This is a genomic window from Streptomyces marokkonensis (assembly GCF_039539045.1).
Taxonomy (GTDB): domain Bacteria; phylum Actinomycetota; class Actinomycetes; order Streptomycetales; family Streptomycetaceae; genus Streptomyces; species Streptomyces marokkonensis.
In genome coordinates, this window is record NZ_BAABCQ010000055.1 from 1 (window position 1) to 41,885 (window position 41,885).

Below are 41,885 nucleotides of genomic sequence, written 5' to 3' on the forward strand. Positions count from 1 at the left end.
CCGGACCCGGGGGCCAGGCGCCCCATTGCGGGGCCACGAGAAAGGTAACGGGGCCGGAGGAAAGGGGCCGGACCGAGGGGGCCGGGCGGGGCTTGTGATGGCGCCGCGTCCCGGGTGGCCCGGGGGCTTGCCCGGGGACCCGGTCGGTGTGACACGCTCGGCACCGGCCGGGCTGTCGTACGCCGGTCGTCATGGAGGAACGTCGGCGGCCCCGCATCGGGTCCCGCACCGTGGAGAGGCGACGGCATGCGTATCGGACTGCTCGGCACCGGTCCCTGGGCGGACATGACGCACGCCCCCGCCCTGCGCCGGCACGACGGCCTGGACTTCGTGGGGGTGTGGGGGCGCCGCCCGGACGCCGCCAAGGAGCTGGCGGAGCGGCACGGCACGCGTGCCTACGACGACGTCGACGCCCTGCTGGCGGACGTGGAGGCCGTCGCGGTCGCGCTGCCTCCGGCCGTGCAGGCCGAGTTGGCGGTACGCGCGGCGCGGGCCGGGTGCCATCTGCTGCTCGACAAGCCGCTGGCGGCGACGGTGCCGCAGGGGCGGGCGGTGGTCGAGGCGGTGCGGGCGGCGGGCGTCGCCTCTGTCGTCTTCTTCACCGCGCGGTTCCAGCCCGAGACCGAGGCGTGGATCACTCAACAGGCCGCCGTGGACGACTGGTTCACGGCGCGGGCGCAGTGGCTCGGCGCTGTGTTCACCGGCGACAGCCCGTTCGCCCACTCGCCGTGGCGGCGGGAGAAGGGCGCCCTGTGGGACGTAGGGCCGCACGCCCTGTCCGTGCTGCTGCCGGTCCTCGGTGACGCCCGGCGGGTGGTGGCGGCGGCGCCGGGCCCCGGGGACACCGTGCATCTGGTCCTCGACCACACCGGCGGTGCCTCCAGCACTCTCACGCTCAGCCTGACGGCGCCACCCGCCGCGGCGGGTGCGACCGTGGAGCTGCGCGGCCGGGCCGGTGTGACGCTCCTCCCGGAGACCGCTGAGGGGCCGGTGCCCGCTCTGCTGCGGGCCGTGGGCGCGCTCCTCGCCTCCGCCGGGGGCGGTCGTCCGCACGCCTGCGACGCCGCGTTCGGCCTGCGGGTGACCGAGGTCCTCGCCGCGGCCGAGGCCCTGCTGAACCGCCGGTAGCGAGCATGGTCAGTCGCCGGTCCGCTCCCGCTGGAACGGCTCGTCGCTCCACCGGAACCAGGCCCGCTCGCCCTCGATGTGCAGCAGGAACTCGGCGACCGGACCGTCGGGAGAGACCAGTCGCACGCGCCGTTCGATCTCCGCGTAGACGGTCTCCCACTCCTCCCAGTGCCCCTCGTCGTCCCGCTCGACCAGGGCGAGCTCGCGGGCGAAGAGGTCCTGGACGGCGTCGAACGCCGGGCCGGCCCGGAACCGGCCCGACAGCCAGGGGAAGTCGGCCTCGTCGATCAGGATCTCCCCGACCTCGGCACCGGCCTCCGCCTCCTCCACCCCCTCCCCCGCGTCCGGCGCCGCGCGCACGTACCAGGTCTCGCCCTCGAACCCCACATCGCCTCCGCCGCCCGCACCGCCGATCACCGTGCGGGACAGCATGTCACCCGGTACCGACACCGGGCCGGAGAACTCCCGGCCCGGTGCGTCCCGGGCCCCGGGCCTCGGGCCTCGGGCCTCGGGCCTCGGCTACCGGCTACCGGCTACCGGCTACCGGCCGATACGGGGCGGAAGTTGATTCGTTCCCGCACGACCGGGTAGCCGGCCTTGGCGAAGTTGGCGGCCATGGGGTGGTTCCCCCGGTCCGTCGCGGCGGAGACGAACTCCGCGCCCCGCTCGACCAGGAAGTGGGTGCACTCGGCCAGGAGGTCGTAGGCGTACCCGTGTCCGCGGTGTTCCGGCAGGACGCCGATGAAGCCGACGCACGGACCGGACGGGTTGTGCGCCGGGATGTGGATGCCCGCGAGCTCGCCCCGCGGGGTGTACGCCACCTGCCACCACTCCCGCGGCGACGGGCACCAGTGGAAGAAGTCGAGCTCCGCCTGTGCGGCCTGGTCGAGCCCGCCCTCCTCGATGTCCATCAGCGCATGGGCGTCGAGGGTGACGGAGTGGATGCGGCGCAGCGCGTCGAAGAACACCGCCTCGTCGGGCTCCGGACGGAAGTCCAGACGGCCGGGCCGCTCGGGGAGGCCGCACTCCGGCGTCCAGCGGTACAGGAAGCGTTCGACCAGGAGGTCGTAGCCGGCGGCCCGTGCCGCGGTGAAGCGGGCCTCGGTGGCGGCGCGCAGGGCGGGGTCCTCCCGCCAGGTGCCGGGCGGGTTCAGTTCGAGTTCGACCTGCCAGGGGGCGGTGCGCAGGAGTTCCGCTCCGGCCTCCTCCTCGCCCTCGGCGACGTCGAACCAGTTCACGTTGACCGGTTCGGTGTCGTCGAGGCCGCCCCACCAGGCGCCGCGGGCGACGACGGTTCCGTCGCGCAGGGCGACCCGTTGCCAGTCGGGGCGGTGGCGGGTCAGCCGGTGGCCCTCACGGGCTCCCAGCGGGTCGGGCAGGGTGTCGAAGAGATGGGCGTCGCTCGCGTCGAGCGCGCGGATGACCAGATCGGTCACGGATTCCTCCGGGATGCGTCATGCGTGGTGCGCTCCCGGTCGGTCGAGGTACGCCGGGGCAACGGGGAGGGAGCGCGGGAGTGAGGTGAACTGCACGGCTCTGCCTCCTTCCGTCGGTCTCAGGGCGTTGGCCACACGGTACAGAGTGCCGCGTGGGTCCGGCCACCGGTTTTCCGGCACGGACTGTCGGCGGGGATCACCGCACTGGACTACCGCCCCGGACGCCCCCTGGGCTATCGCGCTGGACGACCCCCTGGACCATGGTCCCGGATTCGGGCGGCCTGGTTGAACGGGCCTGGGTTAAACGGGCCTTAAACAGCGGTTAAGCCTTCCCCGCGCGACGCCGGACACCCCAAGTCCCATCTGCGGCAACGAGTTGGGAGGCTCATGGGCAGGGTTGGCCGGGCCATCCGTTCTGCGTACCATCGGCCCACATCGTGAGAGCGCTCTCAAACACTGGCACTCTCAAACACCGCCCTCTCACTGTCATGCCCCGATCACCCTGGAGACCCCCCACATGACTCCTCGCCACCAGCGCCCACTCGGCCGCCGCAAGCTGCTCGCTGCCCTCGGCGGAGCGGCCGTGGCCGCACCCGTCGCCGCCGTCGTCGCACCGCACGCCCTCGCGGGCGTCGGCTCGGACGGCGCCCCGGCCGCCCCCGGGGCCAAGGCCGCGGGCACCCTGCCGCTGACGATCGTCAACGGCACCGGCACCTTCGGCAACGCCGACGTCCACGTCTACATCGTCGGCAACCAGGACGGCCGGCAGGTGCGTGTCACCCCCGACGGTGCCGTCGCACCCGTGGCCCTGTCGGACAACGGCGCCGACGGCTACACCGACTACGCGATCAACCTCGCCGACAGCGGCGGGACCAGGCTCGACCTGCCCCACCTCTCCGGCCGGATCTACGTGTCGCTCGGCGCTGAACTGAAGTTCAAGGTGGTCTCGGACGGCGCCGGCGACGCGGCGCTCCAGTACCCGGCGGGCTGGGTCGAGTCCGACCCCAACTACGGGGTGCTGCACGACTGCGCCGAGTTCACGTACAACTCGGCCGGGATGTTCTGCAACACCACCATGGTCGACATGTTCAGCGTGCCACTCGCCATCCGGCTGACCGGCGCCAAGGACCAGACCACGGGCACCGTGCGCACCGGCGGACGGGCTGCCGCCTTCGACGCGCTGCGTCGGACCGAGGAGTTCGCACCCCTGGTCGTGGACGACACCCGGATCATCGCCCCGGGGCACGGCCTGGACGCCGGCCTGTTCCCCGAGGACTACCTCGCCCCGTACATCGACGAGGTCTGGAGCACCTACACCGGGAAGGACCTGAGGGTCACCACCAACGCCGGGACCTTCACCGGCCGGGTGCGCGGTGGCCGGCTGGCCTTCGACGGGCCCGCCCAGGTGTCCTTCGCCAAGCCGTCCACCCGGGACGTACTGTTCTGCGACGGCGCCCTCGCCGCCCCCAACGACGGCACGACCGGCCCCGTCGCCGCTGTCCTCGGAGCCGGGTTCAACCGCTCCACGCTGCTCTCCTCGGCCGCCCAGCCGACGACCGATCCCTCGGCGTTCTACGGGACCGCGCTGACCAACCACTACTCCAAGGCGGTACACGCGGCCACCGAGGACGGCAGGGCGTACGGTTTCGCCTTCGACGACGTGGCGGACTTCGCCTCCTACATCCAGGACACGGCGCCCACCGGGTTCCGGCTGACGCTCACCGCGTTCTAGAAGGGGCGCGGCGGGTGGCGGGGGCGACCCGGAACGCGTCGGCCTCCGGATGCGCGGGCGGCTTCCGCATTGAATGGTGTTATCGGGATATTCGGGACCGACAACAGCACGGCACCGAAGCAGCGATCCGGATCCGAGGAGCACTGATCATGTCGACGTCACAGCCCGATGCCTCCCGGCCGTCCGAAGCCCGCGCGGGCGACGACCGCGCCACTCCGGACAAACTGCTCCACACCCGCAACGGCACCCATGTGTCCCCGGAGGACCTGGTCCTCGCGGCCGGCCGGGACGTCACCCCGAAGAACCTCGAATGGGCCAGGCGCAAGCTGGACGAGGAGGGCCCCGCCGCCCTCGACAAGCTGCTGCCCTGACCTGGGCGGCCCGGACGTCACGTGGCCCGGGGCCGGTGCTCTGAGCACCGGCCCCGGGCCACGTGACGCGTGAGCACGCTCGGCCGGGACCCCACTTGCCCGTCCGGCCGGGACCCCACTTGCCCGTCCGGCCGGGACCCCACTGGCCGGTCCGGCCCTGACCCTACTGGCCGGTCTCCCGGTCCGGCAGCGCCGTCTCGTCCTCGACGACGTGCATGGCGGCCTCCTCGGCGCCCGCCGCTCCGCCGTCGATGCCGACGTCCTCGGCGACGGTCTCCTTGGTCGTGTCGGTCCGTACGCCCTCGTCGGGGGCTACCAGCCGGCCGGAGCGGTCGGTGCCCGCCTCGGGATCGACCGGCTCGCCCTCGCCTCCGGGCTTGTCGCCCACTCCGTCCCCGTCCGGTGCGGACACGTCGGGCGTCTCCTGGGACAGCCGTTCGTCGAGACTCTCGCCGTCGTGCTGCTCGGCGGCGGTGGTGCCGTGCTTGTTCACGCCGAGGGGCTTCTCCGGCGGGGAGTAGCCCTCGTCGAGCGTGTCGTCGTAGGTCCGCTCGTCGACGGCGTCCTGGAGGTCGAGGGGCGCGGCGTCCTCCTGCTCCTCGTTGGTTCCGGTGGGCTGGTAGGCGTCGTCGGCCATCGGGTCCGTGCCCATCGCTGCCTCCCTCTCGCGCTGTGTCGGCTCGGTGGTCCGGGTGCCCGGTTCGCGTTTCCCGATACGCGATCTCTAACCGGTTCCCGGCCCGGGAGCCTCATCCCCGCGGTGCGACGCGGACGGTCAGGTCGGTGATGCGGTGCGGGGTCCAGTCGCGGGCGTAGCCGGACGGCTTCCCGCCCGGACCGGTGACGGCGGCGACCGGGATGCGGCGGGCGGTCTCCATGATCTCGGCGGCGGTGGTGTTCTCGTTGTTGCCGCTGGTGGAGCCGGAGGAGCAGCCGGTGTAGTAACCGATCGGGATGGACTCGTGCCCGGTGACCAGGCAGGGCGGGCTGACGCCGAGCCGGTGCAGTTCGTCGGCGACGTGGGCCCAGTCCTCACGGCTTGCGACGTTGCGGTCCACGGTGCCCTCGAGCACGGCGAGCTGCACCGCCAGATGCCCGGTCAGCGCGAGCGCGACGAGGGACGCGGCCACCGGGCGCCACCGGGCGCGCTCCGTCCTGGCCAGGTGCCACAGCGCGTCGGCGACCGGGATGGCGAGCAGGGCGTAGGCGGGCTGCAGGAAGCGCGGAGCCGCGTACCCGATCATGAACAGGTACGGCAGCGCCGCCGTCACGGCGCACGCGAACGGGATCAGTGTACGGGCGGTACGCCGGGCCCGGGCCGCGACGACGACCCCGAGGACGGCGACGGCCGGGAGGGCGATCCACCACGCGGTGACCACCGGGTGTGGCATGGATCCGGTGCACGGGCGGCACAGGCCCCGTCCGCCGAGGCTGCGCATCTGGTCGTCGACGGCGACGTTCCAGCCGAGGCCGCCCTGGATCTCGGAGGCCCTCGAGATCCGCTCCCCGAGACCGCCGTACCAGCCGTACGCCTCGATCACCCACTCCACTCCCCCGGCCGCCATACCGCCCGCGAGGGCGAGCAGCAGGAGCCAGTGGCGGCGGACGAGGACGAGGACCAGCAGGGGGACGGTCACCCACACGGCGTCGGTGGGCCGCATCCACGTCATCAGTGCGGCCCCGGCCACCACGCCCCACAGCGCGGCCCGGCCGGCCGGCCCCTGCCAGACGCGCAGGAAGCAGCCCACGCAGATCAGGGCGCCGATCCCGACCCAGTAGTTGGGCATGGCCTGCGGACCGTAGAAGAGGGTCACCCACAGGGTGGCGAAGAACGCGCCGGCCGTGGCCAGGACGCGGGCCGGGAACAGGCCCTTCCAGGCCCGCAGAGCGAGGTACAGCCCGACGCCGGACAGTACGGCGAGGTAGACGCGCAGCAGTTCGGTGGAGGACGACCAGGACGCGACAGGCGCCACCAGCAGCGAGACACCGCGGGAGCGCGGTGCGCTGAAGAAGGCGGCGGGGTGGTGGGTGGTGACCTGGCTGGTGTAGACGATCTCGTCCCAGCCGAGCCCCATCCACGGGTGGACGAATGCCAGTTGGACCACGGTGAAGACGGCGGCCACCGCCGCGAGCAGGGCGTCGCCGCCGAGGCGCCGGGGGGTGCCGGACGACGACGCCGCCTCGGCCCGCCGTCTGCCGGCCAGCATGGCGTTCCTGCCGTCGGCCATCGTGCACCCCTCACCCCCGCTCGTCGCGGGGCCGCTCGTCTCACCTCCTGCCGCCGGTGGCGGGAGCCCGAAAACCGGGAAACCAAGGTCAAACTAACTCGCCTGCCACGGATACGCAGGATGGAACTCGGCCACTCGAGCCGCCTCGTTCCAGCCCCGTTCTCACCCGTGTCCGGCGGGTCAGCGGACGTTGGGGCGGCGGTGCGGGGGCTGTTCGGGGGTGGGGCGCCGTTCGGGTGCGGGCACGGCGCGGGTGACGGGGCCGTCCCCGTTCACGGTCAGCGCGCTCCCGTGGTGGTGGATCGTCAGGGGGGAGCCGCTCAGCAGCGTGTACGTCGCGCTGTCGGCGCCGATCTCCACGCGCAGGCACCGGCCGCGGAACTGGAGCCGGAAGGCGAGGCGGCTGAACTTCTCGGGCAGGCGTGGCGCGAACCGGAGGTTGTCGCCGTCCCGGCGGGTGCCGCCGAACCCGGCGACCAGCGCCATCCACGTACCGGCGAGCGAGGCGATGTGCAGGCCGTCGCGGGTGTTGTGCTCCAGGTCCGCCAGGTCCATCAGGGCGGCCTCGGCGGCGTAGTCGTAGGCCAGGCGCAGATGCCCGGTCTGGGCGGCTACGACGGCCTGGCAGCACGCGGACAGGGAGGAGTCCCGTACGGTCAGCGGCTCGTAGTAGGCGAAGTTGCGGGCGATCTGGTCCTCGTCGCAGTGGGCGTCGAACCAGCTGCCGCAGGTGTACATCGCCAGTACCAGGTCGGACTGCTTGATCACCTGCTTGCGGTAGAGGTCGAAGTAGGGGAAGTGCAGCATCAGCGGGTACTGGTCGGCGGCGGTGCGGGCGAAGTCCCAGCGTTGGTGGCGGGTGAAGCCCGAGTGCTGTTCGTGGACGCCGATCTCGTCGTTGTACGGGATGTGCACGGACTCGGCGGCGTCCCGCCAGGCGGCGCTCTCCTCGTCGTCGACGCCGAGGCGGGCCGCCTCGTCCGGGTGGCGTTCGCACACGTCGGCCGCGGCGAGCAGGTTCGACCGCGCCATGAGGTTGGTGTAGGTGTTGTCGTAGGCGATGGCGCTGTACTCGTCCGGGCCGGTGACGCCGTCGATGTGGAAGACGCCGTGGTGGTCGTGGTGGCCCAGCGAGCGCCACAGGCGGGCCGTCTCCACCAGGAGTTCCAGGGCGGTGTCTCGTTCGAAGTCGGTGTCGCCGGTCGCCGCGGTGTACCGCACCGCGGCGTGCGCGATGTCGGCGGCCACGTGGAAGGCGGCCGTGCCGGCCGGCCAGTACGCGGACCCCTCGGAGCCGTCGATGGTCCGCCACGGGAACGCGGCGCCGCGCAGCCCGAGCTGGGTGGCACGGTCCCGGGCGGCGGGCAGGGTGTCCCGGCGCCAGCGCAGCGCCTCGGCGACGGCCTTGGGCTCGGTGTAGGTCAGCACGGGCAGCACGAACATCTCGGTGTCCCAGAACGCGTGGCCGTCGTAGCCGGAGCCGGTCAGTCCCTTGGCCGGGATCGCCCGCTGTTCGGCACGCGCCCCGGCCTGCAGGACGTGGAAGAGAGCGAAGCGGACGGCCTGCTGGATCTCCTCGTCGCCGTGCACCTCGACGTCCGCCCGGGCCCAGAAGTCGTCGAGGTAGGCACGCTGCTCCGCCACCAGGCCGTCCCAGCCGCCGTGCGCGGCGGCGGCGAGTGCCGCCTCGACCTGGTCGCTCATCGCGGGCCGGGAGCGGGCGCCCGACCAGCCGTGGGCGACCGTCTTCTGCACCCGCAGCCGCTGTCCCGGCTCCAGCACGGAGGTGATGGTCAGGCGGGCCACGTCCGTGTTGCTCTCGCTGCTGGTGGTGATCTCTCCGGAGGTGTCGACGACGTGGTCGGCGGCCACGGCGACCCTGAGCCCACTGCGTCGCGTCCGGTGGACCAGCCGCAGCCGGGACCCGATGGCCAGGTCCTCCTCGGGCTCCAGCGGCGACCGCAGCGCCTTGGCCGTACGGGGGTCGCCGTCGGGTTCGGGCAGGCTCTCGTTGGTGACGAGCTCCGACTGGATGACCACCCGGGTCCGGCTGTCGACGGGCTCCACCTCGTACTCCACGGCGGCGATGGCCCGCTGGGTGAGGGAGACCAGCCGGGTGGAGCGCACCCGGACGGTCGTCCCCGCCGGGGAGGTCCACTCGCAGGTCCGCTCCAGTACGCCGCGCCGCAGGTCCAGGGTGCGTTCGTGCTGGGTGAGCCGCCCGTAGCGCAGGTCGAAGGGCTCGTCGTCGACGAGCAGCCGCAGCAGCTTGCCGTTGGTGACGTTGATGACGGTCTGGCCGGACTCGGGGTAGCCGTAGCCCGCTTCGGCGTACGGCAGCGGGTGGAGTTCGTGGACCCCGTTGAGGTAGCTGCCGGGCAGGCCGTGCGGTTCGCCCTCGTCGAGGTTGCCGCGCCAGCCGATGTGCCCGTTGGAGAGGGCGAAGACGGACTCGCTCTGGGCGAGGAGGCCGAGGTTGAGGGCCGTCTCGCGCACGGACCAGGGTTCGACGGCGTACGTCCGGTTGGTGATCACGCCCGGCCTCCCAGTTCGGCGAGGTCCTTGACGACGCGGTCGGCCCCGTGGGCGTAGAGGGCGTCGGTCTGGCCGACGCGGTCGACGCCGACGACGTAACCGAAGTGCCCGGAGCGTCCCGCGTCCATGCCGGCCAGCGCGTCCTCGAAGACGGCGGCGCGGGACGGCTCGACACCGAGGTCGCGGGCGGCGGCCAGGAAGGTGTCGGGCCGTGGTTTGCCCGGCAGTTTCCGTTCCCGGGCCACCACTCCGTCGATCCGTACGTCGAACAGGCCCTCGGCGTCGATGGAGCGCAGCACGTCCCGCGTGTTGGCGCTGGAGGAGACGATGGCGGTGGCGAGGCCCGCGGTGCGGACCGCGTCGATATAGCGCAGCGTGCCCTCGTACGGCTCCACGCCGTCGGTGCGGATCTTCTTCAGGAGCAGTTCGTTCTTGCGGTTGCCGACGCCGTTGACGGTCCGCGCGTCCGGCGGGTCGTCCGGGTCTCCATCCGGCAGTTCGACGCCGCGGGAGGCGAGGAAGGAGCGGACGCCGTCGGCGCGGGGGCGGCCGTCGACGTACTCGTCGTAGTCGGAGTCGGTGAAGGGGCGGAAGTCCGCGCCGTCCCGCTCGCGCAGGAAGGCGTCGAACGTCTCCTTCCAGGCGGCGGCGTGTACTACCGCCGTCCTGGTGACGACCCCGTCGAGGTCGAAGAGACAGGCCTGGATGTCGTCGGGAAGTCCGAGCTGCGTGGTCATACCCGACACAGTTCCCCGCCGGGGCGGATCCGATCAGGTGACACACTCTGCGGTGTGCCGCTGACTTTCGACGACCTCCTCACCCGCGCCCGCTCTCTCCCGCGGGGCGGGCGGCGCGCGATCCTCGGCATCGCCGGGAGCCCCGGCGCCGGGAAGTCGACGCTCGCCGGGCATCTGGTGCGGGAGCTGAACGGCCCCGGGGAGCCGTGGGTCGCGCATGTCCCCATGGACGGCTTCCACCTCGCCGACGCCGAACTGGACCGGCTCGGCCGCCGGGACCGCAAGGGCGCGCCCGACACCTTTGACGCGGCCGGGTACGCGGCACTGCTGCGCCGGCTGCGCGGGGAGGCGGACGGCGAGGACGTGGAGGGCGACACCGTGTACGCGCCCGGCTTCGAGCGGGAGCTGGAGCAGCCGATCGCCGGGGCCGTGCCGGTGCGGCCCTCGGCCCGGCTGGTCGTGACGGAGGGCAACTACCTGCTGCTGGAGACCGGCGCGTGGGCGCGGGTGCGCGCTCGGCTGGACGAGGTGTGGTTCTGCGAGCCGGCCCAGACCGAGCGGATCCGCCGGCTGGTGGCGCGGCACGAGCGGTTCGGCAAGTCCCCCGAGGACGCGGTCGCCTGGGCACTCGGTAGCGACCAGCGCAACGCCGACCTGGTCGCCGCGACCCGGGACCGCGCCGACCTCGTGGTGCCGGAGGGGGCGGTGCCGGTCAGCCGGCCGTGATCCACGGCCGCCGGGTCAGAAACCGCAACCGCGACTCACCTGGTCGACCGGCTGTCGTGCGGTCATTCCTCGTCGTAGTCGTCGGGGCGGACGTGCGCCTCCTCCAGGGCCTCGCGCATGGTCCGACCGGTGGCACCGGGCGGGCGGGACGCGTCCTCGTCACGCTGCTCGAGAACGTTGTCGGTGGTGTCGGTCTTCGGCCGGTTCTCTTCCGGGACGGTCATGACGGGGACTCCTCGTCCGTGCTTGTGTTCTATGGGTGCTGTGTTTCGTGGTGCTGTGTTTCGTGGTGCTGTGGTGCCCTGTTCTTTGGAGGTTGTCGCTTCCGTGGCAGCGGGTTCCCGTACCGGCCGGTGCTATCCCCCCACGGACGCGGACACCGATTCCCTCTCCCCCGGACAACGGCGCATCGCGCAGTAACGGATCGCGACCCGGCCACGCCGGAGCGCGTCCGCACCTGCGCGAGCATCCCGTCGTCATGGGCATGATCATCGCCTCCGGGGTGCGGCGTCGACGGGTGGGGCGACTGATGGGGCGGCTCCGGTCCAGGGACGACCGGGACCGCCGCAGGGCGCTCGCGCAGGCGATGCCCGATACGCCGGAGCGGGCAGGAGCCGGCGGCGGTCACGCGCATCGGCCCGGACTGGCCCTGCCGGGTCAAGGCACCCGACAGCTACGACTGGGAGCGCTCGGCGGTCAGGTGGCTGCGCGAGCTGGTGCCCGCCCGCTACGCGGGTTACCAGGCGCTGATCCGCCACCCCGTGCTGCTCGCCCGCCAGGCGGACATCCAGGTACAGCACGAGATCCGGGTGGCCCGCACCGCACTGCAGACCTCCCGGGCGGATCTGCCCCGGCTCGGCCTGCCCGAATCGGTCATCGACCACACCATCAAGCTCTACGCGGCGGAGGTTCTGCAGTTGCAGCACCATCGCGCGCAGCGTACGGGCGGTCACCGAGGCACTGGTCGAGCGGGGCGCTGCTGACGGGCGCCGGGCACTGCTGACCGGGGCTGAGGGCTGCTGACCGGGGCGGGACCCAGGGCTGCTGACCGGCGCCGCGCCCGGCCTGACCGTCCGCCCGGGACCGGGGGTCCCGATGCCCGAGGCCTGTCGCCGTGCGCGCGGGGGTCAGTCCACCGGATGGCCGGGCGGGATGGTGCTGGCGTCGGAGAGCCGCAGCAGCGGTCCGCCGGACGCCTCTCGCCCGCCCCATTCGACCGGGTCGAGGACGAAACCGACGTGATCGCCCCCGACGGCCCGTTCGACGACACGGCCGACGAACCACGCCTCGGCGTCCTCCAGTACGACCGCCCCGCCGTACCCCTCACGCCAGCGGACGCGCTGGAACTTGTCCACCCGGTCACCGGTCTGCCCGCCGAAGACCTCGGCCGTCCCGCGCCGGTCGCGGGCGAGCAGATGGACGGCCAGGACGTCGGCGGCCCGGGCCACCCGGAAGGTCCGGTTGACCTCGGAGAGCCAGACGACGAACCGCACGGGGTCGAGGGAGCACTGTGAGGAAAAGCCCACCAGACAGCCCGCGCGTTTCCCGTCCGCCGCGGCCGTCACCACGCACATGTCCGGGTCGAGCCGGTCGAGAAACACGTCCATACCGGCCATGCTAGGCACGCCCGCGGGCGGGGTCACGCCGTCAGCAGGCGCCACAGGGCCGTCCGCAGGGCGGTGACGAAGGAGTCCCGGCCCGCCTCGTCGAGGGCGTCCAGCGACAGGTAGGGATTGAGGTCCTCCAGCTCGACCAGGAGCAGCTCACCTCCGGGCGCCCGGCAGGCGTCGACGCGCTGGATGCCGTGGACGATGTCGTTCCACTCGATGAACCGCCGAGCGAAGTCGAGGTCCTGCGGGGTGGCGTCGTACGGCTCGAGCCGCCAGCGCCGGTCGGGATCCGGCGCGTACAGGGCGTACTGGAAGTACTGGTCGACGAAGTAGAAGGAGACCTCATAGGCGAAGTCGACCCGAGGCTGGACGAGGACGTCCCCGGCGTCACCGCCCACTGCTTCCCGGACGCGGTCCGCGGGCACGAACCGAAGACCTGTCGAGTCCGCGCCGAGCCTGGGCTTGACGACGTACTCGTCGGCCCGGGGCAGCCGGTGCAGGTCCTCCGGCCGGTCGATGGTGGGGATGACCGGAAAGCCCGCCTCGGTCAGTTCGAGGAGGTACTGCTTGCCGGCCATGTCCGCCCGGCCGGTGAGCTGGTTGTAGACGCGGGTACCGCACTCGGCCGCACGCAGGCGAAAGGCGTCGTAGGCGGCCTGGTGGCCCAGCACGGGACCGCTGTTGCGGACGACGACGGCGTCGAAGGCTTCCAGCAGCGCGGCGGCGTCGCCGGGATGACACAGGGCCAGATCGAAGTCCTCGCGCAGCCGGGAGGTGAGGAAGATGTCCTCGTCGCAGTAGCGCCGACCGCGGGCCTCGTAGGCCAGGTCGGTGACGTACAGGATGCGGGGGCGGGCGGATGCCATGCGGGACTCCTCGGTGCTGACCGGAAGTGATCGTATGCGACCGCTTCACCTCGACCTCAAGGGAACTGAGTTCCCTCTGATCACTGCACTGAGTGTCACCAACGTCCGGTGAACTGCTACGTTCCCCTTCATGAGCTCCAGCAGTGCGGCGCCCCGCCGCGGGGACGGGTCGGACACGGCGGGTGCCCGGCCGCCGATGCGGGAGGCGCTGGTCGCGGCGGCCTTCCGGCTGTTCCTGGAGCGGGGCTACGAACAGACGACCGTGGACGACATCGTCGCGCTCGCCGGTGTCGGACGGCGGTCGTTCTTCCGTTACTTCCCCTCCAAGGAGGACGTGGTCTTCCCCGATCACGAGCGGTGCCTGGCCGACATGAAGGCCTTCCTGGACTCCTCCCCCGAGGACGCCGACCCGGTGCGGCGGGTCTGCGACGCGGCTCGGCTCGTGGTGCGCCTGTACGCCGAGAACCCGGCCTTCTCGGTGCAGCGCTACGACCTCACCAAGAAGGTCCCGGGGCTGCGCGCCTACGAGCTCTCGGTGGTGTGGCGCTACGAGCGCGCCCTCGCCCAGTACCTGCGCGGGCGCCTGGGCGGAAGGCGGGACGGGAGCATGCGCGCCGATGTGATCGCGGCCGCCGTGGTCGCCGCGCACAACAACGCCCTGCGGTCCTGGCTGCGTTCAAAGGGGCAGGACGACGTGGGTGCCGCGGTGGACCACGCGCTGGGGTACGCGCAGTCGACGTTCGGCGGCCTTCCCGTGCCGCCTCTGCCCGAAGGGCCCGAGGACGTGGTGGTCGTGGTCTCGCGGCGGGGAACGCCCCTGTGGCAGGTCGTACGGGAGGTCGAGACCGCGTTCGCCCGCGACTGACCGGCCGCTCCCCCCGCGGAAGCACCGGCACACCTCCACGGAGAGCCGAACCGAGGGTACCGAGTGCCTTTACGCGTGGCACTGAGTGCCATACGCTGTGGGGCGTGCACGGAGGCACGGCGAGCCGCGCACACGCGTGCCCGGTGACCGCGCACGCGGATTCCGGCCCGAGTGCAGGGAGTTGACCAGCGTGTACCACCACTCAGGAAACGTCGCTCAGCAGGCGGCGGGCTCCGCGACGGGCGTGCTCGATCCCAAGGCCCCCAAGTCCCCCCAGTTCGTCCAATCCCCCCGGTCCTCTCAGGCCCCGGACACCGAGGCCGTCTTCTTCCAGCGCTGCACCTGGTGCGGCACGACCATGTACCACCGGGTGCTGTGCCCGGTCTGTCGCGGCAGCGACCTGCGGACGGAGCGCAGCGAAGGCACGGGCACGGTGCGGCACGCCACGGTGGTGCACCGCAACACCCCCGCCGCGCGCAACGTGTCCCTGATCGAGATGGCCGAGGGCTTCGTGCTGCGCGGCCGGGTCATGGGCCCGCTCATCGGCATCCACAGCGGGGACCGGGTACGGCTGTCCACGGCCAAGGATCCGGTACGGGGCCAGCCGGTCTTCCAGCTGGTCGACGAACCGTACCGGGCCTGGACCTGAACGCCGGTCGATTTTCCCAGGTGTGCTCCGTCGGCCCATGGGCGAAGCGGCCGTTCAGGACGTGAGCGTGATCCGGATGCCCACGGTGCCGTCCAGGCGCCTGCGCAGCCGGCTGCCGAGCAGGGTGAGCCGGCCGACGATGCCGTACTTGCGGGCGATCAGCCGGCGATAGCGGCCGGTGGTGGCCGGGTCGCAGATCTCCGCGGTCGCGGGGACCTGTTCGCCGGTCGGCTTGCCACGCAGGTCGCAGGGGCCGACCAGCACGTCTGCGCGGTTGCGGACGCGCCGGACCTTCCAGGAGTCGGCCGCCGTCCAGACGCCGAGCGTGTCTCCGTCCCGTATGACCCACACAGGGGTGGCGACCGGAGTGCCGTTCTTCCGGTAGGTGGTGACCAGCAGGTACTTGCCGGCGCCGAGCCGGGCCAGTGACGAGTCGTCCATGGTCCGGAAGTTTAGGGCCTGCCGTCGGGATCGAGTCGGCTGAGCGACTACCGCCTTCGCCCCGTCCGACCGGGGCACGCGCACCGCGGTCGGGCGGAGCGCGCGCACCGCGATCGGACGGAGCGCGCGCACCGCGATCGGACGGAGCGCGCGCACCGCGATCGGACGGAGCGCGCGCACCGCGATCGGACGGAGCCGCGCCCTCGCTCCACGCCAAAGCCGCCGTCACCCGCACATCGGAGCCGCCGTCATCCTCACTCCAGAGCCGCCGTCATCCTCCGCACCGCCTCGGTGAGCACCTCGGGCGAAGTCGCCAGGTTGAGACGCACGTGCCCCGCCCCGCCGCTGCCGAAGGGGACGCCGGAGCTGAGAGCCACCCGGCCGCGGCTGAGGAAGACCTCCGCCGGGTCGTCGCCGAGGCCCAGCGCTCGGCAGTCGAGCCAGGCGAGGTAGGTCGCCTCCCCGGGACGGTGGACGACCCCCGGCAGGTGCTCGGCCAGCAGGTCGCTGAGCAGCCGCCGGTTCTCGTCGAGGCCTGCCAGCACGGCGTCCAGCCAGGCGGTGCCGTCGCGCAGGGCGGCGGTGTGGGCGAGGACGCCGACGTGGCTGGGTCCGTGGCCGACCTCCTCGGGCAGCCGCGCCAGGTCGGTTGCGGCGCCGGGTCCGGCGAGGGCGAGCGCCGCCTTGAGGCCGGCCAGGTTCCAGCCCTTGGACGCCGACATCAGCGAGAGGCCGCGCTCGGCGCCGGGCACGCTCAGGTAGGGCACGAACCGCGCGCCCGCCGTGACGACCGGCGCGTGGATCTCGTCGGTGACGACCCTGACGCCGTACCGCTCCGCGAGGGCGGCGACGGCGGCCAGCTCCTCGGCGGTGTGTACGGTTCCGGTGGGGTTGTGCGGGCTGCACAGCAGGTAGGCGGCCCGCCCACCGTCGGCGACGGCCCGCCGGAACGCCTCCTCCAGCGCCCCGACATCGATCCGCAGCTCCGCGCCGAGCGGCGCTTCGACGACGCGCCGGTCCATGTGGCCGACGAACTGGTAGAACGGCGGGTACACCGGCGGGTTGACGATCACCGGGTCGCCGGGCCCGGTGACCAGTTTGAGCATCTCGACCACGCCCAGCATCACGTCGGGCACGATCGCGGTGCGTTCCACGGCGAGGTCGTCCCAGCCCCACCGTTTGCCGGCGAACACGGCCAGGGCCTCGGCGTAGGCGGTGCCGACGGGGTAGCCGGTGTCCCCGAGTTCCATGGCGTCGGTGACGGCGCGCACGACGGGCTCGGCGAGCGGCACGTCCATCTCGGCCACCCACAGCGGCAGCACGTCCGCGGGGTAGGTCCGCCACTTCATACTCGTCCGGCGGCGCAGCTGGTCCAGGGTGAGCGCGTGCAGGGGGTTCGGTTCACGGGGCTGGTCCTGGGGGATGCTGGTCATGGGGCACAAGATAAGGGCCGCGGTGCGGTCGGGGAACGGGGCATCGGCGCGCCGCGTCGCCTCCGACGAGCCGGGCGTCCGCGAAGCCCCGCCCCCGTGGCCCGACCGGGCCGCCGCCCCGGTGAACGGTGGCGGGCCCGCCTGCGTACGGGAGGAGGGTGCCCGACGTCCGGATGCCCCCGCGGTGGCGACGCCGCATGTCCGGGTTCGGGAGCGCACGCATGAGGCACGCACGACGACGCATCGTCCGGCGAACGGCACGGCTGGCGGCCGTCGGTGGACTCCTGCTCGGGGCGACGATGGTCACCCGGGCCGTGGCGAGCGAGCCCCCGGAGGTGGGGGCCGTGCCGCACACGTTGGCGCAGACGCCGTCCGGCACCGGCGCCGGTCTCGTGACACGGCTGGGCACCTCCCGTACGGCGGGCCACTGGGTCGGCTCCGACGGGCAGCCGGTCGTCGCGGTCACCGACGAGGGCACGGCCGAGGAGGTGCGCCGGGCCGGTGCCGAGGCGCAGGTCGTGCGGCACAGCATGTCCGAGCTGAAGTCCGCGACGTCGACACTGCGTTCGGCGCCCCGTGTGCCCGGTACGGCGTGGGCCCTCGACTACCCGTCGAACGAGGTGGTGGTACGCGGTGACAGCACGGTCTCCGGATCCGACTGGTCCCGGCTGGCGGGCGTCGCGGAGCGCATCGGCGGCTTCGTCCGCATGGAGCACACCCGGGGCACGTTCACGACCCGCCTGAACGGAGCGGAGCCGATCCTGTCCACGGCGGGGCGCTGCTCTGCGGGCTTCAACGTGACCGACGGACAGCGCGACTTCATCCTCACCGCCGGCCACTGCGGGCCGACGGGGTCCGTCTGGTTCGGCGACGGCGGCAGCGAAGGCGGCGACGGCGACCGGCAGGTGGCCAGGACGGTCGCCGTCAGCTTCCCCGGGGACGACTTCTCTCTGGTGGCGTACGCGAACGGCGGGGCAGGCGACGGCGCCGACGTGGTGGCGGTCGGCGGCGGCAAGGGGGTGCGGATCACGGGTGCCGGTGAACCGGCCGTCGGGCAGCGGGTGTTCCGCAGCGGCAGCACCAGCGGGCTGCGCGACGGCCGGGTGACCGCGCTCGACGCGACCGTGAACTATCCGGAGGGCACGGTCACCGGTCTCGTCCAGACCGACGTGTGCGCCGAACCCGGGGACAGTGGGGGCCCGATGTTCTCCGAGGGCATCGCCCTGGGCCTGACCTCGGGCGGCAGCGGCGACTGCGCCAAGGGGGGTACGACGTTCTTCCAGCCGCTGCCGGAGGCCATGGAGTCGCTCGGTGTGCGGCTGCTCGTCGCGGCGCCGGAGGGGACGGGGCCGGGGGCCGCGCCCTCGTCACCGGCCGCCGCCGGAGGCGGGGACAGGAACGAGGGCGAGGGCGAGGACAGGGACAGTGGGTCCGCGCCGGGCACCGCGGCACCGGGGGCCGCGGCTCCCGTGACGGGCGTCAGCGGCTCGAGCCTGCTCTCCCGTCTCACCGACCGGCGCAACGTCGGCCCCGGCATGCTCGTCGTCGCCGGCAGCCTGGTCGCTCTGGTGGCCACCCGGTGGATCCGCGCCGAACAGGACCGCAGGGCCTACCAACGGCGCTACTCGACGACATGGCGCTGAGTCGACAGTCCGGTGCGGCCGGGGCGCCGGGAGCCTCTGCCCCTGCCTTGGCCGGAACCCACCTGGTCTCAGCCCGGCGTCAGCAGCACCGTGACCACCACCGCGACGGCGCCCGGACTGTCCGGTCCCCCGAGGACGGGCTACGCCGCACAGGAGGAGAGCACGACACGTGTGACGGTGCTCATGGTCACGAGGAGGAAGGCCACGCAGGCGAGCACGGGTCCGCCGACCTCGCCGAGGAAGGTGGCGTGATGACGACGCCGTGGCAGACCGCCGAGGTCAGTGCGAGAAGGGCACCCATCCCGTGGGGATGTCCGGGGCCGGGGCTCCGATACGCCGAGGAGCCTTCAGGCGCCGGTCAGGCGGCCTTCACGGACTCGGGGGCCGCGGTGGCCCACTCCATGACGAGCCGCTGGTACTCCGCGCGCTGCTCGACGCTCAGTGTCCCGCCCGACCGGAGCCACAGGGCCCGGATCTCCTCGTTGACCTCGGCAGCCGATCGCTCGGAGGAGGGTTCAACAGTGGTGGACATGCTGTGAAGCATACGGCGCCCGGCGTGAAGACGATGTGAGTAATGGCGAGCCAACCGGACATACCGGACCGTGTTGCTGATCACGTCGAACTCCTCATCTGTCAAGGCCTACCAGCGAGTTCGTTCACACCACTTGTGTTCTGGCGCACACGGCCCGCCCCTTCACACCTGCGCCCCTCCCAGTACCAGCACCTGGATCGCCAACACCGCGGCACCGCGCGCCCAGTCGTGGAAGTCGGACACCCTGGTCTTCAGCCCGACCGGCGCGGCCCGCGGATGCCGGTTGTCGCGGATGGTGTTCTCCACCACTTTTCCGGCCACGTCCATGAGTCCCACCCCCCTCCCCCGCGAGCGGGACCTTCTGCGGCATCACGAGATTGGCGATCTGCGCCACCAGGGTGCCCAGGGCCCTTCCCGCCTCCTCCACGACCCGCGCGGGCATGGGTTCCCCGGCGGCGGCGGACGCGAGGATCTCCTCGTAGCCCAGGTCGCGGCCGGTGGCGGCCCGGACCTGATAGCGGATGTTGGGAATGGTCAGCAGCGAGACGGCGCTGCCGCGCCGGCCGTCGGGGGGAGCGGACCGTACGGGTCGAGAATCCAGTGGCGGCCGAAACCGCGGTCCTCGTCCCCCGAGTACGGCACCCGCTTGCCGCCGAGCACCAGTCCGTACCCGACGCCGGCGCCGATGGTGAGGACGACGAACCGGTCCAGGCCACGTCCCGCCCCGAACCAGGTCTCGGCCTCCACGAAGGCGGCGGTGTCGTTCTCGACGACGGGCAGCCCGGTGCGCTCCTCGACGGGTGTCCGTGTCCGTCGGGGCCCGGCTCACGGCCTTACACGCGGGCCGCTGCCGCCCGTCAGCGGTAACCGGTGACGTCGGCCGGCCCGTCCGCGTCCTGGACCTCGACGATGTAGCGCCAGGCGTCCGGGCGGCTGCCGTCGAGGTCCGTGAAGCCGTACTCCCGGGCGAGACCGCCGCTGGAGAGGGACCGGCCGTTGAAGCGGGTCACGTCAGGGTCGGCGGCCAGGGCCGTGACGGCGCGGCCGGCGTAGCGCGGTGTCTCGGAGATGGCGAAGTGCGGGACGCGGTCGAGGGCGTCGCGCCAGTTGTCCTCGCGTACGCCGAAGTGGTCGAGCATCATCTCCGAGCGGAGCCAGCCCGGGGTCAGCGCGACGGCCGTGGCGCCGCGCGGTCCCAGCTCGTGGCCGAGGGCGAAGGCCATGCGCAGGACGGAGGTCTTGGCGAGGTCGTAGAAGAACGAGTTGCGGTAGTGGTCGCGGTTGTAGTCGTCGGTGCCGTCGGTGACCTCGACGACCAGCCCGCCGGGGCGGCGCAGCAGCAGCGGCAGGGCGTGGTGACTGGTGACGGCGTGGGTCTCGACCGCGAGCCGCAGGAGTCTGAGGCCCTTGTCCAGGTCGTGCTCCCAGACGGGGCTGTCCCATTCGAAGAGGTTCTCGCCGCCCCAGATGTCGTTGACCAGAACGTCGAGGCGGGCCTGTTCGCGGGCGACGCGGTCGACGAGCGCGGCGACCTGTGCCGCGTCGAGGTGGTCGGCGGGTACGGCGATGCCGTGGCCGCCGGCCTCGGTCACCAGGTCCGCGGTGTCCTCGATGGTCTCGGGGCGGTCGTACTCCGAGCGCCGGGCGCGGGTGCTGCGGCCGGTGACGTAGACGGTGGCGCCGGCCGCGCCCAGTTCGACGGCGATGCCGCGCCCGGCGCCCCGGGTCGCCCCGGCGACCAGTGCGACCCTGTCCGCCAGCGGCTTCTCCAGTGAGGCTGTCAGTGACCCTGCCATGTCCGGCTCCCGTTCCTTGTCCCGCACGAGCGATGTCGTGATCGAGAGTGCCCGGGAAGCCGGACATCTTCTGTCAGCTTTTGGCGCGTGTTCTCTTTACGTGCGTCCCGTCTACGTGTGTCCGCTTCACCCGTCGTTGCTTACGTGTGTCTCGTGCGGAGGGTCAGTGCCCTCGCTTGATCCACTCGTCCAGGTGCGGGGCCTCGGCGCCGATGGTGGTCGCCTCGCCGTGGCCCGTGTGGACCTTCGTCTCGGGCGGGAGGACCAGCAGCCGGTCGCGGATCGAGTCGATGATGGTCGGGAAGTCGGAGTAGGAACGGCCGGTGGCGCCGGGTCCGCCCTGGAAGAGGGTGTCGCCGGTGAAGACGGCGCCGAGCCCCGGGTCGTACAGGCAGACCGCGCCGGGCGCGTGCCCCGGGGTGTGCAGGACGGTCAGGTCGGCTCCGGCGGCCTCGATGATGAGGTCGTCCCTCAGCCAGGCGTCGGGGTCCCGGTCGGGATGGGTCTGCCGCCACAGCGGCAGGTCGTCGCGGTGCAGCCAGATGACGGCGCCGGTGCGCTCGGCCAGGGCGGGCGCGGCGTTCACGTGGTCGTTGTGGGCGTGGGTGCACACGATGGCGGTGAGCCGGCGGTCGCCGACGGCCTCGGCGATCGCGTCGGCGTCGTGGGCGGCGTCGATGACGATCACCTCGTGGTCGTCGCCGACGAGCCACACGTTGTTGTCGACGTCCCAGGTGCCGCCGTCGAGGCTGAACCGGCCGGAGGTGACGAGGCGTTCGATGCGGGCGGTCATCACAGCACCACCACCGAACGCAGCACGTCACCGGAGTGCATCCGCTCGAAGGCCTTCTCGACCTCGTCCAGCTGGATGGTCTCCGTGACGAACTTGCCCAGGTCCAGGCGGCCCTGGAGGTGGAGGTCGATGAGCATCGGGAAGTCGCGGGAGGGCAGGCAGTCGCCGTACCAGGACGACTTCAGCGAGCCGCCGCGCCCGAAGACGTCCAGCAGCGGCAGTTCCAGCTTCATCTCGGGCGTCGGTACGCCGACCAGGACGACGGTGCCGGCCAGGTCGCGGGCGTAGAACGCCTGCCGGTACGTCTCCGGGCGGCCGACCGCCTCGATGACGACGTCGGCGCCGAAACCGCCGGTCAGCTCGCGGATCGCCTCGACGGGGTCGTTCTCGCGGGAGTTGACGGTGTGGGTGGCGCCCATGCCCCGGGCGGTCTCCAGCTTGCGGTCGTCGATGTCCACGGCGATGACCTTCGCGGCCCCGGCCAGGTGGGAACCGGCGATCGCCGCGTCACCGACGCCACCGCAGCCGATGACGGCGACGGTGTCGCCGCGGCCGACGTTCCCGGTGTTGATCGCGGCGCCGATGCCGGCCATCACCCCGCAGCCCAGCAGGCCTGCCACCTGTGCGGAGACGGCCGGGTCGACCTTGGTGCACTGTCCGGCGGCGACCAGCGTCTTCTCGGCGAAGGCGCCGATGCCCAGGGCCGGGGAGAGCTCCTGCCCGGTCGAGGCGAGGGTCATCTTCTGCTCGGCGTTGTGGGTGTCGAAGCAGTACCAGGGCCGGCCGCGCAGGCAGGCCCGGCACTTGCCGCACACCGCGCGCCAGTTGAGGATCACGAAGTCACCGGGAGCGACGTCGGTGACGCCGGCGCCGACCGACTCGACCACGCCCGCGGCCTCGTGGCCCAGCAGGAAGGGGAAGTCGTCGCTGATGCCGCCCTGCTTGTAGTGCAGGTCGGTGTGGCACACCCCACAGGCCTGGACACTGACCACGGCCTCTCCCGGTCCGGGATCGGGCACGACGATCGTCTCGATCCGCACGGGCTCGTCCTTGCCCGGTGCGATCACGCCGCGTACTTCCTGCGCCATGGTCCTGACTCCTTCTTCGGCCGTTCAGCGTTCCTGACGACCCTACGCGCAACCGATCGGCAAAGGGCAGGTGACAGGCGGTATGGCGGGTGCGCCGGGTTCCCGCCCGCGAACCGGCGCACTGTGCCGCAGGGGCCCCGGCGTAGCCTGAGTCGTCCGCCCACCTGCCGAAGGAGTGCCGTGAGCACCGCAGAGACGGAGACCGGTCCCCCCGCCTGGCGACTGCTCCTGACATACGTACGGCCGCACCGCCGCACCCTGTTGGCGGGCGCCCTGCTGTCGCTGGCCACGGGAGCCACCGGGCTGATGCTGCCGTTGGTGGCGCGGGAGCTGATCGACGACCTGTCGCACGACCGCACTATCGCGGGCGCGCTGCTGGCCATGTCGGGCCTCGTGGTCGCCAACGCCGCGCTCGGCGGACTGGGTTCGTACGTGTTGCGGCGCACCGCCGAGTCGGTGGTGCTCGGCGCGCGGCGCTCCCTGTCGTCGTATCTGCTGCGGCTGCGCATCACGGCCGTGGACCGCACCGAGCCGGGTGACCTGATGGCCCGGATCACCTCCGACACGACGCTGCTGCGCGAGGTCACCACCGACTCACTCGTCGGCCTCGGCACCGGTGGGCTCACGCTGGTGGCGACGCTGGTGATGATGGGCCTGGTCGACCCGGTGCTTCTCGGGGTGACGCTGGCGGTGGTGCTGGGGGCGGGGGCGGTCCTGGGTCTGATCGTGCCGCCCATCAACCGGGCGAGCCGGCAGGCGCAGGACGCGGTGGGCGTGATGGGTGCCGCTCTGGAGCGGATCCTCGGCGCGCTGCGCACGGTGAAGGCGTCCGGCGCCGAACCCCGGGAGGAGCGGGCGCTGCACGCGGCCGCCGAGGAGTCGTGGCGGCAGAGCGTGCGCGCCGCCAAGTGGTCGGCAGCCGCGGGCAACACGGCCGGACTGGCGATGCAGATCGCCTTCATCACGGTGCTCGCGGTGGGCGGGGCGCGGGTCGCGACGGAGGCGATCGACGTCGGCACGCTCGTCGCGTTCCTGCTGTTCGTCTTCTACCTGATGTCGCCGATACAGCAGGTCGTCGGCGCCGTCACGCAGTACCAGACGGGCAAGGCGGCGCTCGCGCGCATCCAGGACGCGCTGCGGCTGCCCGCGGAGCCGCCGGTCCGGCCCGCCCCGCTGCCGTCCCCGGGTGCGGAACCGGCCGCGGTGGCCTTCCAGGACGTCCGCTTCCGTTACGCCGACGACCTGCCGTACATCCACCACGGGGTGACCTTCGACGTGCCGGCCCGGGGCATGACGGCGTTCGTCGGACCGTCCGGCGCGGGCAAGACCACCGTCTTCTCCCTCGTCGAGCGGTTCTACGATCCAGGCTCGGGGGAGATCACGCTGGACGGACGGAACCTTGCGGACTGGGAGCTCGCCTCGCTGCGGGCGGCGATCGGATACGTGGAGCAGGACGCCCCGGTGCTGTCCGGCTCGCTGCGGGACAACCTGCTGCTGGGCAACCCGGAGGCGGACGACGGTGCCCTCGCCGCGGTGGTGAAGACGACCCGCCTCGACGGTCTGGTCGCCCGGCTGCCGAACGGGCTCGACACCCTGGTCGGGCACCGGGGCACCAGGTTGTCGGGCGGTGAGCGTCAGCGGGTGGCCATCGCCCGGGCCCTGCTGCGGCGTCCCCGTCTGCTGCTGCTCGACGAGGCGACCTCGCAGCTGGACGCGGTCAACGAGGCGGCGCTGCGCGACACCGTGGCCGACGTGGCCCGCACGACCACGGTGCTGGTCGTCGCCCACCGGCTGTCCACGGTGACGATGGCCGACCGGATCGTGGTGATGGACGCGGGGCGCGTCCGCGCGGTCGGCACGCACCGGGAGCTGGTGACCGCCGATCCGCTGTACGCGGAGCTGGCGGCGACCCAGTTCCTGGCCGCCGGCGGCTGAGCGGCCCCGGACGCGCGCGGGCTGCGGCTGACACCGCGCCGCTCGCCGGTGTCCCCTACCGCCGCGGGAGCCGGTGCAGCTCGACGTCGCCGAGCCGGCCGTCGGCGGCCGTGGCCGTCATGTAGGTGCAGTACGGCTGACGGCGCCGGTCGGTCGGCGATCCCGGGTTGAGCAGACGCAGGCCGGTGCCCGCGGTGGTGTCCCAGGGGATGTGGCTGTGCCCGAAGACCAGGACGTCGAGGTCCGGGAAGCGGGCGGCGCAGCGTGTCTCGCGGCCCTGGGCGGCGCCCGTCTCGTGGACCACCGCGAAGCGCAGGCCGCCGAGGTCGGCGTACGCCACCTCGGGCAGCCGGGCGCGCAGAGCGGGCCCGTCGTTGTTGCCGTACACGCCGACGAGTCTGCGGCTGCGGCTCTCCAGCAGGTCGAGGGTGGCGGTGTCGACCCAGTCCCCCGCGTGCAGGACGACGTCGGCGCGCGGGACTTCCGCCAGCAGCGGTGCGGGCAGTTCCTTCGCCCGCTTCGGCAGATGGGTGTCGGACACGAGCAGCAGGCGCACGGATCCAGGGTAACGGCCGGCGTGTCGGCAGGGGCTCATGGCGCGACGCGTCGCTTGAGCGGCTCCCACCAGGCCCGGTTGTCCCGGTACCAGGAGACGGTCGCGGCCAGCCCGGCCGTGAAGTCGTGGCGGGGGCGGTAGCCCAGTTCGTCGCGGGCCTTGCTCCAGTCGACGGAGTAGCGCAGGTCGTGGCCCTTGCGGTCCTCGACGTGCACGACCCGGTCCCGGTCCGCGCCGAAGGCGTCGAGGAGCAGGCCGGTGAGGTCGCGGTTGGTCAGCTCGGTGCCGCCGCCGATGTTGTACACCTCGCCGGCCCGGCCCCGGGTCCGCACGAGGTCGACGCCCCGGCAGTGGTCGTCCACGTGCAGCCAGTCGCGGACGTTGCGTCCGTCCCCGTACAGCGGGACCGGCTGCACCGCCCTCGGGGCTCGGTCGATCAGTCCTCGCCCCGGACGATGTTCGACTCCTGGCCCGATTGCGATGCGCGTGCGACGTTGCCGTCCTCGACGGCCGGAATCCAGGTGCGCATCATCCCCCTGCCGCGCAGGCGGCGGGCTTTGGACCAGCCCGTCTCCAGGCGACGGGCAACGGGTTTCTCGCTGGTGTCCGCGCTCACGAGGCATCATCCTCCATCTGCGTCCTGTGCCGTTGACCTCCGGGTCCCCGGCCGTGATTCCGTGAAACGCCGGGCGCCCGCACCCCCTACGGGTTGGGCCGGGCCACGCTGATGTCGCCCAGCGCCGATTCCGGGTCGCGCTCCATGGCCAGGTCGCCGAGGGAGACGATGCCCACGGGACGGCCGTCGTCGACGACCGGGACGCGGCGTACGGCGTGCTCGCGCATCAGCTCGACGGCGTGGTCCAGCTCCTCGTCGGACCGTACGGTCACCATGTCGTCGCTGCACGCGCCGGCCACGGTGGTCTGTTCCGGGTCGCCGCCCTCCGCGACGGACCGGATCACCAGGTCGCGGTCGGTGACCAGTCCGCGTAGTTCGTCGCCGTCCGCGACCAGGACGGCACCGAGGTCCCGGTCGCGCATGATGCGGGCCACCGCGGTGACGGAGGCCTGCGGCTCCACGGTCACCGGATCGCCGGTCATGATGTCGCGGACGTACTGGGTCATGGCGTGTTACCTCGCTCTTTCGCTCGCTCGCTCGTGGTGTGGTCGGCCGGGTACCCGGTGCGGCGGTGCCGGCACCTCGTCGTCGATGCCGGTCCGGTACGGCACCGATTCGCGCCGTGACGCACCTGGGGGCCGCCGGAGTCGGCTGCCGGTCGGCGCGTCCTCGGGCTCGCCGGGCGGTGCCGGGCTCGGCCGAGGCGGGAGCGGGCGGAGCGGGACCGAGCGCGGCGGCGCGGGGCGGGACCGGGCGGGGTGGCGGGGTGGCGGGGTGGGGACGTGCCGACGCGACGCTCGCCGTGCGTGGCGGGCCCGTGGGGAGGAGATTGGAAGCGGGGGCCACGGGCGTGGCCGTGCGAGGAGGTGGTCGGCGTGTCCGACGATCGATCGTCCCCGTCGCCACCCCCGTCCCCGTCCCCGTCGCCACCCCCGTCGCCATCCTCATCAGCGTCCGCGTCTTCCGCATCGTGGGCGTCGGGCGGGAGCCCGGTGCTGTCGCTGGCGCTGGCCTCGATGATGGAGGAGGTTCACGCGCACTCCGGGGCGGTGTACCTGCTCGGCGCGGATCCGCCCTCGCTGAGGATGGCCGTGATGGCGGGGCTGCCGAGGGAGTTCGCCGCGCCCTGGGAACGGGTGGCGCTGCACGCGCCGATCCCGGTGGCGGACGCGGTGCGTGAGCGGCGGCTGATCTGGGTCGGCGACGGTGAGGAGATGGCCCGGCGCTATCCGCGCGTCGCCGTGGTCCTGCCCTACCCGTTCGCCCTGGTCGCGCTGCCCGTCGCGACCGAGTCCACGGCGTACGGCGCGGTCTTTCTGACCTGGCCCGGTACACGTCCCGCGGAGCTGTCCGAGTGGGAACGCGAGCAGCTGACGGCGGCCTGCGCACGGCTCGCGCTACGCCTGGAACGGGCGGCCGAGGCGAGCCTGCCCGTGCATCCGGAACCCGATCCGCCGACCGCCCCGGTGGTCTCAGGCGCATCCGGCACCCTCGGTTCGCTGGAGGCCGTACGGATGGTGGGGCGGCTGCCGTACGGGCTGTGCTCCCTCGACCTGCACGGCCGCGTCGGCTTCGCCAACCCGGCGGCGGCCGAGCTCATGGGCGTACCGGTCGGCAGACTGCTCGGCACCCAGTTGTGGACGTCGGTGCCGTGGCTCAACGACCCGGTGTACGAGGACCGGTACCGGGCCGCGCTGCTCAGCCAGCGCCCCACGTCCTTCGTGGCGCTGCGTCCGCCCGGCGCCTGGCTGTCGTTCCGGCTGTACCCGACCCGGACCGGGCTCAGCGTCCGGATCGTCAGAGCCCGGGGGGTGTCACGGCCGGGCTCGTCCGGGCCGGCCACGGGCGAGGCCGCCCCGCCCCGGTTGGTGACGATCTCCCAGGTGGTGGGCCTGACCGGCGCGCTGTCCGAGGCGGTGAGTGTGCAGGACGTGGTGCAACTGATCGCGGACGAGATCGCCCCGACCGTGGGCAGCCAGGGCCTGGTCGTCCTCGGTTCGCGGGCCGGCCGGTTGCACGTGCTGGGGCACCGCGGGTATCCGGACCCGTTCGCCGTGGAGCGCTTCGAGGGGATGCCGCTGACCGCGAAGCTCCCGGGTACGCAGGTGCTGAGGACGGGGGTGCCCGCGTTCTTCGAGTCGGCGGAGCAGCTGGAACGCCTGTACCCGGCGCGGGAGAGCAGGCGGGACGACTTCGCGGCCTGGGCGTTCCTGCCGCTGATCACCTCGGGGCGGCCGGTGGGCACCTGTGTGCTGGGCTACGAGCGGCCGCACCCCTTCACGACGGAGGAGCGGGCGATCCTGACCAGTCTGGCCGGGCTGGTGGCGCAGGCCCTGGACCGGGCCCTGCTCTACGACGCCAAGCAGCGGCTGGCGCACGGACTGCAGGACGCTCTGCTGCCGCACTCTCTGCCCGCGCTGCCCGGCATCGAGGCCGCCGCCCGTTACCTGCCGGCCACCCGGGGCATGGACATCGGCGGCGACTTCTACGACCTGGTGCCGGCCCGGGGCACGGCGGCCGCGGTGATCGGGGACGTCCAGGGCCACAACGTGACCGCGGCCGGGCTGATGGGGCAGGTGCGCACCGCTGTCCGCGCGTACACGACCGTCGGCCAGGCACCCGAGGAGGTCGTGCGCAGCACCAACCGGTTGCTGATCGATCTGGGCACCGAGCTGTTCGTCAGCTGTCTGTACCTGCGGATCGACCCGGGGCGCGGCCGGGCCGTGCTGGCCCGCGCGGGTCATCCACCGCCGCTGCTGCGGCGTCCGGACGGGCGGGTGGGCGTACTGGAGGTCGACGGCGGCCCCCTGCTGGGCATCGACGCCTCGGCCCCGTATCCGCGCACGGAGGTCGATCTCCCGCCCGGCTCCCTGCTGGCCCTCTACACGGACGGTCTGGTGGAGTCCCCCGACGTCGACTTCGAGGACGCCCTCGCCGGCCTGGGACACCGGCTGGCGGAGGCCGGGGACCTGCCTCTGGACGAGCTCGCCGACCACCTGGTGAGTCACGAGGTGGGCGCGGAGGAGCGCCCCGACGACATCGCCCTGATGCTGCTGAGGGCGCAGGGCTGAGGCGCGGGACGCCTGCCCCGGCGGATCTGGCTGTGGCGGGCGGGAAGCCGGAGCGTGGGCGGGAAGTCAGGGTGCGGGAAATGACTTCTCGACCTCTGGGACGGGGTCCGTGCCGCCGGTCCGGCCGTTGTCGGAGAGCGCCTGGAGGGCTGTTGGCACGCACGGGCGGGACGGGCCGTTCCATCGCACCGGTCGACACACTCCGCTTACGGTCGGGTGCGCTCCGTTCCGATCACGGAGCGGAATCCCTGCTTCAGGGAATCTGCACATCGAATACCCGACCCGGTCATCCTCGTTGGAGGATCTGCACAACCCGGGAGCGCCCCATGCGCCTTCGGGGCGGGTGAGCCGGTTCCCCGCGCAGGAGCAAGGGGTGGCACGGGACGATGTCGTGACCCATGTGAAGAAGTCGCCGCGAAGGCGTGTCCGCGCCTGCACTCTTGAGCGCCAGAGGATCGTAAGTGCCCAGGTGAGCGGGGTGATTGATTGGAATCACGGACCGGCCGCGTGTTTTGATCCATCGCACCGCGGGGGCCGCGGAGGGTTCCGGAACGGGGCGCCCGGCGCCCGCGGTCGCGGCCGTCATCTGTCCCCAGAGGGGGCCGCTCCCCCCTTGTGAAATGGCTATACGAAGGGAAGTTCCATCATGAACTCCACCCCCCAGGTTGAGACCGTCGAGATCTCCGACGCCGACCTCGACAACGTCTCCGGCGGCCTGAACGTCAACGCCGTCGGCACCGTCACCGGCCTGGTGGACGGCATCGCGCCGGTCTCGGGCCTGCTCAACACGGCCGTCGGCACCGTCGAGGGTGTCACCGGCCTGAACACGGCCCCGGTCACGGGCCTGGTCGCCGGTCTCTGACCGCGCCCATGTGCCGCTGAGTCCCGGAGCCGTCCAGGCTTCGGGACTTCTCGGCCGTTGTGCCGCGGTCCGTCTTCCGCGGCTTCGCCGGTAAACCCTGGGATACGTCCGACGTGCAGTTCCGCCAACAGGCCCTCGCAAAACTCCAGTCACCGGAGGAGCTCGACCTTCCGGTGCGTTTCGCCCGCCCGCAGGGCTGGCTGGTGCTGTCCGTGACGGTGGTCGCGATGGCCGCCGCGTCCGTGTGGGCGGTGAGCGGCTCGGTGACCTCGACGGTCGCCGCGCCCGCCATCCTCACGCACGGGCAGGGCAGTTACCTCCTGCAGAGCCCGGTCTCCGGCCAGGTCACCGCCGTCCTCGCACGCCAGGGCGAGCGGCTCGCCGCCGACTCCCCGGTGCTGAAGGTCCGTACCGCCGAGGGCGAGACCGTCGTCCGCACGGTCGACGCCGGCCGGGTCACCGCGCTCGCCGCGACCGTCGGGCAGATCATCGGCACCGGCGCGAACGTCGCCTCTGTCGAGAAGGTCGCCCACGCCGACGCCCCGCTCTACGCCACCGTCTACGTCCCCGCCGAGAACGCCGCCGCCATCCCCGCGCACGCCTCCGTCGACCTGACCGTCCAGTCGGTGCCGACGCAGGAGTACGGCGTCCTGCACGGCGAGGTGAGGTCGGTGGACCGCTCGGTGCAGTCGGCGCGGACGATCTCCGCGTTCCTCGGCGACAGCCAGCTCGGCGAGCAGTTCACCAAGGAGGGCAGGCCGGTGGCCGTGACGGTCCGGCTGGACACCTCGAAGTCCACGAGAAGCGGTTACGAGTGGTCGTCCGCGGACGGGCCGCCGTTCGAGCTGACCTCCATGACCATGGCCGAGGGTTCCATCCGGCTGGCCGACCAGCGACCCGTCGATTGGCTGCTGCCGTGAGCACCGCACAGAAGACCCGGGGCAGACGCCGCGCCGCCCCGCCGAAGCGCGGGGTGCCCAGGAGCCGGACGAAGACCGTCCGCACACCCACCATCCTTCAGATGGAGGCCGTGGAGTGCGGCGCCGCCTCCCTCGCGATGGTGCTCGGCCACTACGGCAGGCACATACCGCTGGAGGAGCTGCGCATCGCCTGCGGCGTCTCCCGCGACGGCTCCCGGGCGAGCAACCTCCTGAAGGCGGCGCGCGGTTACGGCCTCACCGCCAAGGGCATGCAGATGGACCTGGCCGCCCTGGCCGAGGTGACGGCGCCGGCCATCCTGTTCTGGGAGTTCAACCACTACGTCGTCTACGACGGCATGGGGCGCCGCTTCGGCCGGCGCGGGGTGTTCGTCAACGATCCCGGCAAGGGCCGCCGGTTCGTGTCCCTGGAGGACTTCGACGGCAGCTTCACCGGGGTCGTGCTGACCATGGAGCCCGGCGAGGACTTCACCCGGGGCGGCCGCAAACCCGGCGTGCTGGGTGCGATGCCTGCCCGCCTGCGCGGCACCGCGGGCACGCTGCCCGCCGCCCTGCTGGCGAGCCTGCTGCTGGTGGCGGTCGGCGCGGCGGTGCCCGCGCTCAGCCGCACCTACATCGACATGTTCCTGATCGGGGGGCAGACCTCGCTGCTCGGCGTGCTGTTCGCGTCGATGGCGGCCTGCGTGCTGCTCACCGTCGTGCTGACCTGGCTTCAGCAGACGAACCTGCTGCACGGCCGCATCATCTCCTCCACCCTCTCCAGTGCCCGCTTCCTGCGCCATCTGCTGCGGCTGCCGGTGACGTTCTTCTCCCAGCGCAGTCCGGCCGACCTGGTGCAGCGCCTCCAGTCCAACGACGCCGTCTCCGAGACGCTGGCGCGCGACCTCTCCGCGGCGGGCGTCGACGCGATCGTCGTCGTCCTGTACGCGGTACTGCTGTACACGTACGACCCCCAGCTCACCTTCGTCGGCGTCGGCGTGGCGCTGCTCAACATCCTCGCGATGCGTGTCGTCATCCGGCTGCGCGCGACCCGTACGGCGAAGCTGCGGGCGGACACGGCGCGGCTGACCAACACCGCGTACACCGGCCTCCAGCTCATCGAGACGATGAAGGCGACCGGCGGTGAGGACGGCTACTTCCGCAAGTGGGCGGGGCAGCACGCCACCACCCTGGAGGAGCAGCAGCGGCTCGGGGTGCCGAGTGCCTGGCTGGGCGTGGTCGCGCCGACGCTGGCGACGCTGAACAGCGGGCTGATCCTGTGGATCGGCGGCATGCGGGCGGTCGAGGGGCACATCTCGGTCGGTCTGCTGGTCGCGTTCCAGGCACTGGTGGTCCGCTTCACGGCCCCGCTGACCCGGCTGAACGGCGTCGCGGGCCGCATCCAGGACTTCGCGGCCGACGTGGCCCGGCTGAAGGACGTGGAGAACTTCCGGACCGACCCGCTCTACGACCGCCCCGGCACCGCCGACTCCACCCGCCGGCTGCACGGCCACGTCGAGCTCCGACACGTCTCCTTCGGCTACAACCCACTCGACAAGCCCCTGCTCACCGGCTTCGACCTGACCGTCGGGCCGGGACAGCAGGTGGCCCTGGTGGGCGGCTCGGGCAGCGGCAAGTCCACGGTGTCGCGGCTGATCTCGGGGCTGTACGCCCCGTGGGACGGCGTGATCCGCGTCGACGGCCGGCGGCTGGAGGACATCCCCCGCGGGGCCCTGGCGTCCTCCGTCTCCTTCGTCGACCAGGACGTGTTCCTCTTCGAGGGCTCCGTCCGCGACAACGTGGCGCTGTGGGACCCGTCGGTCCCGGACGACGCGGTGGTGGAAGCCCTGCGCGACGCCGCGCTGCACGACGTGGTGACGCGCCGCCCGGGCGGCATCCACAGCCGGGTCGAGCAGGACGGGCGGAACTTCTCCGGCGGGCAGCGCCAGCGCCTGGAGATCGCGCGGGCCCTGGTGCGCCGGCCCAGCATCCTCGTCCTCGACGAGGTGACCAGCGCCCTTGACGCGGAGACCGAGCTGGTGGTCATGGACAACCTGCGCCGGCGCGGCTGTGCCTGCGTGGTGATCGCGCACCGGCTCAGCACCGTGCGGGACAGCGACGAGATCGTCGTACTCCAGCACGGCACCGTCGTGGAGCGCGGGCGGCACGAGGAGCTGGTCGCGCACGGTGGCGCGTACGCCGCGCTGGTCAGGGAGCGTTGAGATGACAGCCGTGCACGAAGGACAGGGCGACCTCGTCCTCGGGGCGCTCGGTTCGCTGGGCACCCGCGCCGACTCCGCCGGGTCGGGCCGCCTGGACCTGGAGGGTCCTCAGGTGCTGTGGCTGGTGGCGTCCGGCGCGGTGGACCTGTTCGCGGTCGACGCCGGGGAACAGGGCCACTGGCACCACCTGGGCCGTCTGGAGGCGGGCTCGGTGCTGCTCGGACCGGTCACCGGGCCCCGGCACACGCTGGTCGCGCGTCCGCTGCGGGACTGCGTGGTGCACCGCGTCCGACTGCGCGAGCTGTACCAGCCGGCGAGCACCCAGACGTGGTCGTACGACGCGTACGGCAACCCCCAGTACGTGCCGCCCACGACGAGCCCGCTGGAGTACGCCCTCGCCCTCGGCGTGGGCCGCGGCCTGACCGTCCTCTTCCAGGCGCCGATGGCGACCGAGCTGGCGACGGCACCCACCGACGACGACGTCTTCTGGATGCAGGTGCCGCCCGGCAGCGTGCAGTACGGCGCGGTGTACGGCGACGAGGCCGCCGCCGACCTGCTGATGGACCCGGCACTGTGGCAGAGCCTGGTCGACCAGCAGTACCGGCTGCTGACCACCCTGGACCGCTGGATCGAGCAGCTGGAGCACACCCACGAGACCCGTACGGCGGCCGGTATCAAGGCCGGTGAGGCGGTGCGCGCCCGGGCCGACCGGACACTGCTGGCCTCCATCGGCAAGCGGTCGGACAAGCACACCACGGCCGCCGACGCCGACGCCACGTACGCGGCCTGCCGACTGGTCGCCCGCGCCGCCGGTATCCCGCTCGCCGAGCCCTCCCGCGACGGCGCGCAGAGCGACCGCCTCGACCCGGTGGAGCGGGTCGCCGTCGCCTCGCGCGTGCGCACCCGGACCGTGCGGCTGGACGGCCGCTGGTGGCGGGACGACATCGGGCCGCTGGTCGGTCACCGGGCCCTGTCGGGCGCGCCGGTCGCGCTGCTGTGGCGGCGCGGCGGCTATGTGGCCGTCCATCCGGCGACGGGCCGTCGGACGCCGGTCGAGAAGGCGAACGCCGAGGAGTTCGAGCCGTCCGCGGTGATGTTCTACCGTCCGCTGCCCGAGCACCGGCTCAGTCCACTGCGGCTGCTGCGGTTCTGCATGCGGGGCACGCGCGGTGATCTGACCGGTCTGCTGCTCGCCGGACTGGTGACGGTGGGGCTCGGCGCGCTGGTGCCGATCGCGACCGGCAAGGTGCTCGGCGAGTTCGTGCCGAAGGCGCAGACCGGGCTGATCGCGCAGGTCTGTCTCGCCGTGATGCTGAGCGGCGTCGTCGCGGCGGCCTTCATGCTGCTGCAGAACCTCACCATCCTGCGGCTGGAGGGACGTGTCGAGGCGGCCCTCCAGCCGGCGGTGTGGGACCGGCTGCTGCGGCTGCCGACGAGGTTCTTCACCGAGCGCTCCACCGGTGAGCTGGCCGGCGCGGCCATGGGCATCAGCGCGATCCGCAGGCTGCTGGCGGGCGTCGGTCCGACGGTGGCCCAGTCGGTGACCGTCGGGGCGATGAACCTGGGGCTGCTGCTCTGGTACAGCGTGCCGATGGCCCTCGCGGCGATCGGCGTGCTGGTGGTGGTCGCCGCCGTGTTCCTGGGGCTCGGGCTGTGGCAGGTGCGCTACCAGCGGCGGCTGGTCAAGCTCACCAACAGGCTGAACAACCAGGCCTTCCAGACCCTGCGCGGACTGCCCAAGCTCCGGGTCGCGGCCGCCGAGAACTACGCGTACGCGGCGTGGGCGGAGCAGTTCGCGCGCAGCCGTGAGCTCCAGCAGCAGGCCGGACGCGTCAAGAACCTGAACGCGGTGCTCGGCGCGGTGTACCTGCCGGTGTGCACGCTGCTGATGTTCATGCTGCTGGCCGGTCCGGCGCGCGGTTCGATGTCGGCGGCCGAGTTCCTCACCTTCAACGCGGCCGTGACGATGCTGCTGACCTCGGTCACCCAGCTGACCGGCGCGTTCGTGTCGGCGGTGGCCGCGCTGCCGCTGTTCGAGGAGATCCGGCCGGTCCTGGACGCCACCCCCGAGGTCCGTACGGCGAGCACCCGGCCCGGGCCGCTGTCCGGGGCGATCGAGGCGCGCCGGCTGTCGTTCCGGTACTCCGACGACGGGCCGCTGGTCCTGGACGACGTGTCCTTCGGGATCCGGCCGGGCGAGTTCGTGGCGATCGTCGGCCCCAGCGGCTGCGGCAAGTCGACCCTGCTGAGGCTATTGATCGGCTTCGACCGGCCGCTGTCGGGCAGCGTCCTGTACGACGGCCAGGACCTGGCCGCGCTGGATCAGTCGGCGGTGCGACGGCAGTGCGGGGTGGTGCTCCAGCACGCGCAGCCGTTCACCGGCTCGATCCTGGACGTCATCTGCGGCACCGAGCCGTACACACCGGAGGAGGTGATGGCGGCGGCCGAGATGGCCGGGCTCGCGGAGGACATCAAGCGGATGCCGATGGGCCTGCACACGATCGTCTCGGGCAGCGGGGCGGTCTCCGGCGGGCAACGGCAGCGGCTGATGATCGCGCAGGCGCTGATCCGCCGGCCGCGCGTCCTCTTCTTCGACGAGGCGACCAGCGCCCTGGACAACGAGACGCAGCGCACGGTGATCGAGTCCACCAAGGCGCTCGACGCCACCCGGATCGTGATCGCCCACCGTCTGTCCACGGTGCTGGACGCGGACCGTGTGATCGTGATGGAGGACGGCGGGGTCGCCCAGCAGGGCCCGCCCGCCGATCTGCTCGCGGACACGGGCGGCCGGCTGCACGAGCTGGTGCGACGGCAGCTGGCCTGAACCCGGGCCGGGACCGGGCGCGGGAAGCCACGGGGCACCCCGGGGAGCCGCCCGCTTTCCGGCCGTACCGCCCGGGTTCCGTTGGACCGGCGCATAAATGGGTACCTGCGCCTTCATGCGTATCAGCGTGGTGGATGTGGGATCGAAGACGGTCCGGCTCATGGTGGCGGACGCGGAGGGCGGGGTGCCGCTGCCGGTCCACACCGCGAAGTGGCGGCTGCGGCTGTCCGAGCAGGTCAAACCGGGGGATCCGGTCCCGGACGACGCCGTGGAGCGGCTCGCGGAGGCGGTCGCCGACGCGAACCGGACCGCGGCCCGCTGGGGGGCGGCGGAACCGCTGGCCTTCGCGACCGCCGTGGTGCGTGCCGCGCCCAACCGCCGCGAGGTCCTGCGCACCGTCCGCGCCCGTACGGGCACCGCCCTGTGCACCCTGCCGGGCGAGGTGGAGGCGGAGCTGACGTTCCTCGGGGCCCGCCGCTGGATGGGCTGGCGGGCCGGACCGCTCGCCCTGCTCGACATAGGCGGCGGCTCACTGGAGATCGCCTTCGGCCGCGGCCGGCTGCCCGACTTCGTGGCCTCGCTGCCGCTGGGGGCGGCACGGCTGACCCACGAGTTCCTCGCGGGCGGCGAGGAGGCGGCATCGCCGGAACAGGTCCGGGCGCTGCGCCGCAACGTCCGCCATCAGCTGCGGGACGTCGCGGCGCGGATCCGCTGGGAGGGGCCACGCACCGCGGCCGCCACCTCGCGCACCTTCCAGCAGCTCGGGCGGCTGTGCGGGGCGTCGCCGGGCCGGCACGGTCCGTTCATGGAGCGGCGGATGCGCTGCTCGGATCTCGGAGAGGCGATCGGCCGGCTGGCCGCCCTGTCCGCCGCCGAGCGGGCCCGGCTGCCCGGCATCTCCGCACCGCGGGCGGCGCAGAGTCTGGCCGGGGCGGTGGTCGGGCACACCGCGATGAAGCTGACGGGACTGGAAACGGTCACGCTGTGTCCCTGGGCGATCCGCGAGGGCATCCTGCTGCGTCACATCGAGGACGGACCGTCCTGGTGGGCGGAGGTCACCCGCCGCAACGACGAGGCGGCCGTGCCGGCCCCGGTGCCGCTGCGCATCGCGACCACGTCCAGCTGACCACGGCGGGACGGTCCCTGCCGGAGCCGGACCACACGGCCCGACCGAACGAACGAACCAACCGGCGAACCGACGAACCAACGGTATGAGGAGAAGGAGGGCATCCGTGTCCGAGGACGGCGACCACACCGACAAGCAGCCCGAGACCGCCATCGACGAGGTCCTGCGCGAGATCAAGGAGTCCAGGCCCCGCGACGCGGAGTCCGACGAGGGCCCGCGCCGGGGTGAGGCGGGCGACGCCACCTCACCGAACACCGGGGCGCAGAAGGACGCCGAGGACGGGTGACAGGTGAGTGGCTCCGTGCGGGCGGGGATGCCACCGTGGCGTCCGGGTACTCGCGACGCCATGGAGTACGACCGCGAAGGACCACAGCCGCCGACGGCCCGGGGCCCGCTCTCCGCGGCCGTCGGCGCGTACCTCCTCGGGTCGGGCCCGCTGCCCTGCCCGGAGGTCGTCGCCGCCGCGCCGGCGTACGGCGACGACCTCCAGCTCGCCCTGTACCAGTGCTACGAGCTGCACTACCGGGGCTTCGCCGGTGTCTCCCCCGGCATCGAGTGGGACCCCGGGCTGCTCCGCACCCGCGCCGCGCTGGAGCACCGCTTCCTGTCCGCGCTGCGCGCCGACACCCAGGTCCACGACAGCGTGGAGGAGGCGGTCGGGGAGCTGCTCGTCGAACCCGTCGACGGAAAGGGCGTCAGCGACTTCCTGCGGGACGAAGGCGAGTTGTGGCATCTGCGCGAGTACGCGGCGCAGCGCTCCCTGTACCACCTGAAGGAGGCCGACCCGCACGCCTGGGTGCTGCCGCGGCTGTGGGGGCGCGCGAAGGCGGCGATGGCCGCGGTGGAGTTCGACGAGTACGGCGGTGGCCGTCCCGAGCGGGTGCACGCCCGCCTGTTCGCCGACCTGATGACGGACCTGGGCCTGGACACGACGTACGGACGCCATCTCGACGCGGCGTCCGCCGAGTGCCTGGCCACGGTGAACATGATGTCCCTGTTCGGCCTGCACCGTGCCCTGCGCGGTGCCCTGGTGGGCCACTTCGCGGCGGTCGAGATCACCTCGTCGCCCGGTTCCCGGCGGCTCGCCGAGGCGATGCGCCGCACCGGCGCCGGGCCCGCCGCCCAGCACTTCTACGACGAGCACGTCGAGGCCGACGCGGTGCACGAGCAGATCGTGCGGCACGAGGTGATCGGCGGTCTGCTGGAGCAGGAGCCGCATCTCGCGGCGGACGTCGTCTTCGGTATCGACGCCACCGGGTACGTCGAGGAGCGCTTCGGCACCCGGCTCCTCGCCGACTGGCGGGCCGGCCGGTCGTCCCTGCGCACGCCGCTGTCCGGCCTTCCCCGCGTACCTCGCGAAACCTCCCATATTCCGTGACGGCCGGGGTACGTGGGATCCGTGGATTTCATGGTGCTACCGGGCGTCTACGCCCCTCAGGAGGACACCGCCCTGCTGGCCGGCGCGCTGTCCGACGAGTCGCTCCCGCCGGGCGCGGCCGTGCTCGACGTGGGGACCGGCTCGGGCGCCCTCGCCCTGGCGGCGGCACGTCGGGGCGCCCGGGTGACCGCGGTGGACGTGTCGTGGCGCGCGGTGTGCGCGGCGCGGGTGAACGCCGCTCGGGCCGGGCTGCGGATCCGCGTCCGGCACGGCAACCTCTTCACGCCCGTACGAGGTGAGTCGTTCGACTTCGTACTGGCCAACCCCCCGTACGTACCGGCGCCGGGCGGTGGCCACCGGCCACGCGGGGCGGCGCGGGCCTGGGACGCGGGTCACGACGGGCGGCTGGTCCTGGACCAAATCTGCCGTGAGGTGCCCGCCCTGTTGCGTCCGGGCGGTGTGCTGCTGCTGGTGCAGTCGGCGCTCAGCGAACCCGAGCGGACCGTCGGGCATCTGCGCGCGGCCGGCCTGAAGGCGGCCGTGACCCGGCGGCAGCGGATCGCGTTCGGTCCCGTGGTGCGCGGCCGGGAGCCCTGGCTTCGGCAGCGCGGGCTGCTGTCGCCGGCCGACAACGAGGAGGAGCTGGTGGTCGTCCGTGCCGAACTCCCCGTCTGACCCCCCACGTCCCTGCGACTCGGGCGCTCCGCGCCGGATCAAGGTCCAGCGCCGGGGGCCGCTGCTGGTGGAGGGCCCGGTGGAGGTGGAGCTGGAGGACGGCACGACGGTGTCGTCCGACCGTTTCCGGGTCGCCCTGTGCACCTGTCGCCGCAGCCGGCGCTACCCGTGGTGCGACACCAGCCACCGTGCGAAGTCGTCCGGCACCCGTGACGGTTCCGGGCCGGCGGCGAAGGGCTGACAGCTCCCCGGCCGGCAATTCCCGGCTGACAGTTCTCCGGCTGAACAGTTCCCGACTCCCGCTGTCCCGGGGAGGACGGCGGACGGCCCCACTCCGTCCGCCGTCCCCGGTGCGGGACCTCGCGTTCCGTACGGCGGCGCTCGCACTCCCCAGTAGTGAGCCGCCGGTCACACCGCACGGATCGGGCGGTCCCGGTCCCTCAGAACGTGAAGACGCTCGCGCTGCCCGCGTTCTTCACGCACTCGTTGGGGAAGGTGCGCTCGTAGGAGACGTGTCGGCCCTGCCAGACACCGTCGACGGTGACGACGACGGGGGCGTACTCGCGGGTGCACAGGACGCCGGAGTCGGCCGTCAGGGCATCGAAGTCTCCGCCCGCGCCTCGCAGTTCCGCGCAGGCCGACGCGGCGTCGGGGTGGGTTCCGAAGGCCTTCGGGGCACAGGTCAGGGTGACCGCGCGTACCGGTGCGGCGGTGGCAGCGCTCTCTCCGTGCCCCATGGTCAGCACGAGGGCCGAGGGGGTGTAGAGCGACGTGGGGGCGGTGGCCGGGGAGGCGAGGGAGGCCCCGGCGAGGGGCCCGCAGACGGCGGTGGCCGTCAGGCCCAGAGTCGCTGCCCAGCGCGCGGTGTTCCGCATTGTGTGCATCCTTCCGCTCGATATGAGGGTGTCGCCGGCCCGGCTCGGTCGGTGCCGGAACGGCGAGCGCGAGTCTGCCGAGTCCACCGCCGAAACTCATCTCGACCCCACGTGTTTCGGTAACCTTGCGTATTGAATCAGTGGCGCGAAGTCACGAAATTCGAACGTTCCAAGTCCGGAACAGGGCGGTTCTTGATCGGTCATTGAGGCCTGAACTGGCCGGATGGCGTGATCCGTACGATCACCAATCGGCCTGAAACACTCCTGAAACAGATGGGTCTCTCGACGACGGGGCGGAACACGGGATGGCGAAGCACTGGGACCTCGCCCGACCCGCCGGGGAGCGTCGTCCCGGGACGCCACCACGCACCGGACATCGCCCGGCCCCGCTCAGCCGCCCGACAGCTCCACCCGCCGGGCGCCCGGGGCGTCGGTGCCGTCGACCGACAGGGAGTCCTCCGCCGTCGATACCGGATCGGTCCGCCAGCGCTGACCCTCGGAGCCGTCACGCACCTTCACCACGATGTCGGCGTCCGTGGTGACGGTGGTGGCGGCGAGGGCGAGCTGCTTCTGCCGGCGCGGCACCAGCTCGCCCGGTCCGGTCAGGTCGTAGCGCACGTCATCGCCCCGCTCCGTGCCCTCGTCGGCGCAGGTACCGAGAATGACGACTCCGGCGTCCGCCCGCGAGTCGAGACACAGCCCCGGGTCGGCGACGCTGCGCAGCAGCCCGTCGTCCTCGTGGATCCACTGCTGGGTCCCCGCCTCGGAGCACGCCGACAGCCGGGTGCCGGCGCCGTCCCTCGGCTCGCCCCGGACGTCGAGACAGAGGTCCGCGGCGACGTTGCGCAGCCGCATGCGGTCGGCCGCCGTGGGCAGCCCGGCCGCACCGGGCGGTTTCGGGCGGCTGGTCGCGGAGGCCAATCCGTCACCTCCGGCGGCGCTGGTGGAGGTGGCCGGGTCGGCGCCGCCGCCGTCGTACGACCACACGCTCACCACCAGGACGATCGCCAGCACCGAGGCCGAGGCCGCGCCGAACTGTTTGAGCATCGACCGGCCCGAACGCGGCCGGCCCGGGACCCGGCGTACGGGCACGGGAATCCGGCCCAACAGCCCGGGACGTCCGCCCCGGTGCCGGGCGGCGCCCTTGGCGAGGGTGCCCGGCGTCGCGCGCCCGGGTCGGGAGTCGAGGTAGCGCCGGGCGCCCCAGCCGAGCACCGCTTCGGCGATCAGTGTGCCCAACTCGCGACCGAAGTGGCTGAGTTGCTCAGCCGCGTGACGACAGTGACGACAATCCACGAGGTGGTTTCGCACATCCGGCAGCAGAGCGCCGCCGCGGCGGAGCGGGACGTCCAGGAGGCGGCTGTGGAAGCGGCAGTCCTGGGTGGGCGCCAGCTGTCCATGGGCGTGCAGACAACCCTCGCGGAATTTCTCATGCGCTTGCTCGAGGGTGACCGACGCGGTGTCGGCATCCATACCGAGCAGACCGGCCGACACACTTATGGGTTCCCCTTCGACTTCCGTGTGCCACAGCAAACAGCGGGCCGGTCCGGGAAGAGACGCGAATGCCCGTGCGGCCAGCGTTCGGTTCTCCGGAACCAGGGACTTAGCCGCCCGCATACCACGTCCGCCGGCGGGTTTGAGCAGTTGCGGAAGGACGCCGGACATCCCGTCGTCGGCGGACCACTGCCAAACCGTGTCCCGTACGGCCACCAGCAGCCGCGGACGCAGGGCGGTGGCGGGCTCTCCCTTTGCCAGCCGGTCCAGGAGCCGGTGCCAGGCTGCGGCGGTCACCATGGTGGCCACCGGGGCCGACGTGGCAAGGCAGACGGTGGCGTAGTCGTGGGCCGACTGCCAGTGGCGCGCCATCAGGAGCCCGGCGGCCCGGGCGGCCTCGCTCTCGGGGCTGTCCCTCAGTCGCGCGGCCAGGAACTCGTCGGACTCCCCGGGATCCCCGCCGGAGGGCGGGTACGCGGGCCGGGGAGGGTGGGGGGTGGACACTGAGACCTTTCCTTCCCACGCGCGTGTGACTCAGGAGTTCGGTCGCCGAAAAGAAATCCCGAATTGGTGCATACCTTTGGTGTATACCTTTTGGGCGCGATACGGGGAGCGTGAATTCGCCAAGGCGAAACCTGACCTGGTTCCTCAAGGCGCGTGCGAGACCCGGCCTTTACCCCCGCACGGGTGCTTCACTCTCGCACAAACCGCTCACGGTCAACAAG

At 72.6% G+C, this 41,885-nt stretch carries 39 protein-coding genes and 2 pseudogenes; 19 read left to right on the top strand and 22 right to left on the bottom strand.

Annotated features, from left to right (window positions below; all coding sequences use genetic code 11):
* Window positions 1-246 precede the first annotated feature (246 nt).
* Complete coding sequence (locus ABEA26_RS15900) at window positions 247-1,128, top strand: Gfo/Idh/MocA family protein (RefSeq protein WP_345592947.1); 882 nt, start codon at window positions 247-249, stop codon at window positions 1,126-1,128.
* Window positions 1,129-1,137: 9 nt separating this feature from the next.
* Here the strand turns inward: ABEA26_RS15900 and ABEA26_RS15905 are convergent, their stop codons facing one another.
* Entirely contained in the window at window positions 1,138-1,515 is a 378-nt protein-coding gene (locus ABEA26_RS15905) for a hypothetical protein (protein WP_345593000.1), read from the bottom strand.
* Window positions 1,516-1,661: 146 nt separating this feature from the next.
* A complete protein-coding gene (locus ABEA26_RS15910; RefSeq protein ID WP_345592949.1) occupies window positions 1,662-2,564 on the bottom strand; it encodes a GNAT family N-acetyltransferase in 903 nt (300 codons plus the stop codon).
* A 517-nt stretch (window positions 2,565-3,081) separates the two neighbouring features.
* On the opposite strand from ABEA26_RS15910, the gene ABEA26_RS15915 reads away from it, so the two are divergent.
* Together ABEA26_RS15915 and ABEA26_RS15920 are read left to right on the top strand one after the other, a co-directional pair.
* Window positions 3,082-4,296 carry a beta-1,3-glucanase family protein gene (locus ABEA26_RS15915; protein ID WP_345592951.1) on the top strand — a complete coding sequence of 405 codons (1,215 nt, stop codon included), beginning with the start codon at window positions 3,082-3,084 and terminating at the stop codon, window positions 4,294-4,296.
* A 149-nt stretch (window positions 4,297-4,445) separates the two neighbouring features.
* Window positions 4,446-4,667, top strand: coding sequence for a hypothetical protein (locus tag ABEA26_RS15920; protein WP_345592953.1), 222 nt, complete (start codon window positions 4,446-4,448; stop codon window positions 4,665-4,667).
* A 163-nt stretch (window positions 4,668-4,830) separates the two neighbouring features.
* Here ABEA26_RS15920 and ABEA26_RS15925 read toward each other — a convergent pair whose 3' ends face one another.
* From ABEA26_RS15925 to ABEA26_RS15940, 4 genes are all read right to left on the bottom strand, one after another.
* Entirely contained in the window at window positions 4,831-5,319 is a 489-nt protein-coding gene (locus ABEA26_RS15925; RefSeq protein WP_345592955.1) for a DUF5709 domain-containing protein, read from the bottom strand.
* A 97-nt stretch (window positions 5,320-5,416) separates the two neighbouring features.
* A complete protein-coding gene (locus ABEA26_RS15930; protein WP_345592956.1) occupies window positions 5,417-6,895 on the bottom strand; it encodes a hypothetical protein in 1,479 nt (492 codons plus the stop codon).
* 180 nt (window positions 6,896-7,075) lie between these two features.
* Window positions 7,076-9,430, bottom strand: a complete 2,355-nt coding sequence (locus ABEA26_RS15935) for a glycoside hydrolase family 65 protein (protein ID WP_345592958.1) — start codon at window positions 9,428-9,430, stop codon at window positions 7,076-7,078.
* Window positions 9,427-10,167, bottom strand: a complete 741-nt coding sequence (locus ABEA26_RS15940) for a beta-phosphoglucomutase family hydrolase (protein ID WP_345592960.1) — start codon at window positions 10,165-10,167, stop codon at window positions 9,427-9,429. Before ABEA26_RS15940 ends, ABEA26_RS15935 begins: the two co-directional genes overlap by 4 nt.
* 54 nt (window positions 10,168-10,221) lie before the next feature.
* Between ABEA26_RS15940 and ABEA26_RS15945 the strand changes: the two genes are divergently transcribed.
* Window positions 10,222-10,893 carry a nucleoside/nucleotide kinase family protein gene (locus ABEA26_RS15945; protein WP_345592961.1) on the top strand — a complete coding sequence of 224 codons (672 nt, stop codon included), beginning with the start codon at window positions 10,222-10,224 and terminating at the stop codon, window positions 10,891-10,893.
* A 62-nt stretch (window positions 10,894-10,955) separates the two neighbouring features.
* Here the strand turns inward: ABEA26_RS15945 and ABEA26_RS15950 are convergent, their stop codons facing one another.
* Entirely contained in the window at window positions 10,956-11,117 is a 162-nt protein-coding gene (locus tag ABEA26_RS15950; protein ID WP_345592962.1) for a hypothetical protein, read from the bottom strand.
* 369 nt (window positions 11,118-11,486) lie between these two features.
* Here ABEA26_RS15950 and ABEA26_RS15955 point away from each other — a divergent pair.
* Window positions 11,487-11,916, top strand: a pseudogene (locus tag ABEA26_RS15955) (hypothetical protein).
* A 104-nt stretch (window positions 11,917-12,020) separates the two neighbouring features.
* Here the strand turns inward: ABEA26_RS15955 and ABEA26_RS15960 are convergent.
* Window positions 12,021-12,509, bottom strand: a complete 489-nt coding sequence (locus tag ABEA26_RS15960; RefSeq protein ID WP_345592963.1) for a flavin reductase family protein — start codon at window positions 12,507-12,509, stop codon at window positions 12,021-12,023.
* A 23-nt stretch (window positions 12,510-12,532) separates the two neighbouring features.
* Complete coding sequence (locus ABEA26_RS15965; protein ID WP_345592964.1) at window positions 12,533-13,369, bottom strand: ATP-grasp domain-containing protein; 837 nt, start codon at window positions 13,367-13,369, stop codon at window positions 12,533-12,535.
* A 130-nt stretch (window positions 13,370-13,499) separates the two neighbouring features.
* Between ABEA26_RS15965 and ABEA26_RS15970 the strand changes: the two genes are divergently transcribed.
* Both ABEA26_RS15970 and ABEA26_RS15975 read left to right on the top strand, forming a co-directional pair.
* On the top strand, window positions 13,500-14,234 hold the full coding sequence (locus ABEA26_RS15970; protein ID WP_345592966.1) for a TetR family transcriptional regulator: 735 nt from the start codon (window positions 13,500-13,502) through the stop codon (window positions 14,232-14,234).
* 190 nt (window positions 14,235-14,424) lie between these two features.
* On the top strand, window positions 14,425-14,883 hold the full coding sequence (locus ABEA26_RS15975; RefSeq protein ID WP_345592968.1) for a Zn-ribbon domain-containing OB-fold protein: 459 nt from the start codon (window positions 14,425-14,427) through the stop codon (window positions 14,881-14,883).
* A gap of 54 nt (window positions 14,884-14,937) precedes the next feature.
* On the opposite strand, the gene ABEA26_RS15980 is transcribed toward ABEA26_RS15975, so the two are convergent.
* Window positions 14,938-15,324: a PPOX class F420-dependent oxidoreductase gene (locus tag ABEA26_RS15980; RefSeq protein ID WP_345592969.1), complete on the bottom strand. Its 387-nt coding sequence runs from the start codon at window positions 15,322-15,324 to the stop codon at window positions 14,938-14,940.
* Between the two features lie 254 nt (window positions 15,325-15,578).
* Window positions 15,579-16,757 (bottom strand): MalY/PatB family protein, encoded by a 1,179-nt coding sequence (locus ABEA26_RS15985; protein ID WP_345592970.1) that lies wholly within the window; start codon window positions 16,755-16,757, stop codon window positions 15,579-15,581.
* 221 nt (window positions 16,758-16,978) lie between these two features.
* Between ABEA26_RS15985 and ABEA26_RS15990 the strand changes: the two genes are divergently transcribed.
* The gene (locus ABEA26_RS15990) at window positions 16,979-18,400 is read left to right on the top strand and encodes a S1 family peptidase (protein WP_345592972.1); all 1,422 of its coding nucleotides are present in this window, start codon (window positions 16,979-16,981) and stop codon (window positions 18,398-18,400) included.
* Window positions 18,401-18,758: 358 nt separating this feature from the next.
* Here ABEA26_RS15990 and ABEA26_RS15995 read toward each other — a convergent pair whose 3' ends face one another.
* The 5 genes and pseudogenes from ABEA26_RS15995 to ABEA26_RS16015 all read right to left on the bottom strand — a co-directional run bounded on the left by ABEA26_RS15995 (window position 18,759) and on the right by ABEA26_RS16015 (window position 22,609).
* Complete coding sequence (locus ABEA26_RS15995) at window positions 18,759-18,944, bottom strand: hypothetical protein (protein WP_345592974.1); 186 nt, start codon at window positions 18,942-18,944, stop codon at window positions 18,759-18,761.
* Between the two features lie 150 nt (window positions 18,945-19,094).
* Window positions 19,095-19,730: pseudogene (locus ABEA26_RS16000) on the bottom strand (ROK family protein); the annotation flags it as partial.
* A gap of 59 nt (window positions 19,731-19,789) precedes the next feature.
* The gene (locus ABEA26_RS16005) at window positions 19,790-20,728 is read right to left on the bottom strand and encodes an SDR family oxidoreductase (protein ID WP_345592976.1); all 939 of its coding nucleotides are present in this window, start codon (window positions 20,726-20,728) and stop codon (window positions 19,790-19,792) included.
* 163 nt (window positions 20,729-20,891) lie between these two features.
* Window positions 20,892-21,521 carry an MBL fold metallo-hydrolase gene (locus tag ABEA26_RS16010; protein WP_345592977.1) on the bottom strand — a complete coding sequence of 210 codons (630 nt, stop codon included), beginning with the start codon at window positions 21,519-21,521 and terminating at the stop codon, window positions 20,892-20,894.
* Window positions 21,521-22,609 (bottom strand): S-(hydroxymethyl)mycothiol dehydrogenase, encoded by a 1,089-nt coding sequence (locus ABEA26_RS16015; protein WP_345592978.1) that lies wholly within the window; start codon window positions 22,607-22,609, stop codon window positions 21,521-21,523. The genes ABEA26_RS16010 and ABEA26_RS16015 overlap by 1 nt, the downstream gene beginning before the upstream one ends.
* A 180-nt stretch (window positions 22,610-22,789) precedes the next feature.
* Here ABEA26_RS16015 and ABEA26_RS16020 point away from each other — a divergent pair, with 180 nt between their 5' ends.
* The gene (locus ABEA26_RS16020) at window positions 22,790-24,544 is read left to right on the top strand and encodes an ABC transporter ATP-binding protein (RefSeq protein WP_345592979.1); all 1,755 of its coding nucleotides are present in this window, start codon (window positions 22,790-22,792) and stop codon (window positions 24,542-24,544) included.
* 55 nt (window positions 24,545-24,599) lie between these two features.
* On the opposite strand, the gene ABEA26_RS16025 is transcribed toward ABEA26_RS16020, so the two are convergent.
* The 4 genes from ABEA26_RS16025 to ABEA26_RS16040 form a co-directional block, all read right to left on the bottom strand.
* Complete coding sequence (locus ABEA26_RS16025) at window positions 24,600-25,100, bottom strand: metallophosphoesterase family protein (RefSeq protein WP_345592980.1); 501 nt, start codon at window positions 25,098-25,100, stop codon at window positions 24,600-24,602.
* A gap of 35 nt (window positions 25,101-25,135) precedes the next feature.
* Entirely contained in the window at window positions 25,136-25,516 is a 381-nt protein-coding gene (locus tag ABEA26_RS16030) for a GDP-mannose 4,6-dehydratase (protein ID WP_345592981.1), read from the bottom strand.
* 20 nt (window positions 25,517-25,536) lie between these two features.
* The gene (locus ABEA26_RS16035; RefSeq protein ID WP_345592983.1) at window positions 25,537-25,716 is read right to left on the bottom strand and encodes a hypothetical protein; all 180 of its coding nucleotides are present in this window, start codon (window positions 25,714-25,716) and stop codon (window positions 25,537-25,539) included.
* Between the two features lie 86 nt (window positions 25,717-25,802).
* The gene (locus ABEA26_RS16040) at window positions 25,803-26,222 is read right to left on the bottom strand and encodes a CBS domain-containing protein (RefSeq protein WP_345592984.1); all 420 of its coding nucleotides are present in this window, start codon (window positions 26,220-26,222) and stop codon (window positions 25,803-25,805) included.
* 510 nt (window positions 26,223-26,732) lie between these two features.
* Here ABEA26_RS16040 and ABEA26_RS16045 point away from each other — a divergent pair.
* The 10 genes from ABEA26_RS16045 to ABEA26_RS16090 all read left to right on the top strand — a co-directional run bounded on the left by ABEA26_RS16045 (window position 26,733) and on the right by ABEA26_RS16090 (window position 39,032).
* Window positions 26,733-28,787 carry a PP2C family protein-serine/threonine phosphatase gene (locus ABEA26_RS16045; protein ID WP_345593001.1) on the top strand — a complete coding sequence of 685 codons (2,055 nt, stop codon included), beginning with the start codon at window positions 26,733-26,735 and terminating at the stop codon, window positions 28,785-28,787.
* Between the two features lie 646 nt (window positions 28,788-29,433).
* Window positions 29,434-29,649 carry a hypothetical protein gene (locus ABEA26_RS16050; RefSeq protein ID WP_003978108.1) on the top strand — a complete coding sequence of 72 codons (216 nt, stop codon included), beginning with the start codon at window positions 29,434-29,436 and terminating at the stop codon, window positions 29,647-29,649.
* 113 nt (window positions 29,650-29,762) lie between these two features.
* The gene (locus ABEA26_RS16055) at window positions 29,763-30,569 is read left to right on the top strand and encodes an HlyD family efflux transporter periplasmic adaptor subunit (RefSeq protein ID WP_345592986.1); all 807 of its coding nucleotides are present in this window, start codon (window positions 29,763-29,765) and stop codon (window positions 30,567-30,569) included.
* Window positions 30,566-32,788: an NHLP family bacteriocin export ABC transporter peptidase/permease/ATPase subunit gene (locus ABEA26_RS16060; protein WP_345592988.1), complete on the top strand. Its 2,223-nt coding sequence runs from the start codon at window positions 30,566-30,568 to the stop codon at window positions 32,786-32,788. The genes ABEA26_RS16055 and ABEA26_RS16060 overlap by 4 nt, the downstream gene beginning before the upstream one ends.
* Window position 32,789: 1 nt before the next feature.
* Window positions 32,790-35,612 carry an NHLP bacteriocin export ABC transporter permease/ATPase subunit gene (locus ABEA26_RS16065; RefSeq protein ID WP_345592989.1) on the top strand — a complete coding sequence of 941 codons (2,823 nt, stop codon included), beginning with the start codon at window positions 32,790-32,792 and terminating at the stop codon, window positions 35,610-35,612.
* A 115-nt stretch (window positions 35,613-35,727) separates the two neighbouring features.
* Window positions 35,728-36,738 carry a Ppx/GppA family phosphatase gene (locus ABEA26_RS16070; protein ID WP_345592991.1) on the top strand — a complete coding sequence of 337 codons (1,011 nt, stop codon included), beginning with the start codon at window positions 35,728-35,730 and terminating at the stop codon, window positions 36,736-36,738.
* Between the two features lie 106 nt (window positions 36,739-36,844).
* Window positions 36,845-37,024: a hypothetical protein gene (locus ABEA26_RS16075; RefSeq protein WP_345592992.1), complete on the top strand. Its 180-nt coding sequence runs from the start codon at window positions 36,845-36,847 to the stop codon at window positions 37,022-37,024.
* Window positions 37,025-37,084: 60 nt separating this feature from the next.
* Entirely contained in the window at window positions 37,085-38,116 is a 1,032-nt protein-coding gene (locus ABEA26_RS16080; protein ID WP_345592994.1) for an iron-containing redox enzyme family protein, read from the top strand.
* Between the two features lie 30 nt (window positions 38,117-38,146).
* On the top strand, window positions 38,147-38,791 hold the full coding sequence (locus ABEA26_RS16085; RefSeq protein ID WP_345592995.1) for a HemK2/MTQ2 family protein methyltransferase: 645 nt from the start codon (window positions 38,147-38,149) through the stop codon (window positions 38,789-38,791).
* Window positions 38,772-39,032 (top strand): CDGSH iron-sulfur domain-containing protein, encoded by a 261-nt coding sequence (locus ABEA26_RS16090; protein WP_345592996.1) that lies wholly within the window; start codon window positions 38,772-38,774, stop codon window positions 39,030-39,032. Before ABEA26_RS16085 ends, ABEA26_RS16090 begins: the two co-directional genes overlap by 20 nt.
* A gap of 199 nt (window positions 39,033-39,231) precedes the next feature.
* Here the strand turns inward: ABEA26_RS16090 and ABEA26_RS16095 are convergent, their stop codons facing one another.
* Window positions 39,232-39,666 carry a protease inhibitor gene (locus tag ABEA26_RS16095; protein ID WP_345592998.1) on the bottom strand — a complete coding sequence of 145 codons (435 nt, stop codon included), beginning with the start codon at window positions 39,664-39,666 and terminating at the stop codon, window positions 39,232-39,234.
* Between the two features lie 390 nt (window positions 39,667-40,056).
* A complete protein-coding gene (locus ABEA26_RS16100; RefSeq protein ID WP_345592999.1) occupies window positions 40,057-41,664 on the bottom strand; it encodes an RICIN domain-containing protein in 1,608 nt (535 codons plus the stop codon).
* Window positions 41,665-41,885: the final 221 nt, after the last annotated feature.

Bases quoted from the DNA above. Each gene is read 5' to 3' on its own strand.
- ABEA26_RS15990 (WP_345592972.1), top strand. From the start codon at position 16,979: ATGAGGCACGCACGACGACGCATCGTCCGGCGAACGGCACGGCTGGCG.
- ABEA26_RS15920 (WP_345592953.1), top strand. From the start codon at position 4,446: ATGTCGACGTCACAGCCCGATGCCTCCCGGCCGTCCGAAGCCCGCGCG.
- ABEA26_RS16095 (WP_345592998.1), bottom strand. From the start codon at position 39,666: ATGCGGAACACCGCGCGCTGGGCAGCGACTCTGGGCCTGACGGCCACC.
- ABEA26_RS15960 (WP_345592963.1), bottom strand. From the start codon at position 12,509: ATGGCCGGTATGGACGTGTTTCTCGACCGGCTCGACCCGGACATGTGC.
- ABEA26_RS15900 (WP_345592947.1), top strand. From the start codon at position 247: ATGCGTATCGGACTGCTCGGCACCGGTCCCTGGGCGGACATGACGCAC.
- ABEA26_RS16040 (WP_345592984.1), bottom strand. From the start codon at position 26,222: ATGACCCAGTACGTCCGCGACATCATGACCGGCGATCCGGTGACCGTG.
- ABEA26_RS16010 (WP_345592977.1), bottom strand. From the start codon at position 21,521: ATGACCGCCCGCATCGAACGCCTCGTCACCTCCGGCCGGTTCAGCCTC.
- ABEA26_RS16015 (WP_345592978.1), bottom strand. From the start codon at position 22,609: ATGGCGCAGGAAGTACGCGGCGTGATCGCACCGGGCAAGGACGAGCCC.
- ABEA26_RS16080 (WP_345592994.1), top strand. From the start codon at position 37,085: ATGGAGTACGACCGCGAAGGACCACAGCCGCCGACGGCCCGGGGCCCG.
- ABEA26_RS15985 (WP_345592970.1), bottom strand. From the start codon at position 16,757: ATGACCAGCATCCCCCAGGACCAGCCCCGTGAACCGAACCCCCTGCAC.
- ABEA26_RS15915 (WP_345592951.1), top strand. From the start codon at position 3,082: ATGACTCCTCGCCACCAGCGCCCACTCGGCCGCCGCAAGCTGCTCGCT.
- ABEA26_RS15995 (WP_345592974.1), bottom strand. From the start codon at position 18,944: ATGCTTCACAGCATGTCCACCACTGTTGAACCCTCCTCCGAGCGATCG.
- ABEA26_RS16045 (WP_345593001.1), top strand. From the start codon at position 26,733: ATGATGGAGGAGGTTCACGCGCACTCCGGGGCGGTGTACCTGCTCGGC.
- ABEA26_RS15965 (WP_345592964.1), bottom strand. From the start codon at position 13,369: ATGGCATCCGCCCGCCCCCGCATCCTGTACGTCACCGACCTGGCCTAC.
- ABEA26_RS15925 (WP_345592955.1), bottom strand. From the start codon at position 5,319: ATGGGCACGGACCCGATGGCCGACGACGCCTACCAGCCCACCGGAACC.
- ABEA26_RS16065 (WP_345592989.1), top strand. From the start codon at position 32,790: ATGACAGCCGTGCACGAAGGACAGGGCGACCTCGTCCTCGGGGCGCTC.
- ABEA26_RS15940 (WP_345592960.1), bottom strand. From the start codon at position 10,167: ATGACCACGCAGCTCGGACTTCCCGACGACATCCAGGCCTGTCTCTTC.
- ABEA26_RS16050 (WP_003978108.1), top strand. From the start codon at position 29,434: ATGAACTCCACCCCCCAGGTTGAGACCGTCGAGATCTCCGACGCCGAC.
- ABEA26_RS15980 (WP_345592969.1), bottom strand. From the start codon at position 15,324: ATGGACGACTCGTCACTGGCCCGGCTCGGCGCCGGCAAGTACCTGCTG.
- ABEA26_RS15930 (WP_345592956.1), bottom strand. From the start codon at position 6,895: ATGGCCGACGGCAGGAACGCCATGCTGGCCGGCAGACGGCGGGCCGAG.
- ABEA26_RS16070 (WP_345592991.1), top strand. From the start codon at position 35,728: ATGCGTATCAGCGTGGTGGATGTGGGATCGAAGACGGTCCGGCTCATG.
- ABEA26_RS16085 (WP_345592995.1), top strand. From the start codon at position 38,147: ATGGTGCTACCGGGCGTCTACGCCCCTCAGGAGGACACCGCCCTGCTG.
- ABEA26_RS15970 (WP_345592966.1), top strand. From the start codon at position 13,500: ATGAGCTCCAGCAGTGCGGCGCCCCGCCGCGGGGACGGGTCGGACACG.
- ABEA26_RS16005 (WP_345592976.1), bottom strand. From the start codon at position 20,728: ATGGCAGGGTCACTGACAGCCTCACTGGAGAAGCCGCTGGCGGACAGG.
- ABEA26_RS15950 (WP_345592962.1), bottom strand. From the start codon at position 11,117: ATGACCGTCCCGGAAGAGAACCGGCCGAAGACCGACACCACCGACAAC.